Annotated in this window: 53 protein-coding genes, 1 tRNA gene and 2 pseudogenes (2 of these 56 running past the window's edge); 33 read left to right on the top strand and 23 right to left on the bottom strand. The window is 61.0% G+C overall.

Translation table 11 applies throughout. From position 1 onward, the window contains the following. The 7 genes from JAO85_RS13425 to JAO85_RS13395 all read left to right on the top strand — a co-directional run. Positions 1 to 883: the 3' portion of an acyl-CoA dehydrogenase family protein gene (locus JAO85_RS13425; RefSeq protein ID WP_034358203.1), read on the top strand. Its footprint begins 284 nt before the window's first position; the window shows 883 of its 1167 coding nt (coding positions 285-1167); the start codon falls outside the window, past its left edge; it ends in the stop codon at positions 881 to 883. A gap of 31 nt (positions 884 to 914) precedes the next feature. After that, positions 915 to 1430 carry a TfoX/Sxy family protein gene (locus JAO85_RS13420; protein ID WP_202788245.1) on the top strand — a complete coding sequence of 172 codons (516 nt, stop codon included), beginning with the start codon at positions 915 to 917 and terminating at the stop codon, positions 1428 to 1430. Between the two features lie 18 nt (positions 1431 to 1448). After that, positions 1449 to 1868 (top strand): DUF488 domain-containing protein, encoded by a 420-nt coding sequence (locus tag JAO85_RS13415; RefSeq protein WP_012838776.1) that lies wholly within the window; start codon positions 1449 to 1451, stop codon positions 1866 to 1868. A gap of 72 nt (positions 1869 to 1940) precedes the next feature. After that, positions 1941 to 2837 carry a 3-hydroxyisobutyrate dehydrogenase gene (gene mmsB, locus JAO85_RS13410; protein WP_003067480.1) on the top strand — a complete coding sequence of 299 codons (897 nt, stop codon included), beginning with the start codon at positions 1941 to 1943 and terminating at the stop codon, positions 2835 to 2837. 4 nt (positions 2838 to 2841) lie between these two features. Beyond that, a complete protein-coding gene (locus JAO85_RS13405) occupies positions 2842 to 3174 on the top strand; it encodes a cupin domain-containing protein (protein WP_012838778.1) in 333 nt (110 codons plus the stop codon). Positions 3175 to 3446: 272 nt separating this feature from the next. Continuing rightward, positions 3447 to 4535: a saccharopine dehydrogenase family protein gene (locus JAO85_RS13400; protein WP_202788244.1), complete on the top strand. Its 1089-nt coding sequence runs from the start codon at positions 3447 to 3449 to the stop codon at positions 4533 to 4535. 34 nt (positions 4536 to 4569) lie between these two features. Then, on the top strand, positions 4570 to 6093 hold the full coding sequence (locus tag JAO85_RS13395) for an aldehyde dehydrogenase family protein (RefSeq protein WP_202788243.1): 1524 nt from the start codon (positions 4570 to 4572) through the stop codon (positions 6091 to 6093). 96 nt (positions 6094 to 6189) lie between these two features. Here JAO85_RS13395 and JAO85_RS13390 read toward each other — a convergent pair whose 3' ends face one another. The 5 genes from JAO85_RS13390 to JAO85_RS13370 form a co-directional block, all read right to left on the bottom strand. Beyond that, complete coding sequence (locus tag JAO85_RS13390) at positions 6190 to 7140, bottom strand: LysR family transcriptional regulator (RefSeq protein ID WP_202788242.1); 951 nt, start codon at positions 7138 to 7140, stop codon at positions 6190 to 6192. A gap of 95 nt (positions 7141 to 7235) precedes the next feature. Then, a complete protein-coding gene (locus tag JAO85_RS13385; protein ID WP_039048972.1) occupies positions 7236 to 8399 on the bottom strand; it encodes an acyl-CoA dehydrogenase family protein in 1164 nt (387 codons plus the stop codon). An 83-nt stretch (positions 8400 to 8482) separates the two neighbouring features. Then, the gene (locus JAO85_RS13380; protein ID WP_034379476.1) at positions 8483 to 8875 is read right to left on the bottom strand and encodes a cupin domain-containing protein; all 393 of its coding nucleotides are present in this window, start codon (positions 8873 to 8875) and stop codon (positions 8483 to 8485) included. Then, positions 8860 to 10182 carry a CaiB/BaiF CoA-transferase family protein gene (locus JAO85_RS13375; protein ID WP_255539017.1) on the bottom strand — a complete coding sequence of 441 codons (1323 nt, stop codon included), beginning with the start codon at positions 10180 to 10182 and terminating at the stop codon, positions 8860 to 8862. Before JAO85_RS13375 ends, JAO85_RS13380 begins: the two co-directional genes overlap by 16 nt. Position 10183: 1 nt before the next feature. After that, complete coding sequence (locus tag JAO85_RS13370) at positions 10184 to 11170, bottom strand: tripartite tricarboxylate transporter substrate binding protein (protein WP_034379478.1); 987 nt, start codon at positions 11168 to 11170, stop codon at positions 10184 to 10186. A 261-nt stretch (positions 11171 to 11431) separates the two neighbouring features. On the opposite strand from JAO85_RS13370, the pseudogene JAO85_RS25815 reads away from it, so the two are divergent. The 3 genes and pseudogenes from JAO85_RS25815 to JAO85_RS13355 all read left to right on the top strand — a co-directional run. Next, positions 11432 to 11554 (top strand): annotated as a pseudogene (locus JAO85_RS25815) (aldehyde dehydrogenase); the annotation flags it as partial. 86 nt (positions 11555 to 11640) lie between these two features. Next, the gene (locus JAO85_RS13360) at positions 11641 to 12087 is read left to right on the top strand and encodes a hypothetical protein (RefSeq protein WP_202788241.1); all 447 of its coding nucleotides are present in this window, start codon (positions 11641 to 11643) and stop codon (positions 12085 to 12087) included. Between the two features lie 169 nt (positions 12088 to 12256). Continuing rightward, positions 12257 to 12592: a cupin domain-containing protein gene (locus JAO85_RS13355; RefSeq protein WP_029158280.1), complete on the top strand. Its 336-nt coding sequence runs from the start codon at positions 12257 to 12259 to the stop codon at positions 12590 to 12592. Between the two features lie 7 nt (positions 12593 to 12599). Here the strand turns inward: JAO85_RS13355 and JAO85_RS13350 are convergent, their stop codons facing one another. Together JAO85_RS13350 and JAO85_RS13345 are read right to left on the bottom strand one after the other, a co-directional pair. Beyond that, positions 12600 to 13391: a hypothetical protein gene (locus JAO85_RS13350; protein WP_202788240.1), complete on the bottom strand. Its 792-nt coding sequence runs from the start codon at positions 13389 to 13391 to the stop codon at positions 12600 to 12602. A gap of 100 nt (positions 13392 to 13491) precedes the next feature. Continuing rightward, positions 13492 to 14979, bottom strand: coding sequence for a PLP-dependent aminotransferase family protein (locus JAO85_RS13345; protein WP_034379481.1), 1488 nt, complete (start codon positions 14977 to 14979; stop codon positions 13492 to 13494). A 134-nt stretch (positions 14980 to 15113) separates the two neighbouring features. Here JAO85_RS13345 and JAO85_RS13340 point away from each other — a divergent pair, with 134 nt between their 5' ends. Next, complete coding sequence (locus JAO85_RS13340; protein ID WP_012838790.1) at positions 15114 to 15731, top strand: LysE family translocator; 618 nt, start codon at positions 15114 to 15116, stop codon at positions 15729 to 15731. 9 nt (positions 15732 to 15740) lie between these two features. Continuing rightward, a complete protein-coding gene (locus JAO85_RS13335; RefSeq protein ID WP_054075094.1) occupies positions 15741 to 16250 on the top strand; it encodes a GNAT family N-acetyltransferase in 510 nt (169 codons plus the stop codon). A 52-nt stretch (positions 16251 to 16302) separates the two neighbouring features. On the opposite strand, the gene mnmH is transcribed toward JAO85_RS13335, so the two are convergent. The 3 genes from mnmH to JAO85_RS13320 all read right to left on the bottom strand — a co-directional run bounded on the left by mnmH (position 16303) and on the right by JAO85_RS13320 (position 19893). Beyond that, the gene (gene mnmH / locus JAO85_RS13330) at positions 16303 to 17358 is read right to left on the bottom strand and encodes a tRNA 2-selenouridine(34) synthase MnmH (protein WP_012838793.1); all 1056 of its coding nucleotides are present in this window, start codon (positions 17356 to 17358) and stop codon (positions 16303 to 16305) included. 383 nt (positions 17359 to 17741) lie between these two features. Beyond that, the gene (locus tag JAO85_RS13325; protein WP_046460196.1) at positions 17742 to 19097 is read right to left on the bottom strand and encodes a sodium:alanine symporter family protein; all 1356 of its coding nucleotides are present in this window, start codon (positions 19095 to 19097) and stop codon (positions 17742 to 17744) included. A 253-nt stretch (positions 19098 to 19350) separates the two neighbouring features. Further along, positions 19351 to 19893, bottom strand: coding sequence for a TIGR02281 family clan AA aspartic protease (locus tag JAO85_RS13320; RefSeq protein ID WP_012838794.1), 543 nt, complete (start codon positions 19891 to 19893; stop codon positions 19351 to 19353). Between the two features lie 144 nt (positions 19894 to 20037). On the opposite strand from JAO85_RS13320, the gene JAO85_RS13315 reads away from it, so the two are divergent. Further along, on the top strand, positions 20038 to 20808 hold the full coding sequence (locus tag JAO85_RS13315) for a DsbA family protein (protein ID WP_202788239.1): 771 nt from the start codon (positions 20038 to 20040) through the stop codon (positions 20806 to 20808). A 170-nt stretch (positions 20809 to 20978) separates the two neighbouring features. Here the strand turns inward: JAO85_RS13315 and JAO85_RS13310 are convergent, their stop codons facing one another. After that, positions 20979 to 23366, bottom strand: a complete 2388-nt coding sequence (locus JAO85_RS13310) for a membrane-bound PQQ-dependent dehydrogenase, glucose/quinate/shikimate family (protein ID WP_202788238.1) — start codon at positions 23364 to 23366, stop codon at positions 20979 to 20981. A 204-nt stretch (positions 23367 to 23570) separates the two neighbouring features. Beyond that, positions 23571 to 24833 (bottom strand): NADP-dependent isocitrate dehydrogenase, encoded by a 1263-nt coding sequence (gene icd, locus JAO85_RS13305; RefSeq protein ID WP_012838797.1) that lies wholly within the window; start codon positions 24831 to 24833, stop codon positions 23571 to 23573. A 228-nt stretch (positions 24834 to 25061) separates the two neighbouring features. On the opposite strand from icd, the gene JAO85_RS13300 reads away from it, so the two are divergent. After that, positions 25062 to 25262, top strand: a complete 201-nt coding sequence (locus JAO85_RS13300) for a hypothetical protein (RefSeq protein ID WP_202788259.1) — start codon at positions 25062 to 25064, stop codon at positions 25260 to 25262. A gap of 214 nt (positions 25263 to 25476) precedes the next feature. After that, a complete protein-coding gene (locus tag JAO85_RS13295; protein WP_034389683.1) occupies positions 25477 to 25977 on the top strand; it encodes a DUF192 domain-containing protein in 501 nt (166 codons plus the stop codon). A gap of 204 nt (positions 25978 to 26181) precedes the next feature. Here the strand turns inward: JAO85_RS13295 and JAO85_RS13290 are convergent, their stop codons facing one another. The 3 genes from JAO85_RS13290 to JAO85_RS13280 all read right to left on the bottom strand — a co-directional run bounded on the left by JAO85_RS13290 (position 26182) and on the right by JAO85_RS13280 (position 30512). Beyond that, positions 26182 to 27048, bottom strand: coding sequence for an alpha/beta hydrolase (locus JAO85_RS13290; protein ID WP_202788237.1), 867 nt, complete (start codon positions 27046 to 27048; stop codon positions 26182 to 26184). A gap of 48 nt (positions 27049 to 27096) precedes the next feature. Continuing rightward, positions 27097 to 28113, bottom strand: coding sequence for a helix-turn-helix domain-containing protein (locus tag JAO85_RS13285; RefSeq protein WP_255539011.1), 1017 nt, complete (start codon positions 28111 to 28113; stop codon positions 27097 to 27099). Between the two features lie 167 nt (positions 28114 to 28280). Next, positions 28281 to 30512 carry an NADP-dependent isocitrate dehydrogenase gene (locus tag JAO85_RS13280; RefSeq protein WP_003067431.1) on the bottom strand — a complete coding sequence of 744 codons (2232 nt, stop codon included), beginning with the start codon at positions 30510 to 30512 and terminating at the stop codon, positions 28281 to 28283. A 920-nt stretch (positions 30513 to 31432) separates the two neighbouring features. Between JAO85_RS13280 and JAO85_RS13275 the strand changes: the two genes are divergently transcribed. The 3 genes from JAO85_RS13275 (at position 31433) to JAO85_RS13265 (ending at position 37466) form a co-directional block, all read left to right on the top strand. Beyond that, positions 31433 to 31726 carry an H-NS family nucleoid-associated regulatory protein gene (locus JAO85_RS13275; protein WP_080746869.1) on the top strand — a complete coding sequence of 98 codons (294 nt, stop codon included), beginning with the start codon at positions 31433 to 31435 and terminating at the stop codon, positions 31724 to 31726. A 1132-nt stretch (positions 31727 to 32858) separates the two neighbouring features. Then, positions 32859 to 36236, top strand: coding sequence for an EAL domain-containing protein (locus JAO85_RS13270; RefSeq protein ID WP_202788235.1), 3378 nt, complete (start codon positions 32859 to 32861; stop codon positions 36234 to 36236). Between the two features lie 660 nt (positions 36237 to 36896). Further along, entirely contained in the window at positions 36897 to 37466 is a 570-nt protein-coding gene (locus tag JAO85_RS13265; RefSeq protein WP_202788234.1) for an SMI1/KNR4 family protein, read from the top strand. Positions 37467 to 37479: 13 nt separating this feature from the next. On the opposite strand, the gene JAO85_RS13260 is transcribed toward JAO85_RS13265, so the two are convergent. The 3 genes from JAO85_RS13260 to xseA form a co-directional block, all read right to left on the bottom strand. After that, positions 37480 to 38340, bottom strand: a complete 861-nt coding sequence (locus tag JAO85_RS13260; RefSeq protein ID WP_202788233.1) for a class III extradiol ring-cleavage dioxygenase — start codon at positions 38338 to 38340, stop codon at positions 37480 to 37482. 185 nt (positions 38341 to 38525) lie between these two features. Continuing rightward, on the bottom strand, positions 38526 to 39113 hold the full coding sequence (locus tag JAO85_RS13255) for a superoxide dismutase (RefSeq protein ID WP_003054032.1): 588 nt from the start codon (positions 39111 to 39113) through the stop codon (positions 38526 to 38528). A gap of 316 nt (positions 39114 to 39429) precedes the next feature. Continuing rightward, positions 39430 to 40767: an exodeoxyribonuclease VII large subunit gene (gene xseA / locus JAO85_RS13250; RefSeq protein ID WP_202788232.1), complete on the bottom strand. Its 1338-nt coding sequence runs from the start codon at positions 40765 to 40767 to the stop codon at positions 39430 to 39432. Between the two features lie 450 nt (positions 40768 to 41217). On the opposite strand from xseA, the gene JAO85_RS13245 reads away from it, so the two are divergent. Together JAO85_RS13245 and JAO85_RS13240 are read left to right on the top strand one after the other, a co-directional pair. Then, entirely contained in the window at positions 41218 to 41850 is a 633-nt protein-coding gene (locus tag JAO85_RS13245; protein ID WP_003062918.1) for a MotA/TolQ/ExbB proton channel family protein, read from the top strand. 19 nt (positions 41851 to 41869) lie between these two features. Further along, a complete protein-coding gene (locus JAO85_RS13240; RefSeq protein ID WP_202788231.1) occupies positions 41870 to 42301 on the top strand; it encodes a biopolymer transporter ExbD in 432 nt (143 codons plus the stop codon). Positions 42302 to 42384: 83 nt separating this feature from the next. Here JAO85_RS13240 and JAO85_RS13235 read toward each other — a convergent pair whose 3' ends face one another. Beyond that, a complete protein-coding gene (locus JAO85_RS13235) occupies positions 42385 to 43305 on the bottom strand; it encodes a Dyp-type peroxidase (protein ID WP_202788230.1) in 921 nt (306 codons plus the stop codon). Positions 43306 to 43481: 176 nt separating this feature from the next. Between JAO85_RS13235 and JAO85_RS13230 the strand changes: the two genes are divergently transcribed. Beyond that, positions 43482 to 43558: transfer RNA gene (locus JAO85_RS13230), tRNA-Val, on the top strand. A 146-nt stretch (positions 43559 to 43704) separates the two neighbouring features. On the opposite strand, the gene JAO85_RS13225 is transcribed toward JAO85_RS13230, so the two are convergent. Continuing rightward, positions 43705 to 44154 carry an SRPBCC family protein gene (locus tag JAO85_RS13225; protein ID WP_202788229.1) on the bottom strand — a complete coding sequence of 150 codons (450 nt, stop codon included), beginning with the start codon at positions 44152 to 44154 and terminating at the stop codon, positions 43705 to 43707. 186 nt (positions 44155 to 44340) lie between these two features. Between JAO85_RS13225 and JAO85_RS13220 the strand changes: the two genes are divergently transcribed. Continuing rightward, complete coding sequence (locus tag JAO85_RS13220) at positions 44341 to 44757, top strand: hypothetical protein (RefSeq protein ID WP_039048986.1); 417 nt, start codon at positions 44341 to 44343, stop codon at positions 44755 to 44757. A gap of 206 nt (positions 44758 to 44963) precedes the next feature. Continuing rightward, positions 44964 to 45806, top strand: coding sequence for a CHAD domain-containing protein (locus tag JAO85_RS13215; RefSeq protein WP_054075528.1), 843 nt, complete (start codon positions 44964 to 44966; stop codon positions 45804 to 45806). A 21-nt stretch (positions 45807 to 45827) separates the two neighbouring features. Here JAO85_RS13215 and dkgB read toward each other — a convergent pair whose 3' ends face one another. Next, positions 45828 to 46634 (bottom strand): 2,5-didehydrogluconate reductase DkgB, encoded by an 807-nt coding sequence (gene dkgB, locus JAO85_RS13210; protein WP_202788228.1) that lies wholly within the window; start codon positions 46632 to 46634, stop codon positions 45828 to 45830. A 147-nt stretch (positions 46635 to 46781) separates the two neighbouring features. Further along, complete coding sequence (locus JAO85_RS13205) at positions 46782 to 47057, bottom strand: hypothetical protein (RefSeq protein ID WP_202788227.1); 276 nt, start codon at positions 47055 to 47057, stop codon at positions 46782 to 46784. Between the two features lie 2 nt (positions 47058 to 47059). On the opposite strand from JAO85_RS13205, the pseudogene JAO85_RS13200 reads away from it, so the two are divergent. From JAO85_RS13200 to adk, 6 genes and pseudogenes are all read left to right on the top strand, one after another. Further along, positions 47060 to 47963 (top strand): annotated as a pseudogene (locus JAO85_RS13200) (LysR substrate-binding domain-containing protein). Between the two features lie 165 nt (positions 47964 to 48128). After that, entirely contained in the window at positions 48129 to 49538 is a 1410-nt protein-coding gene (locus JAO85_RS13195; RefSeq protein ID WP_034389778.1) for a GntP family permease, read from the top strand. A 95-nt stretch (positions 49539 to 49633) separates the two neighbouring features. Next, positions 49634 to 50677 (top strand): tetraacyldisaccharide 4'-kinase, encoded by a 1044-nt coding sequence (lpxK, locus tag JAO85_RS13190; RefSeq protein ID WP_202788226.1) that lies wholly within the window; start codon positions 49634 to 49636, stop codon positions 50675 to 50677. Between the two features lie 97 nt (positions 50678 to 50774). Further along, positions 50775 to 50966, top strand: coding sequence for a Trm112 family protein (locus JAO85_RS13185; protein ID WP_003054006.1), 192 nt, complete (start codon positions 50775 to 50777; stop codon positions 50964 to 50966). Positions 50967 to 50969: 3 nt separating this feature from the next. Further along, positions 50970 to 51746, top strand: a complete 777-nt coding sequence (gene kdsB / locus JAO85_RS13180) for a 3-deoxy-manno-octulosonate cytidylyltransferase (protein WP_034389710.1) — start codon at positions 50970 to 50972, stop codon at positions 51744 to 51746. 390 nt (positions 51747 to 52136) lie between these two features. Further along, positions 52137 to 52793 (top strand): adenylate kinase, encoded by a 657-nt coding sequence (gene adk, locus JAO85_RS13175; protein WP_003062884.1) that lies wholly within the window; start codon positions 52137 to 52139, stop codon positions 52791 to 52793. 262 nt (positions 52794 to 53055) lie between these two features. Here adk and JAO85_RS13170 read toward each other — a convergent pair whose 3' ends face one another. Next, positions 53056 to 54036, bottom strand: a complete 981-nt coding sequence (locus JAO85_RS13170) for an asparaginase (RefSeq protein ID WP_202788225.1) — start codon at positions 54034 to 54036, stop codon at positions 53056 to 53058. Positions 54037 to 54118: 82 nt separating this feature from the next. Between JAO85_RS13170 and lexA the strand changes: the two genes are divergently transcribed. The 4 genes from lexA to JAO85_RS13150 form a co-directional block, all read left to right on the top strand. After that, entirely contained in the window at positions 54119 to 54790 is a 672-nt protein-coding gene (gene lexA / locus JAO85_RS13165; protein WP_003053998.1) for a transcriptional repressor LexA, read from the top strand. A gap of 118 nt (positions 54791 to 54908) precedes the next feature. Next, positions 54909 to 55388 carry a hypothetical protein gene (locus JAO85_RS13160; protein ID WP_237734829.1) on the top strand — a complete coding sequence of 160 codons (480 nt, stop codon included), beginning with the start codon at positions 54909 to 54911 and terminating at the stop codon, positions 55386 to 55388. A 417-nt stretch (positions 55389 to 55805) separates the two neighbouring features. After that, positions 55806 to 56051: a hypothetical protein gene (locus tag JAO85_RS13155; protein WP_202788224.1), complete on the top strand. Its 246-nt coding sequence runs from the start codon at positions 55806 to 55808 to the stop codon at positions 56049 to 56051. Positions 56052 to 56195: 144 nt separating this feature from the next. Beyond that, on the top strand, positions 56196 to 56328 hold the 5' end (the start) of the coding sequence (locus JAO85_RS13150; protein ID WP_034377594.1) for a universal stress protein. The gene runs 329 nt beyond the window's last position; the window shows 133 of its 462 coding nt (coding positions 1-133); its start codon is at positions 56196 to 56198; its stop codon lies beyond the right edge, outside the window.

Below are 56328 nucleotides of genomic sequence, written 5' to 3'. Positions count from 1 at the left end.
GATGCTGGGCACCTGGGCCACCGATGCCGTGCGCGCCCAGTGGGGCGAGCAGCTCACCAGCGGCAGCAAGCTGGCCAGCTACTGCCTGACCGAACCCGGCGCAGGCTCGGATGCGGCCTCGCTCAAGACCCGGGCCGAACTGGTCGGCAACGAGTACATCGTCAACGGCAGCAAGGCCTTCATCAGCGGCGCTGGCAGCACCGATGTGCTGGTGCTGATGGCAAGAACCGGCGATGCCGGCTCCGGGGCTTCGGGCATCTCGGCCTTTGCCGTGCCTGCCGATGCGGCCGGCGTGAGCTATGGCAAAAAGGAAGAAAAGATGGGCTGGAACAGCCAGCCCACGCGCGTCATCAGCTTCGACAATGTGCGCATTCCCGCTCACAACCTGCTGGGCCGCGAGGGCGAAGGCTTCAAGATCGCCATGAAGGGCCTGGACGGCGGCCGCATCAATATCGCCACCTGCTCGGTGGGTGCAGCCCAGGGGGCACTGACCCAGGCACAAAGCTATATGCAGGAGCGCAAGCAGTTCGGCAAGGCCATTGCGAGCTTTCAGGCCCTGCAGTTCAAGCTGGCCGATATGGCGACCGAGCTGGTCGCGGCACGCCAGATGGTGCGTCTGGCTGCATCCAAGCTGGATGCCGGTGCGCGCGACGCATCGACCTACTGCGCCATGGCCAAGCGCTTTGCCACCGATGCCGGCTTCATGGTCTGCAACGAGGCCCTGCAGCTGCATGGCGGCTATGGCTATATCCGCGAGTACCCGCTGGAGCGCCTGATGCGCGATGCCCGCGTGCACCAGATTCTGGAAGGCACGAACGAAATCATGCGCGTCATCATTGCCAGGCGCATGCTGGAGGGCGATGCTCCGGAGGTCATTCGCTAAGCTGCTGCCATCACGCAACGCAAGGATCGTCATGCCCGCCAAGCCCATCGCCCCTGAAACCCTGCAGCTCATAGATGCCGTGCGCGATGCGCTGCAGGATTGCACAGCCGTGGAGGAGAAGACCATGTTCGGCTGCCATGTGTTCATGGTCAACGGCAAGATGTGCCTGGGCGTGGAAAACGACGAGTTGCTGGTGCGCTTGCCCCCCGCCAGTCATGCGCAGATTGCGGAGATGCCGGGCGTGCGCCCGCTGTCCTCGCGCGGACTGATGGACGGCTACTTTCTCGTCGGCCCCACGGCCTATGCCCGGCGGGATCAATGGCTGTACTGGATAGGCGAAGCCCTGGCCTTCAACCCGTTGGCAAAGGCCACGCCAAAACGCAAGACCAGCAGCAAGGCCAGCAGCGAGACCGATAGCAAGAAGCCGGGCGGTGGAAAAAGCCCTGCCGGTCAGGGCACCAGCAGCGGGCGCAAGCGCACCAGGGCTGCCCCGAAACCGGCTGATGCCGACGCCCCCAGAAAACATCCTATTTTCGACAGCGAATAAGCACAAAGGACTGACCTCATGGCCATACGCATAGTCCAGCTAGGCAGCGAACGCGCCCCCGACGAGGGCCTGCGCATAGGTACGGTGCGCAGACCGCCGCGCGGCGTGCCCAAGGCCGAGTTCGCAAGCCGCAACTACTACGACTGCTGGTATCCCGAGCTCTCGCCCGAGGTGGAGCTGATGCAGCAGGCCCTGGAGGCCATCAAGCTGCGCACGGCCGGCCAGGAGGCACAGGCCGACAAGCTGTGGAAGCAGTTTGAAAAGCAGTTCCGCAAGCAACTGGCCGAGCCCGCAGCCGATCGCACCCTGGGCCTGCTCGCAGCCTTGTCGCACAGCTCCGCCTTTTCTCTGGGCTGTTACTGCGACGACGAGGCGCATTGCCACCGCAGCATCTTGCGCAGCCTGCTCGCTGACAAGGGCGCCATTCTCAAGAATTAAGCGAGAAACCAATCAATCGCTTATGGATAAAGCGCTAGACGCTATCAATTCAATAACAGCAAGGAGACAGACATGCAAATCGCTTTTATCGGTCTGGGCAATATGGGCGCGCCCATGGCCGTCAATCTGGCCAAAGCCGGCCACAGTGTCAAAGCCTTCGACCTGAGCCAGGAGGCCATCGCCAAGGTCGTGGCCGCCGGGGCACAGGCGGCCTCCAGTGCCCAGGAAGCCGTGCAAGGCGCCGAAGCCGTCATCACCATGCTGCCCGCCAGCCAGCATGTAGAGAGCCTGTTCCTGGGCCGCGACGGCGCGGCCGGACTGCTCGCGCACATCGCCAAGGGCACGCTGGTCATCGACAGCTCCACCATCGCCGCGGCCACCAGCCAGAAGGTGGCCAAGGCGGCCCAGGCAGCGGGCATCGACTTTATCGACGCCCCGGTCTCGGGCGGCACCGGCGGTGCCATTGCCGGCACGCTGACCTTCATGGTGGGCGGCAGCGACGCACAGCTGGCACGCGCCCAGCCATTGCTCGAAAAAATGGGCGCCAATATCTTCCACGCGGGCGGTGTCGGCGCGGGCCAGACGGCCAAGATCTGCAACAACATGCTGCTGGGCATTCTGATGGTGGGCACCAGCGAAGCAATCGCCCTGGGCGTGGCCAACGGTCTGGACCCCAAGGTGCTGTCCGAAATCATGCGTCGCAGCTCGGGCGGCAACTGGGCCCTTGAAAAATACAACCCCTTCCCCGGCGTGCATGAGAACGCGCCGGCCAGCAAGGGCTATGCAGGCGGCTTCGGCACGGACCTGATGCTCAAGGATCTGGGCCTGGCGCAGGACAACGCCACGGCCAACCGCGCCAGCACGCCGCTGGGCGGCATGGCGCGTTCCATCTATGCGGCGCACAGCCTGTCCGGCCATGGCGGCGAAGACTTTTCCAGCATCATCAAGATGCTGCAGAAAAAGGCCTGAGACCATGGCCCTGCCCCACGCCCAACCCGGGGTTCCCGTCGAAGTGCAGCCCTACGGCACTTCGCTGGGAAACCAGAAGACCGCTGCTCTCTTCAAGTCCGACACCCTGGAAGTGATCCGTCTGGTGTTGATGGCAGGCAAGCGCCTGCCTGCGCATCAGGTGCCGGGCGAACTGACGATTCAATGTCTGGAGGGGCAGCTCGCCGTCATCCAGGGCGCAAGCCGCCAGACATTGAGCGCGGGGCAGCTGCTGTTTCTGCCCGCCCAAACCATGCATGAGGTCGAGGCCGAGCACGACTCCTCGGCCCTGATCACCATCGCGCTGCACAAGCACTAACCACCAGACCCGGTCACCGGCCAGCTGACCCCGCTCTGCTGCAGCGGGTGTCACAGCTGGCCTCCGGGCTTGAAGCCTGTGAGGCTATCAGCGCCGATCCAGCAAACGCTGACAGCTATTCTTTCCGAAGCGGACTGCTCCTGCTGAAGACTCCTTGTCTGCCCGCGCAAATCGACTCCTGCTGACGCTTTTCTCAGTGGTGCAAATCGCTGCCCTGTGTTTAAGATGGCCCCAGAGGAAGTGATCGCTGCGTTGCTCTCAAGGAGTTCTCCATGATGAAGCTGACTGGACAGAACATTCTCATCCTTGGCGCCGGCAAGATCGGCTCAACGATCGCCGACATGGCTGCCGAGCTGCATGAAGCCACCGTCACGCTGGCCGATATGCAGCTCCCGCCCGGCAACGACCCGCAGATCCGCCCGCTGCAGCTGGACATCGACGACGATGCGGCGCTGACCCACGCGCTGCAGCAGCACTCGCTGGTCATCAATGCACTGCCCTTCTTCTGTGCCGAGCGCGTGGCCCGGGCAGCGGCGCGGCAGGGCGTGCATTACTTCGATCTGACCGAGGATGTGGCGGCCATGCGCGCCATACAGGACATGGCGGCGCAGGCGCGCTCGGTGCTGATGCCGCAGTGCGGACTGGCACCGGGCCTGATCGGTATGCTGGGCGGCCATCTGGCCCAGCAGTTCGACGAGCTGTTCGATCTGCAGCTGCGCGTGGGCGCGCTCACGCGCCATGCGACGAATGCGCTGCGCTACCACTTCACCTGGAGCGTGGACGGCGTCATCAACGAGTACTGCAAGCCCTGCAACACCATCGTCAACGGACAGCCCATGCTGGTGCCGCCGCTGGAGGGGGTCGAGCCGCTGATCCTGGACGGCGAGAATTTCGAGGCCTTCAACACCTCGGGCGGTCTGGGCACGCTGTGCGAGACGCTACAGGGCCGGGTGCGCAACCTCAACTACAAGACCATACGCCACCCCGGCCACCGCGATGCCATGCATTTGCTGCTGCATGGACTGCGCCTGATCGAGCGACGCGATCTGCTGCGCCAGGTGCTCGAAGGCGCGGTGCCTCACAGCCGCGAAGACATGGTGGTGGTTGCCGCCATGGCCAGCGGCAAGTGCGCGGGTCGGTTGGAGCAGCTGACGCGCTGCGCCCGCATCTTCGGTGCGGCGCTGCGCGGCAGACAGCGCACGGCCATAGAGCTGACGACCTCGGCCGGCATGCTGGCCGCTGTGGAGCTGTTCGCCACGGGCCAGCTGCCGCAGCAGGGCTTTGTGCGCCAGGAGCAATGCACGCTGGCCGCACTCTCGAACACCCGCGTGGCCCCCTACTTTGAAGGCCTGCTCGGCTGAAGCCTGTATCTCACACCCATCAGGAGGGACTGCCATGACCGCCATCTCCGCAACCGACTTCCAGACCACCGTGCTGAGCCGCTGCGGCATAGAGCTGCAGGCCCTCGCGGGCAAGGACATCAGCGTGCACTCGCCCATCGACGGCACGGAACTGGCCAGTCTGGCCGCCCTGCCCGGTGCCCAGGTGCCTCAGGTCATAGACCATGCGGTGCAGGCTTTCAAGCAGTGGCGCCTGGTGCCCGCCCCGGTGCGTGGCGAGCTGGTCCGGCTCTGGGGCGAGGAGCTGCGCCGCGCCAAGGCCGATATAGGCCATGTGATTTGCTGCGAGGTCGGCAAGATAGCTCAGGAAGGCCTGGGCGAGGTGCAGGAAGGCGTGGACATCTGCGAATTCGCGCTGGGCCTGTCGCGCCAGCTGCATGGCAAGACCATTGTTTCCGAGCGTCCCGGCCACCGCATCATGGAGCAATACCACCCGCTGGGGCCGGTGGCCGTCATCACGGCCTTCAACTTTCCGAGTGCCGTGTTTGCCTGGAACGCGGCGATTGCCCTGGTCTGCGGCAACCCTGTGATCTTCAAGCCCTCCGACAAAGCACCGCTATCGGGCCTCGCCACCTTTAAGGCGCTGGAGCGCGCCATTGCCCGGTTTGGCGACCGAGCTCCGGCAGGTCTGGCGCAGATCGTGCTGGGCGGCGCGGCTGTCGCCGAGGCCCTGGTGGACAGCCCCCGGATTGCGCTGGTATCGGCCACGGGATCGAGCCGCATGGGCCGCGCCGTGGGTCCCAAGGTGGCGGCGCGCTTTGGCAAGCGCATTCTGGAGCTGGGCGGCAACAATGCCATGGTGGTCACGCCGGCAGCCGATCTGGATCTGGCCGTGCGCGCCATTGTCTTCAGCGCCGTGGGCACGGCCGGCCAGCGCTGCACCTCGCTGCGCCGCCTGATCGTGCACCGCGATGTCAAACAGCCGCTGCTGGACAGGCTGCTGCCGGCCTATCGCAGCCTGCGCATCGGCAACCCGCTGCAGCCGGATACCCTGGTCGGCCCGCTGATCAACGAGGCATCATTCGAGGCGCTGCAGCACTCGCTGAGTCAGGCACTGAAAGACGGCGGCCATTTGCTGACGGGCGGCCAGCGCCAGCTGGAGCAGCAGTTTCCGCAGGGCTTTTATGTAGCACCGGCGATCGTGGACATGCCGGCCCAGACCAGCATCGTTCGGCACGAGACCTTTGCCCCCCTGCTCTATGTGCTCAGCTATGAGGATCTGGAGCAGGCCATTGCGCTCAACAACGATGTGCCTCAGGGCCTGTCCTCCTGCATCTTCTCCAACGATTTGCGCGAGGTGGAAGTCTTTCTGAGCGTGGCCGGTTCGGACTGCGGCATGGCCAATGTCAACATCGGGCCCAGCGGTGCCGAGATCGGCGGCGCCTTTGGCGGTGAAAAAGAGACTGGCGGCGACCGCGAGAGCGGCTCGGACGCCTGGAAGCAATACATGCGCCGCACGACCAACACCATCAACTACTCGCGCGAGCTGCCGCTGGCGCAAGGCATTCAATTCGGGTGAAGCACAGGCCTTGCCATCTTTGACTGCCGGGGAACACCGGGCCCCGGGGAGCTGGTTTTCTCGCTGAGCAGCAAGAGATGCACCGCAGTTGCGGGCCTAGCGGACTGCGGCTGGGAGTTCTGGCTGTGCGGCCTGCACCAGGTTCTGCACGCTGGCCACAAAGGCTTCGAGCACGGCCGGCATGCCCCGTGGCCGCCAGGCCAGCACGGCTGGCGTGGTCACCCGGCTGCCGCGCAGCGCCGCAAAGCACACGCCGTTCATGCCCACGGTCTGCATGCAGGCCGGCACCAGGGCCACGCCCTGACCGGCAGAGACCAAGGCCATGACGGTCAGCCACTGGCGCGCGGCATGCCGTGTATGGGGATGGATGCCGGCCTGCTGCAGACAGGCGATAACGTTGTCGTAGTTGGCCGGCGCCACTTCGCGCGCAAACATGACAAAAGTGTCCTGGGCCAGTTCGCGCAGGTCGAGTTCGGCACGCCGGGCCAGAGCATGGTCGCTGGGCAGGCAGCAGACAAAAGCCTCCTCGCCTATGGACAGCGTGCGTATATCGTCCTGGGGCGTGCCGATGTTGAGAAAGCCGCAGTCGATCTGCCCCCTGGCAATGGCCTGCAGCTGATCGCGCGTGGACATCTCGTGCAGGCATAGCTCGACCAGCGGGCGCTCGGCGCGAAAGGCCCGGCAGAACCCCGGCACCTGGCGGTAAACCATGGACCCCGTGATGCCTATGTCCAGCCGCCCCTGCAGCCCTTGGGCCACGCCACGAACCACCTCGGCCGCATGCTGGAGCTGAGCCAGCACCTTGCGCGCCTCATGCAAAAAGGCCTCGCCTGCCGGCGTGAGCTTCACGTTCTTGGCGTCACGCTCCATGAGTACCGTGCCCAGATCCTGCTCCAGCGCCTTGAGCGCCATGCTCAGCGGCGGCTGGGTGATGCACAGGCGCTGGGCGGCCCGGCCGAAGTGCAGCTCCTCGGCCAGAACCACAAAATAGCGCAACAGATGAGTCTTCATAATCTGATCTTGCCATGCAGGCACGGCGGCAGGCATCGTTCCTTTCGCCAGGGACGCCGAGCAAGAGCCGCCTCGCGGCGAGGGCCTCGTCCCCCTTCCAGGGGGAAGCCGCGCAGCGGCTCAGGGGGTCATCAATATGACTTGGGCAAGCCCAGCACCTTCTCGGCGATAAAGCACATGATGAGTTGCGGGCTCACGGGCGCCAGGCGCGGAATCCAGGACTCGCGCATATAGCGCTCCACATGGAACTCCTTGGCATAGCCCATGCCGCCGTGCGTGAAGATGGCGGTCTCGCAGGCCTTGGCGCAGGCTTCGGCGGCCAGGTACTTGGCAGCATTGGCCTCGGCGCCGCAGGGCAGGCCCTTGTCATAGAGGAAGGCGGCCTTCTGCACCATCAGGTGTGCGGCCTCCAGCCCCATCCAGGCCTGGGCCAGCGGGTGCTGCACGCCCTGGTTCTGGCCTATGGGCCGATCGAAGACCACGCGTTCGTTCGCATACTGAGTGGCGCGCGCGAGAGCCGCACGGCCCAGACCCACGGCTTCGGCCGCAATCAGGATGCGCTCGGGGTTGAGGCCGTGCAAGATGTACGAAAAGCCCTTGCCCTCCTCGCCGATGCGGTCCTCCACCGGGATGCGCAGCCCGTCGATGAAGAGCTGGTTGGTATCCACGCATTTGCGGCCCATCTTCTCGATCTCGGTCACGGCGATGCGGCTGCGGTCCAGGTCGGTGTAGAACAGCGACAAGCCCTCGGTGCCCTTGCACTCCTCCACGGGCCTGGTGCGAGCCAGCAGCAATATCTTGTTGGCCACCTGGGCCGTGGAGATGAAGACCTTCTGCCCGTGCACCACATAGACATCGCCTTCGCGCACGGCACGGGTCTGCAGTTTGAGGGTGTTGAGCCCGGCATTGGGTTCGGTCACGCCGAAGCAGGCCTTGTCCCGGCCCGCGATCAGCGGCGGCAGCCAGCGCTGTCTTTGCGCGTCGGTGCCGAAGACCACGGCCGGGTGCAGGCCGAAGATATTCATGTGCACGGCCGATGCGCCCGACAGGCCCGCACCCGTGGCCGAGATGGTGTGCATCATCAGCGCCGCCTCGGTAATGCCAAGACCCGCGCCGCCGAACTCCTCGGGCATGGCAATGCCCAGCCAGCCAGCTTCGGCCAGGGCCTGGTGGAAGTCGTGCGGAAAGCCGCCGTCCCTGTCCTTCTTCAGCCAGTAGTCATCGTCGAAAGGCGCGCAGGCCCGCTGCACGGCATCCCGGATCTGTTCCTGCTCGGCGCTCCATAAAAAATCCATGGCGGCTTCTCTCTATCGGTTGAATCTCAATGAAATCCGCCTCAAACGCCTGTCTCACAAGCGCTATCAGCTATTGTTTTTAATCAATCAGGCCGGCGCACGCGCGCCGGGTTCTCGCCATAGGGCGGGCTGTAGATGACCAGCAGACGCACGGGCTGGTCGCTGGTGACGCGAAACACATGCATGCAGTCCTCGGGGAAAAAGCAGGTGTCGCCCGCCTGCATGGCAAAGCGCTCTGTGTGGCCCTGGCTTTGCACCTCCACCTCGGCCGTGCCGTCCAGCAGATAGCAGGCCTGCTCCATGCCCGGATGGGCATGCGGCAGCGCACCGCCGCCTTTTTCCAGCGTTCCGAGCACCACTTCCATGTGCTGTGCGCCTACATTGGCCTGGCTGACCAGGCGCCGGTTCACCGTGCCGTGGTGGTTGGCGGGGCTGTAGCCCTGTACGTCCTGCTCGCGGATCAGATAGCGGGGCATATGTCTGTCTCTCTTTTATCGTTGGATGATGAAGCCTGCATGCAGCCGCCGCTGGCCTGCAGCGCGGCGATCTGCGCCTGGCCAAGGCCCGCCTCGCGCAGCACCTGCAGCGTGTGCTGGCCCAGTTGCGGCGCAGCGCTGGCATCGAGTCCCGGAGGCGTTGCACTCCACTGCGTGGGGTTCGCCGTGGTGCGCAGCCGCCCCTCGCTGGGATGCTCGATCTCGCGCACAAAGCCCGTGGCCGCATGGTGGGGGTCGGCCAGCAAGTCCTCGGGTGAGGCCATGGGCATATTCGGCACGTCGGCCGCATCGAGCAGCGCACGCCACTCGGCCGTGCTGCGCTCGCGCATCAGGCTCGCCACCTCGGCATAGACGGCATCGATATTCGCCGCGCGCTGGCCGTGGGTGGCGAACATGGGCTCGCGCATGCGCTCGCCCTGCCCTATGGCTTGGAAGAAGCTGTGCCAGTGCTTGTCGTTGTAGATCAGCACGCAAAGATGGCCGTCGCTGGTGCGGTAGGGCTTGCGATGGCGCGTCAGCAGCCGCGCATAGCCGGCATCGCCCAGCGGTGGCTCGAAGCTCAGCCCGGCCATGTGATCGCCCAGGATGAACTGCGTCATGGCCTCGAACATGGGCACGACCACCGCCTGGCCCTGGCCGCTCTTCTCGCGCGCATACAGTGCGGCGGTGACCGCATAGACCGCATGCAGGCCCGTGACCCGGTCTCCCAGCGTCATGGGCGCATAGGACGGCTCGCCCCCGCCGTACTGCTGGGCCAGCCAGGGCACGCCGGTCGCCCCCTGTATCAGGTCGTCGTAAGCCGGCTTGGCCGCATAGGGGCCGGCCTGATCGAAGCCGCAGCAGCTCACATGGATCAGGCGTGGATGGCTCTGCTCCAGCGTCTGCCAGTCCAGGCCGAGTCTGGCCATGGCCTGGGGCCGCACATTGCTGATGAAGACATCGGCATCGGCCAGCAGCTGCAGCAGCGCCTGGCGCGCGGCGGCCTGCTTGAGATCGAGCACCACGGAGCGCTTGCCCTGGTTGGCCTGCAGAAAAATGGGGCCCATGCCGGGGTTGCGCATGGGGCCTACATGGCGCATGTTGTCGCCCTCGGGCGACTCCACCTTGATCACATCGGCACCCAGGGCGGCCAGAATCTGCGTGGCAAACGGCCCCATGATCACCGAGGTCATGTCCACGATCCTGACGCCGGCCAGGGGACCGGCTGATGTACCCGCTGTGTGACCCGCTGACGGGCCCGCTGTGTGGCCCGCAGCCTGACGGCTATCGCTGTGCATGCTCATCATCTCACTGCGCCTCGATGCCGGCCTGCTTGACCAGTTGCCCCCATTTGGCCAGTTGCTCCTTCACATAGAGCGCGAACTCATCGGGCGTGGCCGTGGGCCAGACTTCGAAGCCGACCTGGGCCAGTTGCTCCTGCACGGCCTTGTCCTTGAGGATGAGCTGCAGCTCGCCGTTGATGCGCTCAGCTATGGCCTTGGGCATGCCGGCCGGGCCGAAGATGCCGTTCCACGAGGTGATGTCGAAGCCCGGCAGTGTCTTGCCGATGGCGGGCACATTGGGCAGCAGCTGCGATCCCTTGGCCGCCGTCACGCCCAGCGTGCGCACGCGCTCGGTCTTGAGCGTGCCCCAGGCCGACCCCAGATCGGCCACATACATCTGGATCTGGTTGCCCATCACATCGGTCAATGCCTGCGGGCTGGACTTGTAGGGCACGCCGGTGATCTGCGTACCCGTGATGTATTTGAAGGTTTCCGAAGCCACCAGCGAGGTGCTGTTGGGCGTGCCGTAGGAGAGCTTGTCCGGATGCGACCTGGCATAGGCAATCAGCTCGGCCACGGTCTTGGCCGGCACCGAGGGATGGACCACCAGCGCGAACGGCAGCTCGCCCACGCGGGCCACGGGCGTGAAGTCCTTGATGGGGTCGTACTTGAGCCCCTTGACCAGCCAGGGATTGGCCGAATGCGAGGTGTTGGTGGTCATGAACAGCGTATAGCCGTCCGGCTTGGCCTTGACCACATGCGCGGCTGCAATCTGGGCATTGGCCCCGGCCCGGTTGTCCACCACCACGGGCTGCTTGAGTCGCTCGCCCAGCTTGTTGGCCACCACGCGCGCCACCGCATCGGTGCCGCTGCCCGCGGCAAACGGTACCACCAGCGTGATGGGGGCTGCGGGATAGCTCTCCTGAGCCAGCACCGTCCCGCCAAAGCCCATGCTCATGGTGGCTGCCAGGCCTGCGCTCGCACAGGCGCGCAGTAAGAATCGCTTGTTCATGCTTGTCTCCTTGTTCAGGCTGCGGCACCTGTATCCGGTGCCTGCACTGCATGCTGAAGCGTTCAATCATTCAAGTCCAATTGTTTAAACCGCATGAATGATTCGATTTGCGAATCATTAAATCCAGCCAGACATTCCCAGCCGCTGCGCACGACGCCTCGCCCTTCCCTCTGCACGGAGAAATGAGCCGGATTTGTACCTGCGCCCCCAGCCCTTATGCCCTTGAGGTGGCGGCAGCAGCCCGCTCTGGTCAAGCCCAGAGGCGTCGAGATCGACGGAGCTTTTGGCGGCGAGAGCGGCTCCGACGCCTGGAAGCAATACATATGCTGCATGAGCAACGCCATCAGCTGTTCACGCGAGCTGGTGCTGGCGCAAGGCATTCAGCTTGAGCAAATAGCTGGAGCGGATACGGGGTTGAAGCGCCGCTCAATGGCAGACTGTCGCCTTGTTTCTTCTGTATACCTCTGACCATGGCCGAGCCTCTCAAGCACCCCGGCAGCGACATCGAGTTCCAGGCCGACCCGTCTCTTTTGCTGGCGCCCTTCGATATCTATGATCGGGAAGAGTCTCTGGGTCAGGAACTCGCTGCCTATGACCCCAACGATCCCCAGCAGTTGCTGCAGTTGCTCGATCGCTATTTCTTTCCCTGCTGTGAGCAGGCTTCATGGAGCACTGCGCATAAAGTGATGCTGACCCGGTCATTGCAAGCCGCCTTGCAAAGCCTGCAATACGACTTTGCAGCCCCACTGGAAGACAGCCACGACGACTGCTTCTACCTGCCCGCAACCTGGCAGATTCAGGCTCCTCGACAGTTCTTCCTGAACGCTTATTCGATCCTGCTGAAACGCTGGGCTGCAGAATTCGCCGCAGCGGGCTTCAGCCCCATGCCTGCCGAGAATCTACGGCACCTGGCATGACAGCTGCCAGTCGCGCCCGGACCTCTGCGATACGCGCCAAACAGCGCTGATGAGCAACGAAACGAGGTGATAAGGCCTGATGCCCTACAGCGCTGTCACAAAACGGTGATTGAACTTGGGCCCCACTCGGGGGAGAATGCCTTATTACCGCTTTCGCTCAGGTGCTGTCATGGACCATATCCACTCCACGCCCACCCACCAAGCTCTGGATGTCGCTCCTTACGGAGCCAGGCTTCCTGCCGCTCACTCGAGCGTGCTCTTCAAGGCGGAAGATCTGGAAGTCATTCGCGTCGTGCTGCGCTCGGGCCAGTCGCTGCCGCCGCATCGCGTGCCTGGCAGCGTCAGCCTGCAATGCCTGGAAGGTCGGCTCGAAGTTCTCATCGGCCAGACCGTGCATGAACTGGGCCCCAAGCAACTCATGCATCTGCCAGCCAATATGCCTCACGCCGTGCGTGCCATGGAAGACTCGTCCGCAATTGCCACCATCGTGCTCTGTGAGGCCTGAAGAACTTCTATCGAACGGGCAAAAACTGCATGAACGGGCCGGCAAGCAATCCCTGCGCATAGCCGATGACGGAGCGCCGATAGCGCTCGGTGGTGTAATCCGCCACCAGATCCAGCCGGCCTATGATCTTTCCCATCTCGCGCTCGAAGCTCAGGTTGCGCCCCTCTTCCGCTATCTGATTCGATAGCAGCAAGGGCTTTCCACCGGGTGCCTTGCGCGAGTTGAGAATCCAGTTGGCAATTTCCAGATTGCGCGCCGCATTGAAGACATGCTGCGGGTCCAGCCCGTCGATCAGCGTGAAGCTGGTTCGCCCGCCATGCGCGGTGATCAACATATCGGCTGCAGCATGGACGAAGGCCGCGACCCTGTCTCCGGCGAACTCGGGCTGCAAGGCCAGGGACAGCGCTGCCACGTCACGCTTGTCCTGCAGCTCATGCCAGGGCTGGCGCTCCATGACGGCAATACGCACATAGGTCATGGCCGCTTCGCGGCTGGAGGCGGTCTTTTTCCATTCGGCGGGGTTGCGGCGATAGAGCTTGTCCATGATGAGAAACAGGCTCTCCAGATTTTCCTTCATGGCCAGCGTTGCCATGCGGTTGCTGTCGGACTGCAGCAGCTCGCGCGAGTGAAAGTCCTCGCCCTTCACTTCGCCGTGATTCGTGGGGGCGCTGGAACAAGCGGCCAGACCGCAAAGCACAAGCCCTGACAGCAGCCACCGCCCCATGAGCGGGCGAGCACGCAGGAAATCGCGCGTGCAGTGGCCTGCGGCGGCATGGGGCAAAGCTCGTGCTGCTGTCATGCTACAAACATAACAGCAGATGCTGCTGGGTCAGTCACGCCAAAGGCGCGCGATTGTTATCAATCGTGAACGACGCCCTGCCCTGGCACCGGTTTCGGCGCTATTTGCGCAGCTGCCTGAGGATCTGCTCCAGCACCTTCCATGGCTCGGTCTGGTCGGCCATCGCCACGGGCACGCGCAGCTTGCTGCTGGTTGCCTGCTGCGGCGAAAACAGCAGGCCTGGAGCCAGCAGTAGATTGCTCAGCGCCGCCTGACGCGCCAGAACCTCGGTGTCCACGCCGCAATCGACCCAGGCAAAAGTGCCGGCCACGGGTTCGTACTCCGCATGGCAGCCCAGCGCTTCGAGCTTGCGCAGGCAACGCCCGCGCGCACGGTCCACGCGCTCGCGCAGCCGGTCCACATGCTTGCGAAACGAACCGTCGGCCAGAATATGGTGCACGATCTGCTCCGCCGGCAGCGAAGAGGTCAGCCCCGCCAGCAGCTTCATGTCGGTCAGGCGGTGCACATACTCGGGTTTGGCCGCGATATAGCCCACGCGCAGGCCGCCCGACAAGGTCTTGGAATAGCCCCCCACCAGAATCACGCGCTGCAATCTGTCCATGGCTGCCAGCCTCAGCGGCATGGCGCCCAGGAATTCGGCATAGGTGTCGTCCTCTACCAGCAGGAAATCATGGCGCTCGGCAATGCGCAGCACCTCGTGGGCCACGCCGGCAGACAGGCTCAGCCCCGTGGGGTTGTGCACCGCCGTGTTGAGGATGAAGAGCTTGGGCTTGTGGCTCTGGGCCAGCGATGCCAGGGCAGCCACATCGGGCCCGCCGGGCAGGCGCGGCACGCCGACCACATTCACGCCCATGTACTTGAGCCGCCCGAAGATCAGGAACCAGGCCGGATCTTCGACCAGCACGGTATCGCCGGGCTTGAGAAAGCAGCGCACGACCAGGTCCAGACCATGGGTCACTCCGCCCACCGTCATGAGGTTGGCCTCGGGATGGGCCGGCACCTCCTGGGCCTGCAGATTCGAGGCGATCTGCTGGCGCAATGGCAGAAAGCCCTGTGGATGGCCATAGCTGAGAAAGCTCTGCTCGGCCCGCGCATTGTTGCGGGTGATGGCGCGCATGGCGCCCGTGATCAGGCCCTGGTCCATCCAGCTCGAAGGCAGGCAGCCCGCCCCCCCGGTGCCCGCGCTGTCATCACGAAAAATGCCGCGCAGCAGATAAGCGGTGTCGAAGTCAGCCGGCTGCGCCGAGGCGGCAGCAACGGCGGCAGGTTCCATCACGCGGCGCTGGGCAGCCACATAAAAACCGCTGCCGCGCCGCGATTGCACCAGGCCCTGGGCAGCCAGCTTGTCGTAGGCCTGGACCACGGTGTCGCGGCTGACACCTGCGCTTTCCGCCAACGCCCGCACCGAAGGCAGGCGCACGCCCACACGCAGGCCGTGGTTGCGGATCAGTCCACCGAAATGCTCGACCAGCTGATCCACCAGGCCTGCTGCACTGGAGCGCATGGGCTGCCAGCCCAGGGATGCCGTAGCGGCCACAGGCAAGGCTGCCGGGGTCGCTGCCCTGCCGTCGATATGAGCATCCAGCATGAAGTGCTTCCTCAAAGTGTCAGGTCAATTAGAGCAGGCCAGCTCATAAACTGGCCTGCAAAAGTGTACTGATAGTGTACTGACTACAGATCTTAGTATAGAGGCACAACGCTTATGCAGTCCCAAGGTTCACCATGCCATTTCTGCCTGAATCCTCAGCCTTCATCCTGCCACTGGCCATGTTTGCCTTTGTCAGCTCCGTGACGCCCGGCCCCAACAATGTGATGCTGACGGCCTCGGGGGCCACTTTCGGCTATCGCCGCAGCGTGCCGCATATGCTGGGCATCTGTCTGGGCGTGGTCATCATGGTGCTGCTGATCGGCGCGGGCCTGGGCAAGCTGTTCGAGGCCGAGCCCCGCATCTACACCCTGCTCAAATATGTGGGCGCGGCCTATCTGATCTGGCTGGCATGGAAAATCGCCCGTGCCGGCGGCGTGGACCAGGGCCAGTCGGGCAGCCGCCCGTTCAGCTTCTGGCAGGCCGCTGCCTTCCAGTGGGTCAACCCCAAGGCCTGGATCATGGCCGTGGGCGTGGTGGCGACTTACACACCGCGCGAAGGCTTTTTCGTCAATCTGATGTTGTCGGCCCTTGTTCTGGGCCTGGTCAACTATCCCAGCATCAGCGTCTGGACCCTGTTCGGCAGCACCGTGGGGCGCGCACTGCGCACTCCACAGGCCCTGCGCATGTTCAACGGCGTGATGGCCGGCCTGCTGCTGCTGTCGCTGGTGCCCATCTTTGCCGAGCATGTCTAAACTCGGTCCATGCAATATGACATACGCCAACTGACCGAGTCCGACCTTTGCAGTTATCGCGCCCTGCGCCTGCAAGCCCTGACAGAATGCCCCACCGCCTTCGGTACCACACCTGCCAGCGAACGGGCACTCGGCGATGCGCAGATACTGAGTCGTTTCGGCAGCACGCCAGGTCAAGCCATGTGGGGAGGCTTTGACGCAGACGGCAGACTCTGCGCCACCCTGGGCATGTATCGCGAGCAGGGAGAAAAGACTGCGCACAAAGGCAATCTCTTTGCCATGTACGTGGCTGCGGCGGCCCGAGGCCAAGGCCTGGCCCGCCGCCTGCTGGAGACGGCTGTTGAGCACGGCAGAGCGCTGAACTTGCGCCAGCTGATGCTGGGCTGCAATGCCAGCAACGGCAACGCACTACGCTTGTATGAGCAGGCAGGTTTTAGCGAATATGGGCTGGAGCCTGCGGCCCTGTATGTGGACGGCGAGTATTTCGACGAGGTGCTGATGGTGATGAAGCTGGACTAGTCCGCACCGCACCGGCCCGTTTCAGCCGGCAGGCTTGAACAAGCTGCCTGGCTCAGCGCGCCTGCATCGCAATGATCTGCTGCGCCAGACCGGCGATGGCCTCATCCGAGAGCTGGTCTGTCTCCAGAACCTGGCGCCGGGGCCATTGCTCGAAGTGATTTGACTGGGAGCGCTCGTAGTGCGGGTCGTAGTGGCGCAGCATCAGCTCTTCGAACAGCGAAGGCAGCTCCCCGGCCCGAGCCCATTGCTGCCAGCGGCCCACGGTCTCCTTGCCCTGCAGCTCCTTGAGCCAGCCCAGCTTGGTGGCCAGCACTTCGGGATCGTCCCCCAGGTAGGCATAGTCGCGCAGCAGATAGGAAAGGCGTGCGGCGGTCGTCGCACGCACCTCGATGACTGGGGCCTTGTGCAGATGCTGCACCAGCACCAGCGGCAGGCCGACGCGGCCGATCTTGGCGCTCTCGCCTTCCAGATAGACGGGACGCGAGAGATCGAAGCTCTCCAACTGCTCGGCAATCAGGGTCTCGAAACGCTTCTGGCTGGGCTGCTCGATGCCGGGCAGACCGCCCAGCAAGGAGCCCTTGTGGCTGGCATAGCCCTCCAGGTCCAGCACCTGCTCTCCGCTTTGGGCCAGCGCATGCAGCACGCGGGTCTTGGCCGAGCCGGTAGCACCGCAGAGCACGCGCATCTGCAGCTTAGGCACCAGGCTTTCAAGCTGCGCAATCACATGGCCGCGAAACGCCTTGTAGCCGCCGGCCAGCTGCTGGGCATCCCAGCCGACCAGACGCAGCCAGGTCACCATGGAGCCGCTGCGCAGGCCACCGCGCCAGCAATAGACCAGGGGCTTCCAGTTGGCAGGCTTGTCAGCAAAGGTTTCGCGCAGATGGCGTGCCAGATTGGCCGACACATAGGCCGCCCCCAGACGCTTGGCCTCAAAAGGGCTGACCTGCTTGTAGATGGTGCCGATCTCGGCACGCTCGGCATTGCTCAGTACCGGACAGTTGATGGAGCCGGGAATATGGTCCTGCTCAAACTCGGCGGGCGAGCGGGCATCGATCAGGGCATCAAACTGGTGACGTTCGGGAACGCGAACGGGCTGGCGGTGGGACACGGCAGACTATCCATGGCTGCGCCTGACGGCCTGCATGGCTGCCGGGCAATGGCGTGTGGTCGGGCGCAAAGCGGGAATCGCGACAATGCGGCGATTCGACCTGAGGCTCGGCAACATGAAAAACCTGCAGTCTCATCTCAAGATGAAGCCCGGCAGGCCACGAAGCAAGGGCGTGGATCGAGCCTCGATACGCACAACGGCTGCGGCAAGATTTTCCGCAACAGTCATTCCCTGTGTAGGAGGTATTTTCGCAGATATGCGGGGCTGCTTCAGCCACGGCCCCAAAACTGCACAGGGCGCAGCTGCTTGCACAACTGCGCCCTGTGTGAGGTCAAGTCAAGCTCCAGTACTTATGCGTCAAGCGCCTAGAGCTATCAGAATGATCAGGCCTGGCTATCCTGGCGCGCAAAGTATTCGCGCGTGAGCTGCACGATCACGGGTGAGAGCAGCAGCAGCGAGATCAGATTGGGAATCGCCATCAGCGCGTTCAGCGTATCGGCGACCAGCCAGGCAAAGTCCAGCGTGGCCACGGCACCCACAAAGGCGCTGATGGTCCAGAGGATGCGGAAGGGCTTTTCACAGATGGTGCCGACCAGATAGGTCCAGCATTTTTCACCGTAATAGGCCCAGCCCAGAATCGTGGTGAAGGCAAACACCGACAGCGAAACGGCCAGCACATATTTGCCCACGCCGGGCATGGCGGCCTCGAAGCTCTGGGTGGACAGCACGGCCCCGGTTGCGCCGGAATTCCAGACGCCGCTGACCACGATGGCCAGCCCGGTCATGGTGCAGACGATGATGGTGTCGATGAAGGTGCCCATCATGCCTACCAGCCCCGAGAAAACGGGGTCTCGCGTGGCACCAGCAGCCTGGGCGATGCCGGCCGTGCCCAGGCCCGCTTCGTTGGAAAAAATGCCGCGCGCCACGCCCATGCGGATGGCCATCAGCACCGTCGAGCCCAGAAAGCCGCCCGTTGCCGCCGTGGGGCTGAAGGCCTGCTCGAAGATCAGTGCAAACGCAGCCGGAATGCGGTCGAAGTACACGCCCAGCACATAGAGCACGCAGATCACATAGGCCACGCACATGGCAGGCACCAGCTTTTCGGCCACCGCGCCGATGCGGGTGATGCCTCCCAGCACCACGGCACCGGTAAGCACGGCCAGGCCTAGGCCTGTGATCCAGCTCTCCAAACCGAAAGCCGTGTGCATGGCAGATGCAATACCGTTGGACTGCACCATGGAGCCGATGCCGAAACCGGCCAGACCGCCAAAGATGGCAAACAGCGTACCCAGCCATTTCCACTTGCTGCCCAGGCCGTTCTTGATGGCGTACATCGGGCCGCCCACCCACTGGCCGTGGTCGTTTTTCTCGCGGTACTTCACCGCCAGCACCACCTCGCCATACTTGGTAGCCATGCCCAGCAGCGCCGTCATCCACATCCAGAACAGTGCGCCCGGACCACCCACGGCAATGGCCGTGGCCACGCCGGCAATATTGCCCGTGCCCACGGTGGCGGACAATGCCGTCATCAGCGCTGCATAGGGAGTGATGTCGCCATCGGCCTTGTCGCCGGGACGGCGGCTGCGCCAGATCATGCGAAAGCCGCGCACGATGTTGCGCAGCGGCATGAAGCCCAGGCGGATCTGCAGATAAAAACCCGTGCCGAGAATCAGCACGATCATGGGAACGCCCCAGACAATATCGTTGAGGGCTTTGAAGAGTTGGGTTAACCAGTCCATTGAGTGTCGTCTGCCGCAGCCGGCTTTCGCCTGCGGTCCATTGAATGGCAACAGTCCCGGAACATGTCTTTCACCCATGAGCGGCGAGTGCGGCAACCGCAAGGGGCCCGTGTGAGGCCCACGCACAGCGCACTATTCCTGTTTGCCGGTTGGCAAAGCGCCCTACTTTAATCCAGTCTGCGATCGCTTTTGGGCTGCCGCGGCCTATGACTCGCACAAGTGCGAAAAATCACGGCCAGTGTCTTCACGGCACTCACTTGCGCGGGCGCAGCAGCATTTCATCGCCGCTCATCTGCACATCGAAAAAGCGCAGAAAGTTCTGGCCCAGCAAGGCGTCGTCGCTATCGTCGCCCGTATAGCCCGTGCCCACGCGCACGTCGCGCACACGCAGGCTGGCAATGCGCACCTCGTCGGCGGTGACGATGCGGCCGTCACGTTCGCCGTTGGCCGTGCGAAAACGCACTTTCTCGCCGCCCTCCAGGCCGGCACGCTCGGCCAGCGCATCGGTCACGCTGACCGAGGTGGCACCGGTATCGACCATAAAGGTGACGGGCTGATCGTTGACATAGCCCTTGACACGGAAATGCCCGTCCATGCCGCGCTCTATGCGCACCGTGCCGTCGGCCATGACCTTGGCCTGGGCCGGCTTGAGGAAATGCTGCATGGCCAGATACATCGCAGCCATGACCACCAGCCAGAACAGCAGAAACAGCATGGTGCTGCGCCGTGCCACGGATTGCGGGGAAGGCTCGGACTCTGGCGAGGACTGGGGCGGCGGCGTGACATTCAGGCGCATGGGCAGGCAAACAAGCTGAGGACAATGCAGCCATTTTGCCAAGACCGGCGCCAAGGTCATACCCTGCCATTACGGCGCCAGCGCCGCTGCCGCGCTTACAGTGAAGCTTGTTTGCAAATCTACCGGCCTGCAAGGTCGCTCAATATGAACACATCCAAGCTGCCCGCCCTGGTGCTGCACTATATTTTCGATCCTCTGTGCGGCTGGTGCTATGCCGCGGCCCCGCTGGTCAAGGCCGCTCGCGAAGTGCCCGGCATCGACGTGCAATGGCATGCCGGCGGCATGCTGACCGGAGCCCACACGCGCACCATCACCGCGGACTGGCGTGACAAAGTCATGCCCAGCGACCAGCGCATTGCCGAGATGACGGGCCAGCCTTTTGGCGATGCCTATCTCAACGGCCTGCTCAATGACATCGGCGCGCCGCTGGACTCCGAGCCCCCGACCACGGCCCTGCTGGCCGCCGAAGCGCTGGCCGGCAAGGGCCTGGAGATGCTGGCTGCCGAGCAAAAAGCCCATTATGTGGAGGGCCGCCGCATCAGCGAGCCCGCCGTGCTGCGCGAGTTGGCAGCCGGCATCGGTCTGGACAGCGCGGCCTATGACGCGGCCTACGCCGAGCAAAGCGGCGCGGCCACGCAAAAGCATATTGCCGAAAGCCGCGAATGGCTGGGCATGGTGCAGGGCCAGGGCTTCCCCACCCTGGCGCTGGAATTCGACCACCCCGAGCAAGCTGGCCAACGCGCCGTGCAGCGCATCGAGATCGGCGAATGGCTGGGCGATGTCGACGGCTGGAAGCAGCAGTTGGCCGCCTGGGCCGAGCAGATTGCCGAGCTCAACCAGCAGCCGGCCGGCGACACCGACACCAGTGGCGACCCCAGCTGCGGCCCCGACGGCTGCGAGCTGCCACCGCACTGAGCGGCGCGGCCAGCGTGGCACACGCCTGCGCGGCAGATACTCTTTTATTCATAGCTTGTAGCGCTGGGTATTTAAATAGTTCAGGCATTATTCAATCTGAATTCCTTATTCATCAAGCGCAAGCAGCTATCTTTTATGTATCATTCTGTCGGCGGCTCCACACCCTGTCGCTATTGCGGCAGGGCATAGGCGATCACATAGTCACCGCGCTTGGGCGACTGGCGTGCGCCACCGGCGGTGATCACCACATACTGCCTGCCGGTTCTGGGCGAGACATAGCTCATCGGCCCGCCCTGGCTACCCACGGGCAGGCGCGAGCGCCAGATCTCCTTGCCGTTGGCGCTGTCGAAGGCACGCAGATAGAAGTCCTGAGTCCCCGCGAAGAACACCAGCCCCGACTTGGTGACCATGGAAGGCCCCAGCGTGGGCATGCCGATGGGAATGGTCAGCCACATGGGAATGCCCAGAGGACCGGTGTCACGCACCGTGCCCACGGGCACCTGCCACTTGATCTGGCGCGATTTCAGATCCACCGCCGTCATGGTGCCGAAAGGCGGCTTCTGGCAGGGAATGCCCAGCGGCGACAGAAAGCGCTGGCGCATGGCACCAAACGGCGTGCCCTCCTGGGGCACGGCCCCCATCTCGATGCCGCTGGCGCCCGGCTTCATATCGGCGCGCGCGATCATGTAGTTCGCCAGACCCAGGCGCATATCGTTGACGAACATGGTCTGGCTGATCGGGTCTATGGAGACGCTGCCCCAGTTCATGCCGCCCAAGGACCCTGGGAACTGCAGCGTCGGCCCCATGCCCGGCGGCGTGAACACGCCTTGATGCTGCATGTCCTTGAAGGCGATGCGGCACAGCAGCTGATCGAAAGGCGTGGCACCCCACATATCGGACTCCTTGAGGGTCTGGTTGCCGATATTGGGCATACCCGTGGAATGCGGCTGGGTCGGCGCATAGCGCTCGCCCGGCACATGGCCTTGCGGCACGGGCAGCTCCTGCACCTCTGCCAGAGGCTCGCCGGTCTCGCGGTTGAGCATGAAGATCATGCCCTGCTTGGTCACCTGCAGCAGCGCAGGGTCCACCCCGCCCTGGGCATTGCTCACATCGACCAGAGCGGGCTGGGACGGGATGTCGAAGTCCCACAGATCGTGGTGCACGGTCTGGTAGAGCCAGCGCGGCTTGCCGGTGCGGATATCCATGGCCACGATGGCGGAGCTGTTCTTCTCCATCTCCGCAGTGCGCTGGGCCGCATAGAAGTCCGGCGTCGCATTGCCCGTACCCAGATAGGCCAGGCCCAGCCTGGCGTCATAGGACATGCCGCCCCAGACATTGGGCGAGTTGCGCGTATAGGTCTGCCCCTGCGGCGGCTGCCCGGTGATGTCAGCATTGCCCGGGTCCCAGGCCCAGACCAGCTTGCCGCTGTGCACATCGAAGGCGCGCACCACGCCCGAGGGCTCGTCGGTCGAGAAATTGTCAGCCACGCGGCCGCCCACGATCACCAGGTTCTCGGCCACCAGCGGCGCCGAGGTCTGCTGATACCAGCCCTGCTTGACCTCGCCCATGCCCTGGGTCAGATCCAGCACACCGTCCTTGCCGAAGTCGGTACATGGCTTGCCCGAATCGGGATCGAGCGCGATCAATCGCGCATCGATGGTGGGCAGAAACAGACGACGCCTGCAGCCTGGCGCAACATCTCCGGGCTTGCCGATGGCACCCGAGGCCTTGATTGCGGCCTCATTGCCATCGAAGTAACCCAGACCTCTGCAGCGCTGCCAGTTGGGTGACTTGGCTTCGGGGTCGAATTTCCACTTCTCCTCGCCCGTGTCCACATCCAGCGCCAGCACCTTGCCGTAGGCCGTGCAGACATACAGGCGCTCCCCGATCTGCTGCGGCGTGTTCTGGTCTTCGGCACCCGAGCCCGTGCTCTGGGGCGCATCGCCGGTGCGTGCCGTCCAGGCCACGGCCAGCTTGTCGACATTGTCCCGGCTGATCTGCTCGACAGCCGCAAACCGCTGTCCTGCGGGGCCCTGCCCCCAGTCCGTCCAGTCCGAGGCCTTGATCTCCATGGAGCCTACCGAAGGCACTTCGGTGACCTCGGGGGCAATCACGCCCTTGGGCGAGAAGGCACTGACGGCCGTAGCGACGATGCCCAGGCCCAGCACCACCACCGACACTGCGGCTCCCAGGCGTCCGTAGTCGTTCATGACCAGCTTGCCCGCCTCAAGCTGTGCGTAGCCCAGGGCCACCAGCAGGCCCAGCACAGCAAACACCATCAGACGCGACACCAGCGGCCAGAACTCCCAGCCCGCATCCCACCAGGCCCAGACCAGGGTCAGCACAAAGGCCAGCGCATAGAGATGGGCGCCGGCCCTGCGCCGCGCCAGCAGCAGTGTGGCCGATGCCAGCATCGCCAGCCCCATCAACACAAAGTACCAGCTGCCTCCCTTGCCGAGCAGAATGCCGCCGCCTATGGTCAGGTACAGACCCATGAGCAGCATCAGCAACCCCACTGCAAGCCAGTACCAGCGCCCGTCATTGGATGAAGGAGCCATAGCCTCACCTGAAATTAATTGCCATTTGTGTATTGCACGCCTTAACGCCGATACACATCGACATACTTTCGAGGCTTTGCACGCCAGCCTCAGGACTACAAGCGCCAGGTAAGAAGGTATAAAAAAACCGCACCGTTGAAACGGTGCGGCCGCTGAGATGGCAGTGCCGGCAGATCTTCAAAGCTGCCAGGCAGGCGGCTCAGCTCAGTCCATCATCGAGATCACCACATCCCCGAAGCCCGAGCAGGACACCTGGGTCGCACCGTCCATCAGGCGGGCGAAGTCATAGGTCACATGCTTGCTCTGGATGGCTTTTTCCAGCGACTCGACGATCAGATCCGCAGCCTCGCGCCAGCCCATGTGGCGCAGCATCATCTCGGCGCAGAGAATCATGGAGCCGGGGTTCACATAGTCCTTGCCCGCATAGCGCGGCGCCGTGCCGTGGGTGGCTTCGAAGCAGGCAATGCTCTCCGACAGATTGGCACCGGGAGCAATGCCGATCCCGCCCACCTGCGCGGCCAGCGCATCCGAGATGTAGTCGCCGTTGAGGTTGAGCGTGGCCACCACCGAATATTCGGCCGGACGCATCAGAATCTGCTGCAAGAAGGCATCGGTGATCGAGTCCTTGATGATGATGTCCTTGCCCGTCTTCGGGTGCTTGATGCGGCACCAGGGGCCGCCGTCGATCAGCTCGGCACCGAACTCGCGCTGCGCCAGCGCATAGCCCCAGTCACGGAAAGCGCCTTCCGTGTACTTCATGATGTTGCCCTTGTGAACCAGGGTCACACTGGGCTTGTTGTTGTCGATGGCGTACTGGATGGCCTTGCGCACCAGGCGCTCCGTACCCTCGCGCGAGACGGGCTTGATGCCGATGCCCGAGGTTTCGGGAAAGCGGATCTTGTTGGCGCCCATTTCCTTGGCCAGGAAGTCGATGAGCTTTTTCGCCTTCTCGCTGCCGGCCGCGTATTCGATACCCGCGTAGATGTCCTCCGAGTTCTCGCGGAAGATCACCATATTCGTCTTCTCGGGCTCCTTGAGCGGCGAAGGCACGCCCTTGAAGTACTGCACGGGGCGCAGGCAGACATAAAGATCCAGCTCCTGGCGCAGCGCCACGTTCAGCGAGCGGATGCCGCCGCCCACTGGCGTGGTCAGCGGGCCCTTGATGGACACGGCATAGTCGCGCACGGCGGCCACGGTTTCCTCGGGCAGCCAGACATCGGGGCCGTAGATGCGCGTGGCCTTCTCACCCGCATACACCTCCATCCAGGCAATCTTGCGCTGCCCGCCATAGACCTTGGCAACGGCTGCGTCTGCCACCTTGCGCATCACCGGCGTCACATCAACACCGACACCATCGCCCTCGATGAAGGGAATGATGGGTTGGCTCGGAACATTCAGTGTCTTGTCCGCGTTGACGCTGATCTTCTCCCCTTGCGGCGGAACCTGGATGTGCTGGGACGTGCTCATGTTGTGGAATCTCCTAGTCTTGAATACTGCGCGGTGGCGCACCTTTTTGGTGCTATTTTGTTGCCCCCGATTTTGGCACCTTGCTCTAAGCAAATTTTAAGAAATACAGCATAAAAACCTGTCAACGGCGGCACAGAGCTGCCGTTGAGAGGGTGTGGGGGACAGATGGGCTGCTCCTCACTTCAACCTGAAACCTGGCATTGCCGCATCTTTAGGAAATTGGCATATATGAAAAAACTACTCGCTGTCCTGATTGCTGGTTCGTTCGCTGCTGGCGCTTTTGCTCAAGCCGCCGCGCCGGCGCAGCCTGCCACACCTGCCACCCCTGCCGCAGCAGTAGCGGCGCCCACCGTCAAGCATATGAAGGCAAAACCTGCCAAAAAGCATCATATGCAGCACAGCAGCAAAAAGATGCACAAGCCAGCCTGATCGCGCGCTGAAAGCCGGTCTGGCGATACCGGCACGCCATGCCTCTGTACGCCGGACCTGACTCACGCCAAAGCCTGCCGAACGGAAAGTTCTGCAGGCTTTGCATTTTGCAGACCGGCTCCGGCCGCCTATTTGCGACAGCGATTTGCACCGCAACCCACGCGGATTGCTATAGGCTTGTGACTTCCGACTTCCTGTTTGGCATGCAAGGCTCATGAAGAACCTCCCCACCAAGACAATCCCCAAATCCGGCTGGCGCGCCCCGCTGCTGGCCCTGGCCTGCAGCGCCCTGCTGGGCCTGTTCGGCAACCCGGCCATGGCCCGCGACGAAGGTCAGCCGCAGACGAATCTGCGCCGCATCGATCTGACGGCCGGCATGTACCGCATCGACACCCAACTGGCCATCACGCCGCAGCAGCGCGAGATCGGTCTCATGTTCCGCAAGGAGATGCCGCAGCAGGAAGGCATGCTCTTCGTCTTCGAAGTACCCGGCGTGCAGTGCTTTTGGATGCGCAACACCATCTTGCCCCTGACAGCGGCCTTTGTGGCCGATGACGGCACCATCGTCAATCTGGCCGACATGAAACCCATGAGCGAAGACTCCCACTGCTCGGCCAAGCCCGTGCGCTATGTGCTGGAGATGAACCAGGGCTGGTTTGCCAAGCGCGGCATCAAGGCTGGCACCAAGCTGGGCGGCGCGCCCTTCAAGCAGTAGCCGACGCAAAGAGGACAGCTTCTGCCACTTGCCGCACCATCCTGGCAGACCCTCCGATCTCTTTCACAACAGCCTTTGCTCATCGGCATTCGATGTTTTCCCCAGGCGTCTGGTTGGCATCCATTGCCGCCAGCCGGCTGTTCATTCGGCTGAGCCACTTCACAAGGTGGCTTCAGTTTTCTGCTGCGCTGCCACTCCGCACGACTAGGACGCGGCAATCGCCGCCAGGAGCTCGGCTAGCCTGACAGGCTGGGACAGAAAGGGAGAGTGGCTGGAAACCAGCTCGTGAACCACCGTGCAATTCTCGGGAGCAAAGCCGTCCGCCTCGTCGATGAAACGCTGCTGCAATGCGGGCTTGAGCGCGCGATCCTCCAGGCAGCGTATGTAATGCCTGGGCAGGCTGCCCCAGCGTTCCCGCGTGATGGTGATCGGCGTTGCGAATGGCGCCACCGGAACATCCGGCGTCAGCTGATGCAGCATTGCCTCATAGTCTTCGCTGCTCACGTCGGCATAAAAGGCCTGTTTTCCGTTGGCTCGGTATGTTGCGCTGCTGCTGCGATGATCCATGCGCAGAGCGCCGACCACGGCCGGATCCGCCAGCAATTGGGGGCCCACAAGCTCGCCCTCGTTCTCCGGTGCCTGGATATAGGAAATGCCGGGGACGCCCGAGCCCGGCATGAAAGCCGTCAGATAGACCAGCTTGGACAGTTTCTCGGGCACACGCTCCGCCACCGCCGTTGCCACAACACCGCCCATGCTGTGGGCCACCAGCACGACCTTGTCGCATCCGGCCGCCCTGACCTGCTCGATGGTGGCGATGACACTGTCCGCATAGTCGTCCAGCGTGACATGTGCAACCGGCGAAGGCTCTCTTGCGAATGCCGCAGCATCGAGAGGCCTGCGACCATATGATGCCGGGAAGCGCGCGTTCAACCCATGCGCGGGAAGGTCTCGCGCCACCGCCAGATACCCTTTGGCAGCCAGCAGCGGAATCACGCGCTCATAAGTCGATGCACCATGCCATGCGCCATGAACGAGTACGAAGGCAGTGCTTGAAAAGTCTTGTGACATGCGGTCTCCTGAGTGTGTTCAAGCCAGGCTAGTGGCTTGATCAAGACTCTAAGAGGGCCCGCTTGGCGCAGGCAATCCCCTCTTGTCCATGAACGCAGCCAGCTTGTCCGGGAGTGCAACGGCCAAGCCCTCATCGTGCATATCACGCCATGCTTTGGGAGCCATGCCAAATCGCTCGCGAAAACGCCTGCTCAGATGCGCACAAGAGGCAAAGCCGCAGCGCGAGGCTGCCTCCTGAATGGAAAGCTGCGGCTCGGCCTTCAGAAGGGTACGCACGCGCTCCAGGCGATACCCCCACAGTTCCGTCCCGAAGCTGGTTCCATCTCCGGCCAGCCAGGCATGCAAGCTGCGCACCGAGACACCTATTTCCGCTGCGGCCCTCAAGGGTGAATAGTCCGGATCCGCGTAATGCCGGCCAATGAGGGCGGCCACTTTGGCGCGCGCATGCCGGCGATGAGGTGGTGCCGCGCGTGGCTCCAGCCCCTCCGGCATCAGGGCTCGCAACAAGCTGACCATGGACTGGGCGATGCACGCGCCATCAGGGGCCTGAATATCGGCTTGCCACTTCGACAGCGCTTGCATCTGGTTCATCAGCAAGAGCGCTGGGGCCGTGCCGGGCAGCCGCCAGGGCATCTCTCCCAAGGCTTGCACGATGCGATCGCCCAACAGCGCATGGGGAACGGCCAGAGACAGCAGGTCCGTGGCCACAGAGTGCTGCAGCTTGAAAGGCCGGCAGCTGTCAAAGAGCAGCAAGCGCTGCGGCCCGACCTCGACCTCTTGTCCGTTCTGCACTATCCGTGCATTGCCCGTGCGATAGAGGTTGACGAACAGCACAGGCGAGCCGCCACAAGACAGATCGGCAGCGGTGCGCCACATATCATGCGCCGGGCCCCTGACCTCGTTGAGCGCAAGACAGTCGATGGTGCGATGAACCATGGCTGCCTGAAAATCGTCGGCCCGCCTCAGCTGCGGCGTCATGGGAACGAATGCCCGCGCACAAATGTCGCGCCAGAACTCCCGACGAAGCCTGGCCGGTATGGCAAGAGAAGTCCAGCTATCGTACATACGCATCATGCTCCTTGATAGCACCATAAGGCAGCCAACTTCAAGCATCCGGCCCTGAAGCCGTGCTCACTCGCATGCAGTCGTAAAAAAACCGGCAACCCTTGCGGGCCTGCCGGTTTTACTTGGGCTCAGCTGCACAGGCGTGTAGCCTGCAGCAGCTGCCTGCATTACACCGACGCGATGGCGGCGTTGAAGGTGGCGCTGGGGCGCATCACGGCATCCAGCTTGGCCACGTCGGGCATGTAGTAGCCGCCGATATCGGCAGCCTTGCCTTGCACTTCCTTCATCTCGGCCACGATCTTGGCTTCGTTCTCGGTCAGGCTCTTGGCCAGAGGTGCGAACTTGGCCGCCAGTGCTGCATCTTCGGTCTGAGCAGCCAGAGCCTGGGCCCAGTACAGAGCGATGTAGAACTGCGAACCACGGTTGTCCAGCTCGCCGGTGCGACGCGAAGGCGACTTGTCTTCGTCCAGCAGCTTGCCGGTGGCTTCGTCCAGAGTCTTGGCCAGCAGCTTGGCGCGGGCGTTGTTTTCCTTGATGCCCAGGTCTTCAAACGAGACGGCCAGAGCCAGGAATTCACCCAGCGAGTCCCAGCGCAGGTGGTTTTCTTCCACCAGTTGCTGCACATGCTTGGGAGCGGAGCCGCCAGCACCGGTTTCGTACATGCCGCCACCGGCCATCAGAGGCACGATGGACAGCATCTTGGCCGAGGTGCCCAGTTCCAGAATCGGGAACAGGTCGGTCAGATAGTCACGCAGAATGTTGCCGGTCACCGAGATGGTGTCCAGACCGCGGGCCACGCGCTCCAGCGTGTAGCGCATGGCGCGCACTTGCGAGAGGATGTGGATTTCCAGGCCGTTGGTGTCATATTCCTTCAAGTAGGTCTGCACCTTCTTGATCAGCTCGGCTTCGTGGGGACGATAGGGGTCCAGCCAGAACACGGCAGGCATGCCGGAGTTGCGGGCACGGGTCACAGCCAGCTTCACCCAGTCACGGATAGGAGCATCCTTGACCTGGCACATGCGCCAGATGTCGCCAGCTTCCACGTTCTGGCTCAGCAGCACTTCGCCGGTGGCGATGTCCACGATGTTGGCCACGCCGTCTTCGGCGATCTCAAACGTCTTGTCGTGCGAGCCGTACTCTTCGGCCTTTTGCGCCATCAGACCCACGTTGGGTACGGTGCCCATGGTCTTGGGGTCGAAGTTGCCGTGCCACTTGCAGAAGTTGATCACTTCCTGGTAGATACGGGCAAAGGTGGACTCAGGCATCACGGCCTTGCAGTCGTAAGGCTTGCCGTCAGCGGCCCACATCTTGCCGCCCACGCGGATCATGGCGGGCATGGAAGCATCCACGATCACATCGTTGGGCGAATGGAAGTTGGTGATGCCCTTGGCGGAATCGACCATGGCCAGACGTGGACGGTGCTCCTGGCACTTGTGCAGGTCACGGATGATTTCTTCGCGCTGCGAAGCAGGCAGGGTCTCGATCTTCTCGTACAGATTGGCCATGCCGTTGTTCACGTTCACGCCCAGCTGATCGAACAGCTTGCCGTGCTTTTCGAAGGCTTCCTTGTAGAAAATCTTCACGCAGTGACCGAACACGATGGGGTGGGATACCTTCATCATGGTGGCCTTCACGTGCAGCGAGAACAGGATGCCCGACTCGCGGCAGTCTTCGATTTCCTTTTCATAGAAGGCGCACAAGGCCTTCTTGCTCATGAACATGGAATCGATCACTTCTGCTGCCTGCAGCTTGACCTTGTCCTTGAGAACGATGCTGTTGCCGGACTTGGTCTCCAGCACCATCTTCACTTCGCGGGCCTTGTCCAGCGTCATGGACTTTTCGCCGTGGTAGAAGTCGCCCTCTTCCATGTGCGACACATGGGTTTGCGACCACTGCTTCCACTCACCCATGGAATGGGGGTGCTTCTTGGCGTAGTTCTTGACCGCTGCAGGCGCGCGGCGATCCGAGTTGCCTTCGCGCAGCACGGGGTTCACGGCAGAGCCGATGCACTTGTTGTAGCGTGCCTTGATGTCCTTTTCGGCATCGGTCGTGGCGGTTTCAGGATAGTCGGGGATGGCGTAGCCCTTGCCCTGCAATTCCTTGATCGCTTCTTGCAGCTGGCCCACGGATGCGGAGATATTGGGCAGCTTGATGATGTTGGCTTCAGGCGTCAGCGTCAGCTTGCCCAGTTCAGCCAGGTTGTTCGGAGCGCGTTGGGCTTCGGTCAAAAAGTCGGGGAACTCGCCCAAGATACGGCCTGCCAGCGAGATATCGCTGGTCTCCACATTGATGCCGGCCGGTGCTGCGAAAGCACGGATCACGGGCAGGAATGCGCTGGTGGCCAGGCGGGGAGCCTCGTCAGTCAAGGTGTAGATGATGGTGGGTTGCTGCGTACTCATCTCTTGTCTCAGGTTGTGAAAAAAGGGGGAAAGGTGCCTTGGGCCTGCATCCCGGGCTTGCGCAATGGGGCCTGACACAGCGGGACGACACTTTCTTGATGCAATGCGTTCCCACAATACAAAATTCTACGCGCAACCGGGCCGATTTTTTTAAGTCTTGTACAAGACTCAAGGATTTAGCTCAACTTTCAAAAGGCGTTTTCATTGGGAAACAGGCTTTTTTCCCCGGTTTTCTTCCATGTAAAAAAGTCGCACTGCCGCATTCATTTAGCGGCCATCACAGCCGTGCAAGTTGCGTTAGAGAGTTGCGTTGCGCGGCCTTTGGCACAAATTTGCGCGAGCTTTGGCACAAAGTAGCACAGGCTTTGGCACCAAGGCTGACAAATTGGCAAGCGATCACGTCCTCGAATGTGTTGTTTTATCACCCATCGACCAGTCTCCGTTGACGATGGGGGCGTTGGATGGATGCGTTGACCAGTTGAGCTCCAACCGGGAGCACTGGCAAGAACAGGCCTTTAGCTGCCCTGTAGGTTTTTGCTGAAAAGGAGTCCTGCAAAGCCATATGGGTCACTTCTGACCGAGCGGCTCAAGTCGGCTGACCGCGAGCGCCGAACGAATGCTTTGTGGGCACTCAATAGATGGCTTCTGGTCACACCTAGCCAATCCCTCCGTACCTTTGAATAAGACGTCGTGCAATACGAGACGCTTCAGTACCTGCTTGTCTCTAAACCTGCTTGTCTCTAAAGCTCATCTTATTTTTTGTGTGCGCCTGAGCTTTTGGAGTTGACGCACCTCAAATCAAGACACAATGTACGCGGTCACTTTCGATTGAAAGTGAACCAACTGCATAAACGACGTATCTCATGTATGGGTGCATCCCTTTAGTGCTGGTTCATAACTTTACATAGGACCTCTTTTAGATGAGTACACATTCTTATAAGGATTTGTTGGCGCAACGCGAGGCTCTTGAGCAGCAGATTGCTGCCGCCCGCAAGACTGAAGTCGCAGACGCGGTGCAAAAAATCAAAGGCTTGATCGAGGCTTTCGGGCTGACACAGGATGATGTCTTCCCTGCCGCCAAGCAAAAACCAAAACGCGAGGCTGGCTCTGTGGCTCCAAAATATCGTGACCCAACCACAGGCCAGACTTGGTCCGGTCGAGGAAAGCCTCCGAACTGGATCAAAGATCAAGATCGTTCTCAGTTTGAGATTTGAAAGTGGCCCTAGCGGCCACTTTTTATTTCTCCCGACTGCCGCGGCGACCAGTCTTGCTCGCCCACTGGCGATTCTCTCAACACTGCCCCGGAGACTCCTCACTCTTGGCCCAGTTGTAAATCGCCGATTCGCCACGCTCTCGCTGATTCGCATCGCCGCCAACCGCGCACTCCTGCCGCCGGACTTCCATCTCAAAGTCCTTGAAGCATGCCCGGATTGCTGAATCCGGTCGTTGATGCTAATGGCGGCCTTGCCTTTGATTTCCTTGGGCTTTTCAGCCGTCAGCTCGTACTGCTCCCACTCGAGCGACACACCATAGTCTTCGGTCTCCCAGCGGCTGTACCCTACCGTATCGATCCATCTGTGCCCAAGCAAGCTGCTCGATGTAAGCGTCGCCTGTCATTCACAGATATGCCGCTGATAGGGTCAGCCACGCCGTGAGCAAGGCCACATTCAGCGGGCTGCGACAAGGGGCTTGCCCACATGCCCCAGCTGGGCTTCCGGCCCGAGTCCAGAAACTTCAAGCCATTTGAGCAGCCTGAGAAGATCAAGTCGCTCAGGAGGAAGCCGGATGCAGCGATAGCCTCGCCACATCGCTCGCTTTCGTGTGCCGAACCCTAGTCGAACACCACTCCTGAAAACTGCTCAATCTTCATTCAAGGCTGGGTGTTTTTATAAGGTTCTCCAAATTGATATGGCTCAAGAATTCAAAAGAAAAAAGCGATCTCTTGTTGAGAGATCGACCGTAAAAATTCTCAGCTACTTGAATTCAGCCTCTTTGTAATGCGTCTTGATCGTATCAACAACGCTGAAAAAGAACGCTATTTATCTGCTGGCTACTGAATATCACATTGCTCTGCCGAACTAGCAAACGGACGCTTCAAGGCCAAGCAACACACAGAATTTCGAGAATTTCGACTCCTCTGCAATGTGAAGCAATGACAACAAATAAAACAAATCGCATATTGTTTGTATATTTGAGCTTGTATCCCTCAGTTTGCATGTTGATGGACCCTGCACACTCCTCCTATCCGGAGTGTCTGGATCCCTTGCATGGATGGTGATGTCAGCCTAGGCCCGCGGCAAGTGAAAATGGCTTGTGCGGCCTGCATCTAGCGTAGGAGCGCGTTCTATGGTGCGGAGGTCTAGTTTCGAGTCCAAGGTTGTCACAGCATTTGGAACGGCTGCGCTGGTAGTGATCGCGATGGCACTATCGACGTGGGAAGTTGCAAATGATGCAGCCAAAGCCGCCCAAATGGTGACACATGCACACCAGTTGCTCAACAATATAGACCGCGTCAGAGGCTACTCTCTCCAATCTGAACTAACCACTCAAAATTTCCGTCTGACAGGTAATGCCGAGCATATTGCCGAGCGAAATGCAGCGATGGCTGAGCGAGAGCTTTCGCTGGAAAAAATACGGCAACTAACGATCGATAATCCAGATCAACAACGTCGCTGGACAGAGCTGCGTAAAGTCATTGACCAGCGCATGGCAGCTGCACGCCAAATTGAAAAATTGCGCAATACCCAAGGTCAGAAGGCAGCAAATGCATTTGCTGCCGCAACTACGCTTGCATCCACGCGTTTGCGCACCTATGAATTGCTGAGCGAGATGGATACCGAGGCGCGCCTGCGACTCGCTCTGGAAGAGGCCGAGCACAAGCAAGCGCGTCATAAGCTGGTGATGGCTGGAGCATTGGTCGCTGTGGCACTTATCTTGCTGTTGGGTTCCTCCTATCTTCTGATAAGACGTCAATTGCGCGAAACAGAAGCCAGTCAGCGTGCTCTGGCTGACAATGAAGAAAGCCTTGTGACTACCTTGCACTCGATCGGCGATGCAGTACTCGCAACAGACACTGAAGGGCGAATCACTCGCATGAATTCAGTGGCCGAACAGCTCACAGGCTGGAGTATCAATGAGGCTCAAGGCCGCTCTATCGAGGAAGTATTCAATATCATTCATGAGCAGACCCGCGAGCCTGCTCATATTCCTGTAGCAACGGTGTTAGCCACCGGGGAAGTGCAAGTACTTGCCGACTACACCTCAATCATTGCCAGAGATGGCACCGAACGTCCAATCTCTGATAGCGCCGCCCCCATCCGCGACTCCAAAGGCCAACTACGAGGTGCTGTACTAGTCTTTAGGGACGTTACTTTGGAGCGAAAGGCACAACGGATCATCCGTGAGCAAAACGCGTCACTTGAAGCTGACGTGCACCAACGCACTTTGCAATGGCATGAGATTCAAAGCCATTTGCACAACGTCATCAGCGCCGTTCCGGCGCTGATTGCCTACGTTAATGCACAACAGCACTACGAGTACGTCAACACTCAGTACCGGGAGTGCTTTGCACCTGACCGCGAAGACATCACGGGTGAGTCGGTAAGAAAAATCCTCGGAGAGGAACGCTATGTTGTTGCCAATGATTTGATCGGCAAGGTCCTCGCAGGAGAGCCGCAAACATATGATTGGCAGCCCTTTCCAGGAGTTTGGCAGACTATTCAGTATGTTCCCAAACACCAAGCCGATGGAACGGTTGCTGGCTATTACGTACTGGGCACCGATATTACTGAGCGCAAGCACTATGAAGAACGTATCCAGACGCTCAATGGGGAACTCGAACAACGAGTGCATGAGTTAGAGCATATTGGCCGCGGACTGCGAACCTTGAGTGCCGGTAATCGCACCATGCTACGAGCCAGCGAAGAACAGAGTCTGCTTGAAAACATGTGCCGAGCCATCGTGGCTGCAGGAGGCTATGGCATGGCTGCAGTCTGGTATTCGGGTGACGAGCCAGATCAACAACTACGTCCGATGGCCGAGTGCAATTATCCAGGCGGTATAGAAGCACTTCGCAGTCTAGGACTCATAGCAGCCGATACGGAGCTAGGCCAAAGTCTGACAGCTAGCGCAATTCGCAGCGGCAAGGTTCAATTTGTCCGAGACATGCGCGTAGATTCCAACCATGTTCGATGGAGCGACAAGCTTGGTGAACTGAAATCAGGCGTATCTTGCCCTTTATTGGTTGAGGGCGAAGTCATTGGCGCACTATCCATTTATGACACCGAACCAGACGCGTTCGGCGAAGATGAAATCGCATTGCTGACCGAGTCAGCGGACGATCTAGCCTTTGGCATTTCCATTCTGCGTACACGCTCAGAACAACTACGTGTACAAGCAGAGATGAATCATATGCTGCGCCATGATCCCTTGACTGGACTACCCAATTCGATTGAATTCAGGGAAGTGCTGACTGCGACAATTGAGGGAAGCTCTTCGCATCCAGAACCAATCGCGGCTTTGCAATTCAATATTGAACGCCTTCGAGAAATCAACGAGGTGCTAGGTTTCTCTAATGGGGACCAGATTCTTAGAGACTTCGGAGAGCGCCTAAGGCAAAGCATTCCCGATTCTGCACATATTGCTCGTTTACGCGGAGACGAATTCGCGGTATTAGCGCCCACTCTGGATAGAGGTTCCGCCGTAGCCTTGGCCGAAGAGTTGGAAAAAACCATCTCCCGCCCTTTCCCTATCGCAGATATTGAATTGGATGTCAGTGCAAGAGCTGGCATAGCTTTGTTTCCCGAACACGGCACAACTGCCGATGAACTATTGCGTCAAATGGGAAAGGCCACCCATCAAGCCAAGGCCCGCGGACTGAGCCAGTGCGTATTCGACCCGTCGCATCAGAAAAATCAAGCGGGACGCTTGACCATGGCAGGAGAACTTCGGCGAGCCATTGCAGGCAATCAGCTGCGGCTATTTTTACAGCCAAAAGTTGATTTTTCCTCCGGGCAAATCTGTGGAGCAGAGGCCTTGGTACGCTGGATGCATCCAATTAAAGGACTAATTCCTCCCGGATTGTTTATCGACCTGGCTGAGCAAACAGGCTTGATCAAGCCTTTGACGGAATGGGTCATTGTCGCAGCCCTTGATCTGCTGCAGAGCTGGCAGGCAAAAAGTTGTGCTGTTCCTATTGCAATCAATCTCTCCGCGCGAAACTTCAGAGATGAACAGCTTTTCGCCAAGTATCGCCAATGGCATTCAGAGCGCTCTGTGTCAACCGGACTATTGGAAATCGAGATTACGGAAAGCACCGTAATGGAGCATGCTGAATATGCTCTACGAGCACTGAGCGAGATGAGCGATGCTGGGATTCCTCTTTATGTGGATGATTTTGGAACAGGGTACTCCTCATTGAGCTATCTACAAAAACTACCAGTAGATTACATCAAGATCGACCAATCATTCGTTTCTGCAATGCATCGCGATCGGGATTCTGCCACGATTGTGCGCTCCACCATTGATCTCGTACATGATCTCGGACGGAAGACAGTTGCCGAAGGTGTGGAGACCAAAGAGCACTGGGATCTGCTCAAGGATCTTGGCTGTGATATTGCACAAGGCTACTACATCGCCAAACCTATGCCTTCCAGCGATTTCCAGAAATGGGCCGAAGATTTCAGAACATCTCAGTCACGGGATAGTTCATCCTTTTCAAGATAATCCATTACATTGAAATTACGCGCCCAATAACAAAGAAACAGGTATTTTCAACATCAATAAATCCTCAAGACAGCAGAATCATGCTGTGCATAGATACGCCTGAAATTTTATTCTGACAAATTCAATGATGACAGACGAAAACTAATAATCTATAGCGAGTAAATTAATCTGACGTTTGCAACGCCTAGCCACTTTGAATCTGCACTTCGCAACTTCATAGCTGATTACATTCTCACTCCCGACCTCATACGAGATTGCAAGTTCTCGAATTTGAAAGCGTCGAGTCGGGCATCTCTTTTTTAGATGGCATTCAAAGGTCGAAACCCAAGAGCAACTGCCGACCTTATAGTTTCCGGCCTCAGACTGAAGGCCAAGCACACAAGAAGTGCTTCAAATGCGCACCACGCAAAAAAGCAAGTGCGCCAGTGGCACTATGCTGATCGCTATCGTCTATGGGTTCAACTGGTCAGTGCAACACAATGACTGCCTCTGGCGCAAGAAGTGTTGGCATGAAGCAAAGACCGCGGATTTACTACACTGAAAATCCAAAGAGCCACACTTTGCCCCCAAACAGACTCCCCAACACCCGCTGTCGGTCCGATCTCGCTGCCCAATTCACTTACCTCGGACCACTTACCTCGGACTACTACGCCTGCCACCATGACACCTGACCAATATCTTGCGCATTTGCATGCTGTGTATGCTGCATTCCAGCTGCGCTTTCACCCCTTGCCGCCGGCCAGCGAACAGGATCTGGCCGCTTTGGCGGCCGCGCTGGGGCCTCTGGATGCCGATCTTGCCGCATTCTGGCGCCTGACTGCAGGCAGCAGCACCGACAGCACCCAACCCTTGTTTCAGCGGCCAGGCTTTGTGGATGCTCTGGACCTTCTCACTCCACCGCAGGCCATGGCCCAGGCACTCCGCATGGAAAAGCGAGCCCAGCGCATGTGGGATCTGGCCGGCCCCGCGTCCCAGGACCCTCGCCTGAGCGGGCGCTGGTGGCACTCCGGCTGGCAGCCGTTTGCCAGCTTCTATGGCGACATCGTGCTAATGGCCGATCATCATCCCGGTCCTGAAGGACAGCGCGGCCAGATCATTGCCTATGTGCACGACCCCGACCAGGTCTGCTGGATTGCCCCCAGCTTCTCAGCCTATCTTCAAGCGTCCGCCGACTCGATTGACGATGACAGAGAAGAATTTTTGAATGGTCCGCTGGACGAGCAAGAATAAGCGGAGCTCTGAGCTACGCCCCGGCCTGAAGGCAGTAACTGGACAGCGTGGCCGAGTCCATGAAGGCCTCTTCAAAGTAAACACGGCGGGCCAGGTCCTGCTCAGCCGCCCCCACCACCACCATCAGCGGCAGCAGATGCTCCTCCCGCGGATGGGCCGTACGCGCGCCGGGGGCCCGATCCCAATCGGCCAGCCGCTGGCTGCGCGCGGCAGGTGTCATCTGCATCAGCGTCTCGGCCAACCAATCGTCAAACAGCTTGGAAGGCGCCCGCCCCACGGGGCCGAAGCTACGCATATTGTGATAGCTGGAGCCGCTGCCAATGATGAGAACTCCCTCGTCACGCAACGGGGCCAGCGCACGACCCACGGCCAGGTGTTCTGCAGCGTTCAGATTGCTGCGCAGGCTGAGCTCAAGCACGGGCACATCGGCCTGCGGATAGATCACAGCCATGGGCACAAACATGCCATGGTCGTAGCCGCGCTGGTCGTCAGCCCGCACGTCCTCTCCAGCCTGCGCCAGCAACTGCTGCACCCTGCCTGCCAGCTCAGTCGAGCCGGGCGCACGGTAATGCAGGTTATAGGTTTGCGGCGGAAAGCCGCCATAATCATACAGCATGCCAGGATGGGCGGAACTCTGCACGGTGAAAACCGGCTCCTCCCAATGGGCTGAGATCAGCAACACGGCCCGGGGCCTGCGCGCCAGTTGGCGCGGGATATCGCGCAAGCCCTCGGCCATCAGCGCATGCCAGTCGTGCATCTCCGGCACCCAGGGCCAGGGGCCGGCGCCATGGCAGAGAAAGTACACGGGCATGCGAGCGCCTGCCTCCATTGGCCCGGAAACCGCCTGACTGCCCACGCCTTCGCGCTCCTCCATGCCAGTATCTCCCATGCATCAATAGGTCATCAAAAACATAGCTGCCTGCACTTTCCGCATCAAAACTGGAGACCTAAAACTCCTCATTCTTAGCAGACAGGCATAAAAAAACCTCCTTGCGGAGGTTTTTGCCAACGATCAGGTCCGAGCCGTGCAGCCGCAGACCTGATACCGTATTGCCGTGATCAGGCAGCGAAGTTGGCTTCGGCGAACTTCCAGTTCACCAGCTTTTCCAGGAAGGTTTCGACAAACTTGGGACGCAGGTTGCGGTAGTCGATGTAGTAAGCGTGTTCCCACACGTCCACGGTCAGCAGCGCCTTGTCGGCGGTGGTCAGGGGGGTACCGGCAGCGCCCATGTTGACGATGTCCACAGAACCGTCGGCCTTCTTCACCAGCCAGGTCCAGCCGGAACCGAAGTTGCCGGCAGCGGAAGCCACGAAAGCCTTCTTGAACTCGGCGTAGGAGCCCCACTTCTTGTTGATGGCATCAGCCAGAGCACCTGTAGGTTCTGCTCCGCCGTTGGGGGTCATGCAGTTCCAGAAGAAAGTGTGGTTCCAGATCTGGGCAGCGTTGTTGTAGATGCCGCCGGAAGACTTCTTGACGACTTCTTCCAGGTCCATGTTTTCGAATTCGGTGCCCTTTTGCAGGTTGTTCAGGTTCACCACATAGGCGTTATGGTGCTTGCCATGGTGGAATTCCAGGGTTTCCTGGCTGTAACCGAACGGAGCCAGTGCATCGATAGCGTATGGCAGGGGGGGCAGAGTGCGTTCCATGATGGTTTTCCTCGTGGTTGAAATTTTTGGGGGCCGTCCAGTGCCAAGGCGCCTGAGCGGTGACCGCTGTGCCGGCCGGCACATTGCTGTACTACAGACGTCAAGTATTGCACTAACCGAACCATTGTAGAAAGAACTGAGAGGCTGCGGGCCACTCATCAGGACTATTGCGCACGCAGCCAAAAGCATGCGCTCACGGCTTACAGCGCATGAACACTGGCCCCTGTTGCATTGCCTGCGCCGATTGCAAAAGAGTTCTGATGAAGAACCCGGTTAGCGTGCAGGTGTTTTGCAGCCAGCTTGTGGCTGGCGAGCATCAAAGCAGGCGCGGCTGAGTGACCACCACATCCACCGCGCCGTCCGACAACTGAGCCTTCAGTGCCGTCCCCGGAACGGCCTGCCTGACCTGGGTCACAGGCCTGCCCTGCTGATCCGTCAGCAAGGCATAGCCGCGCTGCAACACCAGGCGCGGGTCCAGCAGTTGCAAGCGCAGGTCGATACGATCCAGCGTTTGCCTTTGCTGCTCCAGACTGCGCTGGAAGATATTGGGAAAATTGACCTGTATCGCTTGCTGGTTCTGCGCAAGCCGCTGCAACTTCAATAGCATGGAGTGGCGCAGGCGCTGTGCCTGACGGCTGAGCTGCAGCTGATTGCGCGCCAACTGCTCGCTGGGCCGCCCCAAACGCTGTGCAGCGATATCCAGGCGCTGGGCCTGGCGGTCCAGCACACGCTGCACGGCATTGTCCAGACGGTCCTGCATCAGACCCAGAGCCCCCAGCCAAACCTCGCGCGGCTGGGCTGCCAGCTCGGCCGCAGCCGTGGGCGTGGGCGCACGCAGGTCGGCGCAAAAATCGGCAATGGTGAAGTCGGTTTCGTGACCCACGCCGCTGATCAGCGGCACCGGGCTTTGCACAATGGTGCGCGCCAGCTGTTCGTCGTTGAAGGCCCACAGGTCTTCCAGCGAGCCGCCACCGCGCACCAGCAAGATGGTGTCTATCACCGGCTGCCGTGCAGATTCAACACGCAAGTCGCCGCTTACCTCTTGTCCCTCTTGTGCCAAGCGATACAGTTTTGATAGCGCCTGCACAAGCGACTGCGGCGCCTGGACCCCCTGCACCAGGGCCGGAACAATTACCACCGGGATATGCGGAACGCGGCGGCGCAACGCCGTCACCACATCGTGCAAGGCTGCCGCCCCCAGGGAAGTGACCAGGCCAATGCCGCGAGGCAAAGGCGGCAGCGGCCTCTTGCGCGCAGGGTCGAACAGTCCCTCGGACTCCAGCTGGGCCTTGAGGCGCAGAAACTGCTCGAACAGGGCCCCCTGTCCGGCTCGCTGCATGCTCTCCACCACCAGTTGCAGATCGCCACGCTGCTCGTAGACGCCTAGACGCCCTCTGACTTCGACCAGCTCGCCATCACGTGGCGAGAAACCGACCTGCTCGGCCGCACGACGGAACATGGCACAGCGAATCTGCCCGCTCGCGTCCTTGAGGTTGAAATAGCAATGCCCGCTGGCAGCGCGCGAAAAGCCACTGAGCTCGCCGCGCACCGCGACCGGATTGAAGCGCGCCTGCAAGGCATCGCCAATAGCGTGGCATAGCGCGCCAACTTCCCACACATGCGGCGTGGTTGCTGAGTTTGGACGTTCAAACATTGAATTCATGCGGTGTCAGCGAGGTCTTACGCGGGCCTGATTCTCCACAGATGTCGGCGTCCAGCCTTGTCGGCGACAAAGCCAGAAAAATCCTAAACAACACATGAGGAACATCATCCATCTTATTGATTTAAAACAACTTATAAGGCTTCACACAGGTGTCAAACTCGTAACAAGCCTTTAAAGCGAAGCAGATAACTGCCCGGCATAGCAACTAGATCACAAAGTTATCCACAGATTTCTGTGATATACGCGAAAGCATTCGCAAAGAATCGCAAGCACTTTGTGCCTGCTCTGCCGCTCCAAGCTCCTTGCGCTTCAAGCGCTGCCGCACGATCTTGCTGCGCTGGCTCAAGCCTGCCGTATGAGGCCTGTAAAAACGGGTCGCAGCGGCACGGCAGTGGGTCATAATCGTCGGCTGCAATTTCTGAACGACGAGGGAGAGCAACGTTGCTGTCGATCATACAAGCCGCAGGATGGCCTATCTGGCCTTTGATTGCCTGCTCGATTCTGGCCCTGGCCCTGATTTTTGAGCGCTTTGCCTCGCTGAAAGCCAGCAAGGTCGCGCCGACCAATCTGCTCAATGAAGCGATTTCGGTCTCCACCAAGCACCTGCCCAGCGCTGAAACCACCCAGCAACTGGCCCAAAGCTCGGTATTGGGTGAGGTTCTGGCCACTGGTCTGCGTACCCGCCAGGCACATCCCGAAAGCAGCGAGGAAGAGCTGCGCTCGGCCATGGAGGGCGCGGGCCGCGCCGCCGCCCACAAGCTGGAAAAGTATTTGAGCGCCCTGGCCACCATTGCCTCGGCCGCGCCGCTGCTGGGCCTGTTGGGCACGGTGATCGGCATGATCGAGATTTTCGGCTCCCAGCCCGGAGCCAGCTCCGGCGCCGGCAACCCCGCCCAGCTCGCCCATGGCATCTCGATTGCGCTCTACAACACGGCATTCGGCCTGATGGTGGCCATTCCGTCGTTGATCTTCTGGCGCTATTTCCGCGCCCGTGTGGACGGCTATCTGCTGGGCATGGAACTGGCGTCCGAGCAGTTCGTGCGCCATCTGGGTCGCATCAAGCCTGCCAAGTAAGAAGCGGAACGCATCCATCATGAACTTCCGTCCTCGTCACCGCGATGAGCCCGAGATCAATCTGATCGCCTTCATCGACGTGCTGCTGGTGGTGCTGATCTTTTTGATGCTCTCCACCACTTACAGCAAGTTCACCGAGCTGCAGCTGACCTTGCCCGTGGCCGACACCGAGCAGCAACGCGATCGCCCCAAGGAAATCATCGTCGGCGTCTCTGCTGATGGCCGCTACTCCGTCAACAAGCAAGGCGTGGACGACCGCAGCGTCTCCTCTGTTGCCGCAGCCCTGTCCGGTGCGGCAACAGCGGGCAATGACAGCGTGGTCATCATCAGTGCCGATGCCAACTCCCCGCACCAGTCGGTGGTGACCGTCATGGAGGCGGCACGCCACGCCGGTCTGTCGCAGATCACGTTTGCGACCCAGTCATCAGTCACCGCAGGCAAGGCCAACTAGGCGCACCCTCCTCCAGCCCCTTATGGGTGAAATACAAAAAAACGGGCCATCTGGCCCGTTTTTCTTTACCCTCGCGTCCTGACTCAGGCCTGCAGGCCCAGCGCCGTCAGATCCAGCTTGCCACCAGAAACCGGCGGACACCAGAAATAGCAGCCCGTCAGCGGCCTTGAGAAACGAAACAGCCCGTCGCTAATGCCGTCATCCATGCCCAGCATGCGGCGCATCTGAGCCTCGAAAGCGTCAAAGCTGCAACCAAAGGCGGAGAACATCAAGCCGCTGCGATCACTGCCCTGCGGGCTGACGCTCCACCAGGGCATTGAGCGGCGCACCACAAAGGCTTCCGGCTCAAAGCTCTCCTGCGCCGTGCGCTTGACATGGGCCGATTCAGGGGCATCGTCCAGTTCCTCGTTGTCGCTGCGGCGACGACCCACGGCATGGTCCTGCTCCATGGTGCTCATGCAGCCAAAGGCAGAGTAGTCATGTTGCCACTGCTGCAAGGCCCAGTAGCTGCAGCCGTCCATGCCTGCCCCCTGCTCTGCCGCAATGCCGGCTGCCACGGCCTCATCGTCCTCGGGGTTCTCGGTGCCGTCTTCATAACCGGTCAGATCACGGCCGTGACCGTTGTCCGAACGCTGGTGCACAAAGGCATCCACGGTGTGATCAAGCTTGAAGACCGGTGCCAGCAAGTTGGTCAGCTTGGCCGTCAGAGCGATCAGCTCACCGCGTTGATCGCCGCGCAGCCACAGGCACAGCGCATAAGGTGTGCTGGGTGCTTCGAACTGCGGGCCCTTGAGGTGCGGGAACTCGCGCATCAGCGGCAGTTTCTTGTCCAGTTGCTGCAGCACCTGCAGGCCCAGACCCGCCACTACCTGCTGACCGTCAACACTGGTCTGCAATTTCTTCAGACTGTTCTGCAAATCTGCACCTGCACCGACCAGGGTGAAGAAAACATAGCGCCCCTGTTCAGGAAGAGACGCCAGAATGCCTGCTTGTGCTTTTGTCATGGGGTTGCCGATTCAATTGATGGAAAACACATCAAAGTTTAGTAGCGAATCAGCAGCGCCCCGCCAAGCCTTGAGCCGCTTGCCGGATTTGAAAAAATTCAGCCTCAGGCGCAAAAAAGTCGCGACTTTGCCCAAACCACCATTTTTCCGCTGCTAGAATTCATCCCATCGACGACAGGCGCGTAGCTCAGCTGGTTAGAGCACCACCTTGACATGGTGGGGGTCGTTGGTTCGAGTCCAATCGCGCCTACCAAACATCGCAAGCAAAACCAGAGCTTGCAAGCAAGACAGCCCGCTAAAAAGCGGGCTTTTTTGTTTCTGCCCCTCTCCTGGGGTGCCGACGCATGGATCACGCCATGCATTGAGCTCGGGCCGTCAATGTCGCGCTCTGCGTCGTTTTCACGCTCCGTCAGGGATGGTCGGCTCCACCAGGAGGGCAAGCAACTGCAGCGACTCCTGCCAGCCCAGATAGCAGGCCTGCTCGAGAATCACGTCGGGAACGCCCTCCTGCACCACATGCAGCTCGGTGCCACAAAACACGGCTTTCAAGTTCACGGTGGTGATCATTTCACCCGGCAGATTCGGGTCCTCGAAGCGGTCGGTATGGCGTATGCGCTGGCCTGGCACCAGCTCCAGAAACTCGCCGCCAAAGCTGTTTTGACTGTTGGCGGAAAAATTGATGAAGCTCATGCGATAGCGGCCCCCCACACGGGCGTCAAATTCATGCACCTGCGCCGCAAAACCATGGGGCGGCAACCACTTGACCATGGCTTCGGGGGTCGTGAAGGCCCGATAGACGCGTTCGGGCGGAGCTTTGATCACACGGTGCAGTCGAATGGTCTGTGGCATGCGAGACTCCTGAGGTAGAGGCCGCAAGCTTAGCTCTCATCACAATGACTGGCTACCAGCTTCTCGAGAATGCGCTCATCAGCCGCTGCGTCAAAACAAGCACCACTACCGCAAACTCCATTGACCGGTCCTCGACATTCACAGAACCCGATGAAGGATTCGCCGACTTTAGGCAGATGGCTGTCCATGGCGCGCGATGACGAGGTCGTCATCGACGCCGCCGACATCAACCATGAGGCATCGTCCAATCTGTGGTGCTTTTCTCCGTGCGATGACGAGTCCCAGGGTCTCAGTGCTGCAGCTCTTGTCGATTTCATCAACCAGGTCATGACAGCCAGGCGAGAGAAATTGAGCGGAAGTTCATCCATGCTTTTCTATTGCTGGCATGACGCACAGACGAGGCAGCTACGCTTGAGTCTTGTCTCCAGCACACATGGCCGGCTGCCTTTCGGCGGCGCCATTAACCCCTCTGCAGAGCTCGCCGCCGTCGCAGAACATGTCGTCAAGAAGGACTGGCTCAATGCCGACTGGGGCAAGACTGGGCCGAACGGCCCTGGTGCAAAAACAGCCTTGAGCCTGCCCATGTTCGTTGCCAACCTTTAGCAGCCAAGCCCAGCCTTCAGACTCATCACTGCCCAGGCCAGTCACCGGCCTGAACGCTCCCGCCGCAATTCAGAAGCTGCCCACGGACATAGGGCAGGGAACATGGCACACTGTGGCAAACAGCAGCGAGAGCAATGCGGACCGGAGCATCGCTTTGCTAGTCGCAAGCTAGTCTCAGCCTCATGAAAACTGCCCCGGGAGTTCGTATGGGCAAAGGCAAACCAGACGCCGCAGTGGCGTTTTCAGCTATCGCATCCCCGCTTGTCGACTCGGCAGTCGAACAGGCCCGGCACATAGCCCGAGAGCCCGCCGCCGAGGGGATTCATCAATTGCGCGTTGCGCTGCGCAACCTGCTGACACTATGGTGGCTCTACCGCCCCCTGATGGGCGCCGAGGAATATGCACGGCAGCGCGGCTGCCTGAAATCGATTGCCGGCGCAGCAGGCAAGGCCCGCGATTACGACATTCTGATCGAGCTGCTGAGCCGTCATGGCAAATGCAGTGCAGCCGGCATTGCCGCAATATACGTCGCTCGCGAGGCGGCCTTGCAGGCTGGCAGAGAAATCCTGTCACCTCCGCATATACAGACATGCCTGCTGAAAACGCTGACACAAACAGAGGCAGGCTTGCGCGCCAAGCCTCGCCAGCTGCGATTGGGAGCACTTGCCGAAGCACGGATCGCAAAATCCAGGCGGCAATTGCACCAACGCATCAAGCGGGCGATAACAGCGAACAAGCCAGATATCGAAGCATTTCACGATGTCAGAAAAGCCGGCAAGAAAACTCGTTATCTGCTGGAGCTATTCGGACCTCTGCTGCCCAAAGATCATCACCGTCTGCTCAAACGCCTCAAGAAAATCCAGCAACCTCTCGGAGAGCTGAATGATCTTGCCGCCAGCGAAAGCCTGCTACGCCAGAACCTGCGCCTGATCTCCACACCGGATCAAGCGAAAAAGCTAGAACGCTGGCTCAAGAGAAAACGCAAACGTCGCCAGAGTACTCTGGCCTGCACGCTGCGGCAGGATTGGCAGTCCAAGCGGCCCGGTTAAGGGCCTAATACGGCACCACTATCAGTCCCACACAGGAGCCAGGCCTTCGGGACTGACTTCTCGCCCGTTACGCTCCAGCGCGGCGATCAGCGCCATGTCTTCGGCATCCAGCTTGAGGTCGCGCGCCAGCAGGTTGCTGGCCAGGTTCTCGCGCTTGGTCGACGAGGGAATCACCGCATAACCCAGCTGCAGCGCCCAGGCCAGGGCCACCTGCGCCACCGTGGCGTTGTGCTTGGCCGCGATCTGCGCCAGCACCGGGTCCTTGAGCACCTTGCCGTAGGCCAGGGTCATATAGGAAGTGACCTGAATGCCCTGCTCCTTCAAAAAGGCGGTCAGCTTGTGGCTCTGCAGATAGGGGCTCAGCTCGATCTGGTTGGTGGCAATCTCGCCCTGGCCCACGGCGGCGATGGCCTGCTTGGTCAGTTCGATATTGAAGTTGGAGATACCGATCTGGCGGGTCAGGCCCTGGGCCTTGGCCTCGGCCAGCGCCTCCATGTACTCGGACAGCTCCACGCCGTTGCCGGGGGCAGGCCAGTGGATCAGAGTCAGGTCCACATAGTCCGTACGCAGCTTTTTCAGGCTGTCCTGCAGGCTGGAGATCAGCTTGGCTTTGCTGTAGTTCTCGACCCAGATCTTGGTGGTGACGAACAGATCGCCACGTGCCACGTCGCTCTCGGCAATCGCCTGACCGACTTCGGCTTCGTTGCCATAGATCTGAGCCGTGTCGACAGCGCGGTAACCCACATCGAGTGCATTGCGCACGGAATCGATCACGGTCTGACCGGAGAGGCGGAAGGTACCGACGCCGAAGAAAGGAATATGGCTCATGAAATAACTCCTGAATGAGATTGAAGACGGCAGCCAGTCCTGAGCTTGCATGTCTGCTATCAGGCCAGGCTTTTCCGATGCCTGAAGTTTGCCCAACCCATATTTGTAGATTAAGCCCTGTATTTCACAAATTCTTTTGAAATTAAATCAAATATAAAAACTCGAATCTTGCGCCAGCAGTGACCAGTCTTCATCATCTTTGATGGCAACACGTGCCCCAGCAGAAATGACTGCCATGCCCACCGCGGGAATGCTGGCTTGGACGCCATCGGCAATCACCAACAGTCGGTCCACAGAGGTGAATTCGGCAATGCGCCGGTGACCAGGGCAAACAGAGCCACAGACGATCTCCCAGGGCGGTGCACTCGGTTGATATTTGCAGATCAAGCTTGGCATCTCCTCAATTTTTTGAACTGAATTCAACAATGAAGACCACGCTCGATGAATTGCAGGCCTTTGTGGCCGTCGTGGACACGGGGTCCATTACGGCCGCTTCGGAGCTGCTGGGCCTGACAATTTCGGCTACCAGCCGCACGCTGGGACGCCTGGAAGAAAAGCTGCAGACCACGCTGCTGCGCCGCACGACCAGACGTCTGGAACTCACCGAGGAAGGAGCCACCTTCTTGCAGCATGCCCGTGCCATTCTTGCATCGGTGGACGAAGCGGAGGAGCTGATGGCGGCGCGGCGCATGCGGCCAGCGGGAAGATTGCGTGTCGATGCAGCCACCCCCTTCATGCTGCATGTGCTGGTGCCGCCGATTGCAGGATTTCGTGCGCGCTACCCCGAGGTGGAACTGGAGCTGAACTCCAACGAAGGCATCATCGAGCTGCTCGAAAGGCGCACCGACGTGGCCTTTCGCATCGGCGTGCTCAAAGACTCCACGCTGCACGCCCGCCCTGTGCGGCATCAGTCGCATTCGCGTGCTGGCCAGCCCGGCCTATCTCAAGCGCCACGGCATGCCCGCCAGTCCGACACAGCTCGCCCAGCACAGCCTGCTGGGCTTTACCCAGCCCGAGTCGCTCAACGACTGGCCGCTGCGCGACGCCGACGGCAACTCCGTGCGCATTCGCCCGGACATTGCCTCCCCCAGCGGCGAGACACTCCGGCAAATGGCGCTGGCCGGCCTGGGCATAGTCTGCCTGTCGGACTCCATGACCCGCACAGACCGCGAGCAAGGAAATCTGGTGCAGCTGCTCGGCAAGCAGACACTGGACATCTGCCAGCCCGTCAATGCGGTCTACTATCGAAACACCGCACTGGCGGCGCGCATCACCTGCTTTGTGGACCATGTGGTGGAAACGCTGGGCAGCCGTCCCTTCGGGACCTGAGCGACGCAAGCCGGCGAATCAAAGACGATGGCGGCTGTCATACCTGTGTCGCGATGACGCTGCGCAATGGGCTTGCCGCGAGGCTGTACCGCCTCAGCCCCCGCAAAGGCTGCGCTGCTTTTGAATTGAACGCCGTGACTGCACGGTTTGCTTAGAGAGGTGCATGTGATCAGCATTTTGGGCATCGTTCTTTCACTCGGTCTGCTCATCACTTTGGCCTATCGCGGCGTCAGCGTGCTGCTGCTGGCACCACTGACAGCCCTGCTGGCCGTGGCCTTCGGTGCACCGGAGCTGATGCTGGCCAGCTACACCCAGATCTTCATGGTCAGCCTTGGCGGCTTTGTCATCGCCTACTTTCCGCTGTTCTTGCTGGGCGCGGTCTTCGGCAAGCTGATGGAAGCCTCGGGGGCAGCTCACATCATTGCCCATGGCATTGCGGCAGCACTGGGCGAGCGGCGCGCCATACTCGCCGTGGTGCTGGCCTGCGCCGTTCTCACCTACGGTGGTGTTTCCTTGTTTGTCGTGGCCTTTGCGGTGTATCCCATCGCCCAGGCGCTTTTTCGGCGTGCCGACATCCCGCGCCGCCTCATGCCGGCCACGATTGCGCTGGGAGCCTTTACCTTCACCATGACGGCGCTGCCCGGCACGCCGGCCATCCAGAACGCGATTCCCATGCCCTATTTCGGCACCACGCCGTTTGCCGCGCCGGGACTGGGCCTGATCGCCGCAGCCGTGATGCTGATGCTCGGCCTGTGGTGGCTGCACTGGCGCAGCGCGCAGGCGCGCTCCAGAGGCGAAGGCTTTACCGCCGAGGATGAAGCCCAGCAGCCGGCGGACGAACTTGCTCCAGCAGCAGAGGCCGCCCCCAGCCATCTGGAGCTGGGCAAGGCCTTGCTGCCTGTTGCCGTGGTGATCGCTCTGAACTATCTTTTATCGGTGCATGTGCTTGCAGGTCTGGACACGCGCTATCTGGCCGAGGCCCGTTTCGGTGCCACCAGCATCGAGGCGCTGCGCGGCATCTGGGCCGTGATTGCGGCCCTGACCGCGGCAATCTGCCTGCTGGTTGCCCTGTGGTGGGGCCGCCTGCCACAGCTCAAGCAACTGCTCGACCAAGGCGCCAGCGCCTCGGCCCTGCCGCTGCTGAACACGGCCTCCCAGGTCGGTTATGGTGCTGTCATCGCCTCGCTGGCAGGCTTCACGCTGATACGCGATGCGGTGCTGAACATCTACCCGGACAACCCGCTGATCTCGATGTCGATCGCCATCAATATTCTGGCCGGCATCACCGGCTCGGCCTCGGGCGGCATGAGCATTGCCCTCCAGACCCTGGGCAGCACCTGGCTGCAGATGGGTGAAGCCGCCGGCCTGTCGCCCCAGTTGCTGCACCGCGTCACGGCCGTCGCCACGGGCGGACTGGACACCTTGCCGCACAACGGCGCCGTCATCACCCTGCTGGGCATCTGCGGGCTCACGCATCGCCAGTCCTATCTGGACATTGCCATGGTGGCTATCGTCCCGGCCGTCGCTGCCCTTGCCGTCATCGTGGCGCTGGGCAGCCTGTTTGGCAGTTTTTGATCCCGAGCTCCCGGGATCAGGGCCCAGGTATTTGCGCATCACGCAGGCCCGTTGGCTGCGGGAACTCCGGCCGCGCCCGTATGATCCCAACCCCTATGCCTCAAAACACCGCCCAAGCATCCTCCTCGCAACATGGCTTGCGCGCCCTCTGGCGCCAGCGTGGAGCGGGTGCCTGGCTGCTGTGGCCGCTATCGCTGCTCTATGGAGTGCTGCAGGCATGGAACGCCAGGCGCATGCTCGGCCACCAGCAAAGCACGGGGCTGCCAGTCATCGTCGTCGGCAATGTGATTGCGGGCGGCGCGGGCAAGACCCCTGTGACTCAGGCCGTGGTGGCCCACCTCAAGGCCAGGGGCTGGCAGCCGGCCATCATCTCGCGCGGTTATGGCCGCAGGATCGAGAACGGGCAGGATTGCCGCGAAGCCCTGCCGGACAGCCCCGCCAGCGAAGTCGGCGACGAGCCCGCCCTACTGGCGCGCAGCACCGGCGTGCCGGTCTTTGTCGCCTCCAGACGTCTGGAGGCAGCGCAAGCGCTGCGCCAGCGCTACCCGCAGGTCGATGTGATCGTGAGCGATGACGGCCTGCAACATCTGGCCCTGGCACGCGATGTGGAGCTGTGCGTCTTCAATGATGAAGGAGTCGGAAACGGCTTTCTGCTGCCCGCAGGCCCGTTGCGCGAGCCCTGGCCCCGCCCGGTGACGGCCACACTGCATGCGGGCCAGCCGCCCAGGCCACCGGGCAAGGCCCCCACGTTCGCGCTGCAGCGCAACCTGGCCGACACCGCCCACAACGGCCATGGCCAGAGCATCCCGCTGCGCAGTCTGGCCGACCAGAGCCCGGAGGCCGTGGCCGCCGTGGCACGCCCCGAGTCTTTTTTTGCCATGCTGGCCGCCCAGGGCATCACTGCGGCAGCGACCCAGGCCTTGCCCGATCACTATGATTTCGAGAGCTTCTCGCGCAAGCTGGGAAACGACAAGCCCTTGATTTGCACCGAAAAGGACGCCGTCAAGCTCTGGCGCAGGCATCCCGAAGCCTGGGCCGTGCCCCTGCAGCTGCAGCTGCCGCAGGCCTTCTGGGAACTGCTGGACGCGCAGCTGGCCAAGGCCAACGCCAATATTCGCCGCGATGGCAAGCCAGCCTGACTATCATTGAGCCTATGGATCGGCCTCGGCTGATCACCCCTTTTTTGCAGCGCCAGCCCCCTGCTGGCGCCCTCATCCCGTTTTGCAGGAATATTCCATGGACGCCAAACTTCTCGAACTGCTGGTCTGCCCCGTCACCAAGGGCCCGCTGCGCTTTGACCGCGAGCATCAGGAGCTGATCAGCCACAGCGCGCGTCTGGCCTATCCCGTGCGCGACGGCATCCCTGTGCTGCTGGAAAACGAAGCCCGCACCCTGTCCGACGACGAGCTGGAAGAAGAAAAGCAATAAGCCATGAGCTATACGGTACTGATCCCGGCCCGCCTGTCCTCGACCCGTCTGCCCGGCAAGCCCCTGGCCGATATTGCCGGCCTGCCGATGGTGGTGCGCGTGGCCCAGCGCGCGGCTCTGGCCGGCGCAGCCCGCTGCGTGGTGGCGGCCGACGACGAGAGCATTGTGGCGGCCTGCGCCCGGCATGGCGTTCAGGCCATCCTGACCCGCAAGGATCATCCAAGCGGCAGCGACCGTCTGGCCGAAGCCTGTGCGCAACTGGGCCTGTCCGGCGACGATGTGGTCGTCAATGTGCAGGGCGACGAGCCGCTGATCGACCCCAAGCTGATCGAGGCTGTGGCGCAACTGCTGCTGGCCCGTCCCGAAGCCAGCATGGGCACGGCAGCTCATCCTATTGATAGCCTGACGGATTACCGCAACCCGAACGTGGTGAAGGTGGTCTGTGACGCCAAGGGTCTGGCCAGCTATTTCAGCCGCGCCCCAATCCCCTGCTCACGCGACCACGGCGATGAAGCCTGGTGGCAGACGGCGGCCCCCAGGGCCGGTCACACAGGTTTCACACCGCTGCGCCATATTGGCATCTACAGCTACAAGGCCGGTTTTCTGCGCGAGTTCCCGCAACTGGCACCCGCGCCGACCGAAGCCATGGAGCAGCTGGAGCAGCTGCGCGCCCTCTGGCACGGCCACCGCATTGCCGTGCATATCACGCCCGATGCACCGGGTGCCGGCGTCGACACGCCCGAAGACCTGGAGCGCGTGCGCGCTGTTTTTGCTGGTTGAAAAAAAGACCTGCGCACTTTGGCGACACCGGTGCGCAGGCTGTCTTCATCCAGGGCTGCTCAGGCATCAAGCCGGCAGCTGCCCAGTCCACGCGCTCAGTCCCAAAGGGCCCCGGGCCAGTCCAGGAAAGCGCTGATCGCTATACTTTCCGCATAGTCCGAATAGCATATGTAACGGCTTCGGCACCTGGATTACAACTACAGCAATCGCGTTTGCAGCGGATACATGCCTTCAATTGGCCGCACTTGTGACAGCCTTGACTGAATTGTGTAAGCCTGTGTTGGTCTTGTGCGTGCTATCCTTGCCCGCGAAAAAATACGGCCCGGGGACTACAGACGACCACCCGTCTGCCTGGGCCAGCAAGAATTTCTACTCTCCTCAAGGATTTCCATGAAACTGATTTTGTTGGGTGCACCCGGCGCCGGCAAAGGCACTCAGGCGGCCTTTATTTGCCAAAAGTACGGTATCCCTCAAATCTCCACGGGCGACATGCTGCGCGCGGCCGTCAAGGCTGGCACCCCTCTGGGTCTGCAAGCCAAGGCCGTGATGGACGCCGGCCAGCTGGTCAGCGACGATCTGATCATCAACCTGGTCAAGGAACGCATTGCTCAGCCCGACTGCGCCAAGGGTTTCCTGTTTGACGGCTTCCCCCGCACCATCCCCCAGGCCGATGCCATGAAGGCCGCCGGCGTGAAGCTGGACTATGTGCTGGAAATCGATGTGCCCTTCGACGCCATCATCGAACGCATGAGCGGCCGCCGCAGCCACCCCGCCTCGGGACGTACCTACCACGTCAAGTTCAACCCTCCCAAGGTGGAAGGCAAGGACGATGTGACCGGTGAAGACCTGGTTCAGCGCGAAGACGACAAGGAAGAAACCGTCAAGAAGCGCCTGGACGTCTACAGCAGCCAGACACGTCCTCTGGTGGACTACTACAGCAACTGGGCCAAGGCCGATGCAGCAGCGGCCCCCAAGTACCGCGCCATCAGCGGCACAGGCAGCGTGGAAGAAATCACCGAACGCGCTCTGGCCGCTCTGGCTTCCTGATCGCCCTGATCACTCGCTCATGGAGCCTTGCCGACTTTCGCGGCCAGGCATCTCTGGGCAAAAAAGGCCGGTGTCTTCACCGGCCTTTTTTGTTTTTGAAGCTCGCGCTCCCGGCCTTCCGGCCGGCGGGATAGCTGCACCAAGGATGGCATTGCAGCCATCAATATTCATAGCTGCCTGCGCCTAAATTCATTGAACTTCAGACCCAAACACCATAAATACTCTTTATTAACGCAGGCCAGAAGCTCTCATAATAAGAGCATCAATCCAATGCGTGAGGCCAGCCCATCAGCTCCAGCATCAGGCTGATTCTGGCCTTGACCGCCGGCAGGCTGCTCACACGGCCATCCTGCGCTCCCTCGGCCTGCACCACCTGCCCCTCCTCGCACCGGGTCGTGATGCGCAAAGCCATGTCCTGCGCCTGCGCCCAGTCCAGCGCCGGCCCCAATGCCTGATGGACCGTGCCATTGCCCGTGCCCACCACCACCACGGCACGCACGCCTTCCGCATGCCAGGCCTGAACCACCGCCAGCGCAACGGCACTGTTGCAGCCGGCATGACTGTGCAGCAGCTCCACCAGGGGCCAGTGATCTGCGGGCGGTAAAGCGATTGCAGTGGAGCTGGCCGCAACGACCGGCAGCCCGCCCGTTGCCCAGCGCAGCCGCCCCTCTTCCACCCAGCCCAGCGGACCGGCGCCGCTGCCATCAAAGGCATCCACACGGTAGGGATGCACCTTGCGCACCTGGCGTGCGCTGAACACCCGGCCCGCCACCACGGCAAGCACACCGCGGCCAGCAGCCTGCGTATCGGCCGCACAGGCCACGGCATCACGCAGATTGCCCGGGCCGTCGGCCGAAATGGCTGTGGCCGGGCGCATGGCGCAGGTCAACACCACGGGCTTAGTCGGGCGCAGAACGCATTGCAGAAACCAGGCGGTTTCCTCCAGGGTGTCGGTGCCGTGGGTGATGACAATGCCGCTCACATCATCACGCGCGAGCAGCTCTGCACAGCGCAGCGCGAGTGCATGCCAGGTGGCGTGATCCATATCCTTGCTGTCCAGCTGCGCCAGCTGCTCCGCCTGCAGAGATGCAGCAGCAACGCGCTCCAGGTCCGGCACAGCCTGCAGCAGCTGAGCCACGCCCAGCTGGGCCGCACGGTAGCCCACGCTGGCGCCAGCCTGCTCTGCGACACCGGCAATCGTGCCACCGGTGCCCAGGATGACGATATTTTTGTCACGTTCCACTTGCAGTCCTCTTCAAACTGATTAAAAATACAGGTACTGGATGAACACACAGTATTCATCATCGACCGATCAAGGAATGCCCATGGACCACCCCAAGCTCACTCCCCGCCAGCAGCAGATTCTGGACCTCATCCAGTCCACCATCGCTCGCACGGGTGCGCCCCCTACCCGGGCCGAGATTGCCAGTACCTTTGGCTTCAAGTCGGCCAATGCTGCAGAAGAGCATTTGCAGGCACTGGCGCGCAAGGGCGTCATCGATCTGGTCAGCGGCACATCGCGCGGCATTCGCCTGCGCGCCGATACCGTGCGCACCATCAATGCGGCACGCGGTGCCAGCTTTGCGCTGCCGCTCACGGCCCTGGCTCCGCTGGTGCTTCCCCTGGTCGGCCGCGTCGCTGCCGGCTCGCCTATTCTGGCCCAGGAACATATCGATCAGAGCTATTCGGTCGAACCCAGCCTGTTTGCCGCCAAGCCCGATTACCTGCTCAAGGTGCGTGGCATGTCCATGCGTGACGCGGGCATCATGGACGGCGACCTGCTGGCGGTACAGGCTACGCATGAAGCGCGCAATGGCCAGATTGTGGTGGCCCGCCTCGGTGATGACGTTACCGTCAAGCGCTTCAAGCGCACGCCTCAGGGCATCGAGCTGCTGCCCGAGAACCCCGACTACAAGATCATTCACGTCGATCCTGAAGAGCCATTCGCCATCGAAGGCCTGGCCGTAGGCCTTATCCGCAACAGCATGTTCATGTAACGGGCAGACGGCGTCCCTCCGTCTATGCAGCGCAGGCACTGAGCCTCTTTCCCTCACAAGCCCAGGCAGTAGGCGCGAAGCCGTTGAGCTTCGCCCTGGGCGGAGCTTTGCCGAAAGAATGCAATCCTGCCCTTATCCATGCCGCAAGGCCATCAAAAGGAGTTGCCAAATGGGATTCGCCACATCACTGCAGACTTTGACACGCCTGACTCTGAAGAGCCTGCCTGCCACGCTGTCGCTCAGCCCGAACTTCAGCTCCGATGACGCAAGCAAAGCCGCTGCAGAACCCGTATCGCTCACAAGCAACCGTCCAAAGGCGAAGCAGATCAGCATTCCGGTCATGCGCGCCAACCGCGGCCGCAGCCGCAGCCGTCTAGGCAGCAAAACGCTTTATCCTCAGGCCATTGCAGCGACCCCAGAGCTGCAGTCGCTAGTAACCGATGAGTCGACACAAGCTGCTGCTCCGCGACTTCTCAAAATCGTGCAGCGAGAACCGCGCAAGCAGCCCGAATGCCTGCTGATCTGCGGACGCATGGCCGATGTCTGCGCCGCGCTAGAACGTATGGCACTCCATGAGCAAACAGCGCCGCAAGTCTGAAGCACAGTGAGGTTTGACTGCCTGCACTTATGCAGCCCGAGCCCGACCCGCGATAGGCCTGCAGGAGATGCAACAAAGCTTCCATATGCATCCAACACAAAGCCATCTCAACACTCTTGGCCTATCGGCCGGCAGATATGGCGCCAGACAACTTTGCCAACAGTGCATAGGCAAAAAACTCGATACCGCCAGAGCAGGCCCTCTGTATTTGCGCCGAACGATCTGGATCGCCATGTAAATTTTTTGCTGATGTTCTGCCTGGGCCTGTCCGCGGGACGCATTTCGCACAATGCCTCGCAGCCTTCAGAACTCCTTGTCAGGCGCGAATATCCGTCAGAACGGATACCCGGATCAGGGTATTGCGGCACCTCTTCGACAGTGGAAACATTCATATACACATGTCAACGAGGGCGTCTTATGAGTGCCTACCGCAAGCTCTTGCAGCACATACAGGCCAAAGACGCCAATGGAAACCTGCGCCTGATTCTGGTCTATCAGAGTTTTGATGAGGTCGACATGCCACACGGCATCTCCATACGCCCATCTGCCATTTACTTTGAAACTTCCGATCACCAAGAGGTCAACTGGCTCAATCCACAACAGTTCGAGATAGAGGCCACTGGCGAAATCCTCAATCGCGTTCCTCCTTCGCCCGAGGAATGAGACAACTCGACGCGACCGCCCCTCGTTACAGAGTCTTACCTCCTGTCTACAACTCTGCTGCATTCAAGAACTAGGCATTGCGCAGCTCGAAATATTGGAATAGATTGATTCTCAGGCACATCTTCCGGCATCAGGAGGCTGAACATGTTCAAGCACCTGCTCATTCCCACCGATGGCACCAAACTGTCAGAGGCTGCCGTGCGTGCTGGCGTTCTGCTTGCACGTGAACAAGGTGCCAAGGTGACTGGCCTTTATGTCATGCCCGATTACCGCGCCA

The organism is Comamonas sp. NyZ500 (assembly GCF_016772095.1).
Lineage (GTDB): Bacteria > Pseudomonadota > Gammaproteobacteria > Burkholderiales > Burkholderiaceae_C > Comamonas > Comamonas thiooxydans.
This window is presented reverse-complemented; position numbering and strand designations above follow the sequence as displayed.

Bases quoted from the DNA above. Each gene is read 5' to 3' on its own strand.
- JAO85_RS13420 (WP_202788245.1), top strand. From the start codon at position 915: ATGCCCGCCAAGCCCATCGCCCCTGAAACCCTGCAGCTCATAGATGCC.
- JAO85_RS13415 (WP_012838776.1), top strand. From the start codon at position 1,449: ATGGCCATACGCATAGTCCAGCTAGGCAGCGAACGCGCCCCCGACGAG.
- mmsB (WP_003067480.1), top strand. From the start codon at position 1,941: ATGCAAATCGCTTTTATCGGTCTGGGCAATATGGGCGCGCCCATGGCC.
- JAO85_RS13405 (WP_012838778.1), top strand. From the start codon at position 2,842: ATGGCCCTGCCCCACGCCCAACCCGGGGTTCCCGTCGAAGTGCAGCCC.
- JAO85_RS13400 (WP_202788244.1), top strand. From the start codon at position 3,447: ATGATGAAGCTGACTGGACAGAACATTCTCATCCTTGGCGCCGGCAAG.
- JAO85_RS13395 (WP_202788243.1), top strand. From the start codon at position 4,570: ATGACCGCCATCTCCGCAACCGACTTCCAGACCACCGTGCTGAGCCGC.
- JAO85_RS13390 (WP_202788242.1), bottom strand. From the start codon at position 7,140: ATGCCTGCCGCCGTGCCTGCATGGCAAGATCAGATTATGAAGACTCAT.
- JAO85_RS13385 (WP_039048972.1), bottom strand. From the start codon at position 8,399: ATGGATTTTTTATGGAGCGCCGAGCAGGAACAGATCCGGGATGCCGTG.
- JAO85_RS13380 (WP_034379476.1), bottom strand. From the start codon at position 8,875: ATGCCCCGCTATCTGATCCGCGAGCAGGACGTACAGGGCTACAGCCCC.
- JAO85_RS13375 (WP_255539017.1), bottom strand. From the start codon at position 10,182: ATGATGAGCATGCACAGCGATAGCCGTCAGGCTGCGGGCCACACAGCG.
- JAO85_RS13370 (WP_034379478.1), bottom strand. From the start codon at position 11,170: ATGAACAAGCGATTCTTACTGCGCGCCTGTGCGAGCGCAGGCCTGGCA.
- JAO85_RS13360 (WP_202788241.1), top strand. From the start codon at position 11,641: ATGGCCGAGCCTCTCAAGCACCCCGGCAGCGACATCGAGTTCCAGGCC.
- JAO85_RS13355 (WP_029158280.1), top strand. From the start codon at position 12,257: ATGGACCATATCCACTCCACGCCCACCCACCAAGCTCTGGATGTCGCT.
- JAO85_RS13350 (WP_202788240.1), bottom strand. From the start codon at position 13,391: ATGACAGCAGCACGAGCTTTGCCCCATGCCGCCGCAGGCCACTGCACG.
- JAO85_RS13345 (WP_034379481.1), bottom strand. From the start codon at position 14,979: ATGCTGGATGCTCATATCGACGGCAGGGCAGCGACCCCGGCAGCCTTG.
- JAO85_RS13340 (WP_012838790.1), top strand. From the start codon at position 15,114: ATGCCATTTCTGCCTGAATCCTCAGCCTTCATCCTGCCACTGGCCATG.
- JAO85_RS13335 (WP_054075094.1), top strand. From the start codon at position 15,741: ATGCAATATGACATACGCCAACTGACCGAGTCCGACCTTTGCAGTTAT.
- JAO85_RS13325 (WP_046460196.1), bottom strand. From the start codon at position 19,097: ATGGACTGGTTAACCCAACTCTTCAAAGCCCTCAACGATATTGTCTGG.
- JAO85_RS13320 (WP_012838794.1), bottom strand. From the start codon at position 19,893: ATGCGCCTGAATGTCACGCCGCCGCCCCAGTCCTCGCCAGAGTCCGAG.
- JAO85_RS13315 (WP_202788239.1), top strand. From the start codon at position 20,038: ATGAACACATCCAAGCTGCCCGCCCTGGTGCTGCACTATATTTTCGAT.
- JAO85_RS13310 (WP_202788238.1), bottom strand. From the start codon at position 23,366: ATGGCTCCTTCATCCAATGACGGGCGCTGGTACTGGCTTGCAGTGGGG.
- icd (WP_012838797.1), bottom strand. From the start codon at position 24,833: ATGAGCACGTCCCAGCACATCCAGGTTCCGCCGCAAGGGGAGAAGATC.
- JAO85_RS13300 (WP_202788259.1), top strand. From the start codon at position 25,062: ATGAAAAAACTACTCGCTGTCCTGATTGCTGGTTCGTTCGCTGCTGGC.
- JAO85_RS13295 (WP_034389683.1), top strand. From the start codon at position 25,477: ATGAAGAACCTCCCCACCAAGACAATCCCCAAATCCGGCTGGCGCGCC.
- JAO85_RS13290 (WP_202788237.1), bottom strand. From the start codon at position 27,048: ATGTCACAAGACTTTTCAAGCACTGCCTTCGTACTCGTTCATGGCGCA.
- JAO85_RS13285 (WP_255539011.1), bottom strand. From the start codon at position 28,113: ATGTACGATAGCTGGACTTCTCTTGCCATACCGGCCAGGCTTCGTCGG.
- JAO85_RS13280 (WP_003067431.1), bottom strand. From the start codon at position 30,512: ATGAGTACGCAGCAACCCACCATCATCTACACCTTGACTGACGAGGCT.
- JAO85_RS13275 (WP_080746869.1), top strand. From the start codon at position 31,433: ATGAGTACACATTCTTATAAGGATTTGTTGGCGCAACGCGAGGCTCTT.
- JAO85_RS13270 (WP_202788235.1), top strand. From the start codon at position 32,859: ATGGTGCGGAGGTCTAGTTTCGAGTCCAAGGTTGTCACAGCATTTGGA.
- JAO85_RS13265 (WP_202788234.1), top strand. From the start codon at position 36,897: ATGACACCTGACCAATATCTTGCGCATTTGCATGCTGTGTATGCTGCA.
- JAO85_RS13260 (WP_202788233.1), bottom strand. From the start codon at position 38,340: ATGGAGGAGCGCGAAGGCGTGGGCAGTCAGGCGGTTTCCGGGCCAATG.
- JAO85_RS13255 (WP_003054032.1), bottom strand. From the start codon at position 39,113: ATGGAACGCACTCTGCCCCCCCTGCCATACGCTATCGATGCACTGGCT.
- xseA (WP_202788232.1), bottom strand. From the start codon at position 40,767: ATGTTTGAACGTCCAAACTCAGCAACCACGCCGCATGTGTGGGAAGTT.
- JAO85_RS13240 (WP_202788231.1), top strand. From the start codon at position 41,870: ATGAACTTCCGTCCTCGTCACCGCGATGAGCCCGAGATCAATCTGATC.
- JAO85_RS13235 (WP_202788230.1), bottom strand. From the start codon at position 43,305: ATGACAAAAGCACAAGCAGGCATTCTGGCGTCTCTTCCTGAACAGGGG.
- JAO85_RS13225 (WP_202788229.1), bottom strand. From the start codon at position 44,154: ATGCCACAGACCATTCGACTGCACCGTGTGATCAAAGCTCCGCCCGAA.
- JAO85_RS13220 (WP_039048986.1), top strand. From the start codon at position 44,341: ATGGCGCGCGATGACGAGGTCGTCATCGACGCCGCCGACATCAACCAT.
- JAO85_RS13215 (WP_054075528.1), top strand. From the start codon at position 44,964: ATGGGCAAAGGCAAACCAGACGCCGCAGTGGCGTTTTCAGCTATCGCA.
- dkgB (WP_202788228.1), bottom strand. From the start codon at position 46,634: ATGAGCCATATTCCTTTCTTCGGCGTCGGTACCTTCCGCCTCTCCGGT.
- lpxK (WP_202788226.1), top strand. From the start codon at position 49,634: ATGCCTCAAAACACCGCCCAAGCATCCTCCTCGCAACATGGCTTGCGC.
- JAO85_RS13185 (WP_003054006.1), top strand. From the start codon at position 50,775: ATGGACGCCAAACTTCTCGAACTGCTGGTCTGCCCCGTCACCAAGGGC.
- kdsB (WP_034389710.1), top strand. From the start codon at position 50,970: ATGAGCTATACGGTACTGATCCCGGCCCGCCTGTCCTCGACCCGTCTG.
- adk (WP_003062884.1), top strand. From the start codon at position 52,137: ATGAAACTGATTTTGTTGGGTGCACCCGGCGCCGGCAAAGGCACTCAG.
- lexA (WP_003053998.1), top strand. From the start codon at position 54,119: ATGGACCACCCCAAGCTCACTCCCCGCCAGCAGCAGATTCTGGACCTC.
- JAO85_RS13160 (WP_237734829.1), top strand. From the start codon at position 54,909: ATGCAATCCTGCCCTTATCCATGCCGCAAGGCCATCAAAAGGAGTTGC.
- JAO85_RS13155 (WP_202788224.1), top strand. From the start codon at position 55,806: ATGAGTGCCTACCGCAAGCTCTTGCAGCACATACAGGCCAAAGACGCC.